The 54,036-nt window shown below is 62.5% G+C and carries 63 protein-coding genes, 1 other RNA gene and 1 pseudogene (2 of these 65 running past the window's edge); 39 read left to right on the forward strand and 26 right to left on the reverse strand.

The genetic code is table 11. The annotated features are described in order from the left end of the window. From pyc to NKJ20_RS05380, 4 genes are all read left to right on the forward strand, one after another. Positions 1-2,360, forward strand: the 3' portion of a protein-coding gene (gene pyc, locus NKJ20_RS05365; RefSeq protein WP_352742945.1) for a pyruvate carboxylase. Its footprint begins 1,099 nt before the window's first position; only the last 2,360 of its 3,459 coding nucleotides appear in the window; its start codon lies off the left edge, out of view; it ends in the stop codon at positions 2,358-2,360. A gap of 160 nt (positions 2,361-2,520) precedes the next feature. After that, positions 2,521-2,781, forward strand: coding sequence for a DUF2312 domain-containing protein (locus NKJ20_RS05370; RefSeq protein ID WP_023719653.1), 261 nt, complete (start codon positions 2,521-2,523; stop codon positions 2,779-2,781). A 61-nt stretch (positions 2,782-2,842) separates the two neighbouring features. Next, the gene (locus tag NKJ20_RS05375; protein ID WP_352742947.1) at positions 2,843-3,283 is read left to right on the forward strand and encodes a hypothetical protein; all 441 of its coding nucleotides are present in this window, start codon (positions 2,843-2,845) and stop codon (positions 3,281-3,283) included. Positions 3,284-3,352: 69 nt separating this feature from the next. Continuing rightward, the gene (locus NKJ20_RS05380; RefSeq protein WP_352742948.1) at positions 3,353-3,667 is read left to right on the forward strand and encodes a hypothetical protein; all 315 of its coding nucleotides are present in this window, start codon (positions 3,353-3,355) and stop codon (positions 3,665-3,667) included. 3 nt (positions 3,668-3,670) lie between these two features. On the opposite strand, the gene msrB is transcribed toward NKJ20_RS05380, so the two are convergent. The 5 genes from msrB to NKJ20_RS05405 form a co-directional block, all read right to left on the reverse strand. Further along, on the reverse strand, positions 3,671-4,075 hold the full coding sequence (msrB, locus tag NKJ20_RS05385; protein ID WP_027152870.1) for a peptide-methionine (R)-S-oxide reductase MsrB: 405 nt from the start codon (positions 4,073-4,075) through the stop codon (positions 3,671-3,673). A 109-nt stretch (positions 4,076-4,184) separates the two neighbouring features. Further along, on the reverse strand, positions 4,185-5,006 hold the full coding sequence (locus tag NKJ20_RS05390) for an MBL fold metallo-hydrolase (protein WP_352742950.1): 822 nt from the start codon (positions 5,004-5,006) through the stop codon (positions 4,185-4,187). Further along, positions 5,007-6,197: a vWA domain-containing protein gene (locus tag NKJ20_RS05395; protein ID WP_352742952.1), complete on the reverse strand. Its 1,191-nt coding sequence runs from the start codon at positions 6,195-6,197 to the stop codon at positions 5,007-5,009. Positions 6,198-6,205: 8 nt separating this feature from the next. After that, on the reverse strand, positions 6,206-6,652 hold the full coding sequence (locus NKJ20_RS05400; RefSeq protein ID WP_352742954.1) for a GNAT family N-acetyltransferase: 447 nt from the start codon (positions 6,650-6,652) through the stop codon (positions 6,206-6,208). 103 nt (positions 6,653-6,755) lie between these two features. Beyond that, complete coding sequence (locus NKJ20_RS05405; protein ID WP_352742956.1) at positions 6,756-7,595, reverse strand: AAA family ATPase; 840 nt, start codon at positions 7,593-7,595, stop codon at positions 6,756-6,758. A gap of 176 nt (positions 7,596-7,771) precedes the next feature. Between NKJ20_RS05405 and ssrS the strand changes: the two genes are divergently transcribed. From ssrS to NKJ20_RS05435, 6 genes are all read left to right on the forward strand, one after another. Further along, a non-coding RNA gene (gene ssrS, locus NKJ20_RS05410) (6S RNA) lies at positions 7,772-7,927 on the forward strand. Between the two features lie 141 nt (positions 7,928-8,068). Continuing rightward, positions 8,069-8,656 carry a 5-formyltetrahydrofolate cyclo-ligase gene (locus NKJ20_RS05415; RefSeq protein ID WP_352742958.1) on the forward strand — a complete coding sequence of 196 codons (588 nt, stop codon included), beginning with the start codon at positions 8,069-8,071 and terminating at the stop codon, positions 8,654-8,656. An 81-nt stretch (positions 8,657-8,737) separates the two neighbouring features. Continuing rightward, the gene (locus tag NKJ20_RS05420; protein ID WP_023678036.1) at positions 8,738-9,562 is read left to right on the forward strand and encodes a TIGR00282 family metallophosphoesterase; all 825 of its coding nucleotides are present in this window, start codon (positions 8,738-8,740) and stop codon (positions 9,560-9,562) included. 70 nt (positions 9,563-9,632) lie between these two features. Beyond that, complete coding sequence (locus NKJ20_RS05425; RefSeq protein WP_352450854.1) at positions 9,633-10,400, forward strand: TerC family protein; 768 nt, start codon at positions 9,633-9,635, stop codon at positions 10,398-10,400. 53 nt (positions 10,401-10,453) lie between these two features. After that, entirely contained in the window at positions 10,454-10,741 is a 288-nt protein-coding gene (locus NKJ20_RS05430; RefSeq protein WP_352450853.1) for a BrnT family toxin, read from the forward strand. Then, entirely contained in the window at positions 10,722-11,009 is a 288-nt protein-coding gene (locus tag NKJ20_RS05435) for a BrnA antitoxin family protein (protein ID WP_352450852.1), read from the forward strand. Before NKJ20_RS05430 ends, NKJ20_RS05435 begins: the two co-directional genes overlap by 20 nt. 42 nt (positions 11,010-11,051) lie before the next feature. Here the strand turns inward: NKJ20_RS05435 and NKJ20_RS05440 are convergent, their stop codons facing one another. The 4 genes from NKJ20_RS05440 to NKJ20_RS05455 are packed head-to-tail and all read right to left on the reverse strand — an operon-like array spanning position 11,052 to position 12,871. Continuing rightward, the gene (locus NKJ20_RS05440; protein WP_352450851.1) at positions 11,052-11,519 is read right to left on the reverse strand and encodes an SRPBCC family protein; all 468 of its coding nucleotides are present in this window, start codon (positions 11,517-11,519) and stop codon (positions 11,052-11,054) included. Positions 11,520-11,549: 30 nt separating this feature from the next. Then, on the reverse strand, positions 11,550-11,912 hold the full coding sequence (locus tag NKJ20_RS05445) for a VOC family protein (RefSeq protein WP_352742960.1): 363 nt from the start codon (positions 11,910-11,912) through the stop codon (positions 11,550-11,552). Between the two features lie 55 nt (positions 11,913-11,967). Beyond that, positions 11,968-12,360 (reverse strand): VOC family protein, encoded by a 393-nt coding sequence (locus NKJ20_RS05450; protein ID WP_352742962.1) that lies wholly within the window; start codon positions 12,358-12,360, stop codon positions 11,968-11,970. 28 nt (positions 12,361-12,388) lie between these two features. Further along, positions 12,389-12,871, reverse strand: coding sequence for an SRPBCC domain-containing protein (locus NKJ20_RS05455; RefSeq protein WP_352450849.1), 483 nt, complete (start codon positions 12,869-12,871; stop codon positions 12,389-12,391). A 51-nt stretch (positions 12,872-12,922) separates the two neighbouring features. Here NKJ20_RS05455 and NKJ20_RS05460 point away from each other — a divergent pair, with 51 nt between their 5' ends. The 3 genes from NKJ20_RS05460 (at position 12,923) to NKJ20_RS05470 (ending at position 14,541) form a co-directional block, all read left to right on the forward strand. Further along, positions 12,923-13,246 carry an ArsR/SmtB family transcription factor gene (locus NKJ20_RS05460; protein ID WP_023678030.1) on the forward strand — a complete coding sequence of 108 codons (324 nt, stop codon included), beginning with the start codon at positions 12,923-12,925 and terminating at the stop codon, positions 13,244-13,246. 237 nt (positions 13,247-13,483) lie between these two features. Next, positions 13,484-14,233 carry a YebC/PmpR family DNA-binding transcriptional regulator gene (locus NKJ20_RS05465; RefSeq protein ID WP_023678028.1) on the forward strand — a complete coding sequence of 250 codons (750 nt, stop codon included), beginning with the start codon at positions 13,484-13,486 and terminating at the stop codon, positions 14,231-14,233. Then, entirely contained in the window at positions 14,230-14,541 is a 312-nt protein-coding gene (locus NKJ20_RS05470; RefSeq protein ID WP_352450848.1) for an Rdx family protein, read from the forward strand. The genes NKJ20_RS05465 and NKJ20_RS05470 overlap by 4 nt, the downstream gene beginning before the upstream one ends. Positions 14,542-14,567: 26 nt before the next feature. Here NKJ20_RS05470 and NKJ20_RS05475 read toward each other — a convergent pair whose 3' ends face one another. Beyond that, positions 14,568-15,047 (reverse strand): anthrone oxygenase family protein, encoded by a 480-nt coding sequence (locus NKJ20_RS05475; protein ID WP_352742964.1) that lies wholly within the window; start codon positions 15,045-15,047, stop codon positions 14,568-14,570. A gap of 133 nt (positions 15,048-15,180) precedes the next feature. Between NKJ20_RS05475 and NKJ20_RS05480 the strand changes: the two genes are divergently transcribed. Further along, positions 15,181-15,822 (forward strand): TetR family transcriptional regulator, encoded by a 642-nt coding sequence (locus NKJ20_RS05480; RefSeq protein ID WP_352742965.1) that lies wholly within the window; start codon positions 15,181-15,183, stop codon positions 15,820-15,822. 69 nt (positions 15,823-15,891) lie between these two features. Here the strand turns inward: NKJ20_RS05480 and rpmE are convergent, their stop codons facing one another. Further along, entirely contained in the window at positions 15,892-16,113 is a 222-nt protein-coding gene (gene rpmE / locus NKJ20_RS05485) for a 50S ribosomal protein L31 (RefSeq protein ID WP_352450845.1), read from the reverse strand. A 204-nt stretch (positions 16,114-16,317) separates the two neighbouring features. Between rpmE and NKJ20_RS05490 the strand changes: the two genes are divergently transcribed. Continuing rightward, the gene (locus tag NKJ20_RS05490) at positions 16,318-18,120 is read left to right on the forward strand and encodes an ABC transporter transmembrane domain-containing protein (RefSeq protein WP_352450844.1); all 1,803 of its coding nucleotides are present in this window, start codon (positions 16,318-16,320) and stop codon (positions 18,118-18,120) included. 118 nt (positions 18,121-18,238) lie between these two features. Here NKJ20_RS05490 and NKJ20_RS05495 read toward each other — a convergent pair whose 3' ends face one another. Further along, the gene (locus tag NKJ20_RS05495) at positions 18,239-20,266 is read right to left on the reverse strand and encodes a DUF3857 domain-containing protein (RefSeq protein WP_352742967.1); all 2,028 of its coding nucleotides are present in this window, start codon (positions 20,264-20,266) and stop codon (positions 18,239-18,241) included. A 206-nt stretch (positions 20,267-20,472) separates the two neighbouring features. Continuing rightward, entirely contained in the window at positions 20,473-21,957 is a 1,485-nt protein-coding gene (locus NKJ20_RS05500) for a carboxypeptidase M32 (RefSeq protein ID WP_352450842.1), read from the reverse strand. Between the two features lie 183 nt (positions 21,958-22,140). Between NKJ20_RS05500 and NKJ20_RS05505 the strand changes: the two are divergent. After that, positions 22,141-22,479 (forward strand): annotated as a pseudogene (locus NKJ20_RS05505) (DUF1304 domain-containing protein); the annotation flags it as partial. A gap of 85 nt (positions 22,480-22,564) precedes the next feature. Here the strand turns inward: NKJ20_RS05505 and NKJ20_RS05510 are convergent. The 7 genes from NKJ20_RS05510 to NKJ20_RS05540 form a co-directional block, all read right to left on the reverse strand. After that, the gene (locus NKJ20_RS05510) at positions 22,565-22,963 is read right to left on the reverse strand and encodes a hypothetical protein (RefSeq protein ID WP_352742969.1); all 399 of its coding nucleotides are present in this window, start codon (positions 22,961-22,963) and stop codon (positions 22,565-22,567) included. Positions 22,964-23,238: 275 nt separating this feature from the next. Beyond that, the gene (locus NKJ20_RS05515) at positions 23,239-24,270 is read right to left on the reverse strand and encodes a peptidoglycan -binding protein (RefSeq protein WP_023678020.1); all 1,032 of its coding nucleotides are present in this window, start codon (positions 24,268-24,270) and stop codon (positions 23,239-23,241) included. A gap of 1 nt (position 24,271) precedes the next feature. Continuing rightward, entirely contained in the window at positions 24,272-25,297 is a 1,026-nt protein-coding gene (locus NKJ20_RS05520) for a MotA/TolQ/ExbB proton channel family protein (RefSeq protein ID WP_023678019.1), read from the reverse strand. A gap of 115 nt (positions 25,298-25,412) precedes the next feature. Beyond that, positions 25,413-26,120, reverse strand: coding sequence for a PAQR family membrane homeostasis protein TrhA (trhA, locus tag NKJ20_RS05525; RefSeq protein WP_352742970.1), 708 nt, complete (start codon positions 26,118-26,120; stop codon positions 25,413-25,415). A gap of 99 nt (positions 26,121-26,219) precedes the next feature. Continuing rightward, on the reverse strand, positions 26,220-27,020 hold the full coding sequence (locus tag NKJ20_RS05530) for an inositol monophosphatase family protein (protein ID WP_023678017.1): 801 nt from the start codon (positions 27,018-27,020) through the stop codon (positions 26,220-26,222). 81 nt (positions 27,021-27,101) lie between these two features. Further along, positions 27,102-27,668 (reverse strand): elongation factor P, encoded by a 567-nt coding sequence (gene efp, locus NKJ20_RS05535; RefSeq protein WP_023678016.1) that lies wholly within the window; start codon positions 27,666-27,668, stop codon positions 27,102-27,104. Between the two features lie 138 nt (positions 27,669-27,806). Further along, positions 27,807-28,664 carry a LysR family transcriptional regulator gene (locus NKJ20_RS05540; RefSeq protein WP_352742972.1) on the reverse strand — a complete coding sequence of 286 codons (858 nt, stop codon included), beginning with the start codon at positions 28,662-28,664 and terminating at the stop codon, positions 27,807-27,809. Positions 28,665-28,776: 112 nt separating this feature from the next. Here NKJ20_RS05540 and NKJ20_RS05545 point away from each other — a divergent pair, with 112 nt between their 5' ends. Further along, a complete protein-coding gene (locus NKJ20_RS05545; RefSeq protein WP_352742973.1) occupies positions 28,777-29,793 on the forward strand; it encodes a zinc-dependent alcohol dehydrogenase family protein in 1,017 nt (338 codons plus the stop codon). 42 nt (positions 29,794-29,835) lie between these two features. Here the strand turns inward: NKJ20_RS05545 and NKJ20_RS05550 are convergent, their stop codons facing one another. The 3 genes from NKJ20_RS05550 to NKJ20_RS05560 all read right to left on the reverse strand — a co-directional run bounded on the left by NKJ20_RS05550 (position 29,836) and on the right by NKJ20_RS05560 (position 32,577). After that, on the reverse strand, positions 29,836-30,867 hold the full coding sequence (locus tag NKJ20_RS05550; RefSeq protein WP_352742975.1) for a tetratricopeptide repeat protein: 1,032 nt from the start codon (positions 30,865-30,867) through the stop codon (positions 29,836-29,838). A 1-nt stretch (position 30,868) separates the two neighbouring features. Then, positions 30,869-31,516 (reverse strand): thiamine phosphate synthase, encoded by a 648-nt coding sequence (locus NKJ20_RS05555; RefSeq protein ID WP_023678012.1) that lies wholly within the window; start codon positions 31,514-31,516, stop codon positions 30,869-30,871. A 176-nt stretch (positions 31,517-31,692) separates the two neighbouring features. Then, positions 31,693-32,577, reverse strand: coding sequence for a DMT family transporter (locus NKJ20_RS05560; protein ID WP_352742977.1), 885 nt, complete (start codon positions 32,575-32,577; stop codon positions 31,693-31,695). A 132-nt stretch (positions 32,578-32,709) separates the two neighbouring features. Between NKJ20_RS05560 and NKJ20_RS05565 the strand changes: the two genes are divergently transcribed. Beyond that, a complete protein-coding gene (locus NKJ20_RS05565; protein ID WP_023678010.1) occupies positions 32,710-33,159 on the forward strand; it encodes an Lrp/AsnC family transcriptional regulator in 450 nt (149 codons plus the stop codon). 94 nt (positions 33,160-33,253) lie between these two features. Further along, positions 33,254-34,024, forward strand: coding sequence for a sulfite exporter TauE/SafE family protein (locus NKJ20_RS05570; RefSeq protein WP_352450835.1), 771 nt, complete (start codon positions 33,254-33,256; stop codon positions 34,022-34,024). A 39-nt stretch (positions 34,025-34,063) separates the two neighbouring features. On the opposite strand, the gene NKJ20_RS05575 is transcribed toward NKJ20_RS05570, so the two are convergent. Then, positions 34,064-34,615 carry a DUF2269 family protein gene (locus NKJ20_RS05575; RefSeq protein WP_352450834.1) on the reverse strand — a complete coding sequence of 184 codons (552 nt, stop codon included), beginning with the start codon at positions 34,613-34,615 and terminating at the stop codon, positions 34,064-34,066. Between the two features lie 581 nt (positions 34,616-35,196). On the opposite strand from NKJ20_RS05575, the gene rcdA reads away from it, so the two are divergent. Then, positions 35,197-35,724, forward strand: a complete 528-nt coding sequence (gene rcdA, locus NKJ20_RS05580) for a protease adaptor protein RcdA (RefSeq protein WP_352450833.1) — start codon at positions 35,197-35,199, stop codon at positions 35,722-35,724. A gap of 38 nt (positions 35,725-35,762) precedes the next feature. Here rcdA and NKJ20_RS05585 read toward each other — a convergent pair whose 3' ends face one another. Continuing rightward, entirely contained in the window at positions 35,763-36,140 is a 378-nt protein-coding gene (locus NKJ20_RS05585) for a winged helix-turn-helix transcriptional regulator (protein WP_027024911.1), read from the reverse strand. 132 nt (positions 36,141-36,272) lie between these two features. Here NKJ20_RS05585 and NKJ20_RS05590 point away from each other — a divergent pair, with 132 nt between their 5' ends. The 18 genes from NKJ20_RS05590 (at position 36,273) to ftsH (ending at position 51,666) form a co-directional block, all read left to right on the forward strand. Further along, positions 36,273-37,127, forward strand: coding sequence for an SDR family oxidoreductase (locus NKJ20_RS05590; protein WP_352450831.1), 855 nt, complete (start codon positions 36,273-36,275; stop codon positions 37,125-37,127). Positions 37,128-37,391: 264 nt separating this feature from the next. Then, positions 37,392-37,904 (forward strand): crossover junction endodeoxyribonuclease RuvC, encoded by a 513-nt coding sequence (gene ruvC, locus NKJ20_RS05595; protein ID WP_352450830.1) that lies wholly within the window; start codon positions 37,392-37,394, stop codon positions 37,902-37,904. Between the two features lie 56 nt (positions 37,905-37,960). Continuing rightward, positions 37,961-38,230, forward strand: a complete 270-nt coding sequence (locus NKJ20_RS05600; RefSeq protein ID WP_352450829.1) for an AbrB/MazE/SpoVT family DNA-binding domain-containing protein — start codon at positions 37,961-37,963, stop codon at positions 38,228-38,230. Next, on the forward strand, positions 38,208-38,630 hold the full coding sequence (locus NKJ20_RS05605; RefSeq protein ID WP_352742979.1) for a type II toxin-antitoxin system VapC family toxin: 423 nt from the start codon (positions 38,208-38,210) through the stop codon (positions 38,628-38,630). The genes NKJ20_RS05600 and NKJ20_RS05605 overlap by 23 nt, the downstream gene beginning before the upstream one ends. A 13-nt stretch (positions 38,631-38,643) precedes the next feature. Continuing rightward, positions 38,644-39,264 (forward strand): Holliday junction branch migration protein RuvA, encoded by a 621-nt coding sequence (gene ruvA / locus NKJ20_RS05610; protein WP_352742981.1) that lies wholly within the window; start codon positions 38,644-38,646, stop codon positions 39,262-39,264. 67 nt (positions 39,265-39,331) lie between these two features. Next, a complete protein-coding gene (locus tag NKJ20_RS05615) occupies positions 39,332-39,616 on the forward strand; it encodes an AbrB/MazE/SpoVT family DNA-binding domain-containing protein (protein WP_352569593.1) in 285 nt (94 codons plus the stop codon). Then, positions 39,613-40,017 (forward strand): type II toxin-antitoxin system VapC family toxin, encoded by a 405-nt coding sequence (locus tag NKJ20_RS05620; protein WP_352742982.1) that lies wholly within the window; start codon positions 39,613-39,615, stop codon positions 40,015-40,017. Before NKJ20_RS05615 ends, NKJ20_RS05620 begins: the two co-directional genes overlap by 4 nt. Continuing rightward, complete coding sequence (gene ruvB, locus NKJ20_RS05625) at positions 40,014-41,054, forward strand: Holliday junction branch migration DNA helicase RuvB (RefSeq protein ID WP_023677999.1); 1,041 nt, start codon at positions 40,014-40,016, stop codon at positions 41,052-41,054. The genes NKJ20_RS05620 and ruvB overlap by 4 nt, the downstream gene beginning before the upstream one ends. A 128-nt stretch (positions 41,055-41,182) precedes the next feature. Beyond that, entirely contained in the window at positions 41,183-41,653 is a 471-nt protein-coding gene (gene ybgC / locus NKJ20_RS05630; protein ID WP_352742984.1) for a tol-pal system-associated acyl-CoA thioesterase, read from the forward strand. Positions 41,654-41,949: 296 nt separating this feature from the next. Further along, on the forward strand, positions 41,950-42,660 hold the full coding sequence (gene tolQ / locus NKJ20_RS05635; RefSeq protein WP_023677997.1) for a protein TolQ: 711 nt from the start codon (positions 41,950-41,952) through the stop codon (positions 42,658-42,660). A gap of 15 nt (positions 42,661-42,675) precedes the next feature. Further along, positions 42,676-43,128 carry a protein TolR gene (tolR, locus tag NKJ20_RS05640; RefSeq protein WP_502894786.1) on the forward strand — a complete coding sequence of 151 codons (453 nt, stop codon included), beginning with the start codon at positions 42,676-42,678 and terminating at the stop codon, positions 43,126-43,128. Between the two features lie 7 nt (positions 43,129-43,135). Next, entirely contained in the window at positions 43,136-44,293 is a 1,158-nt protein-coding gene (gene tolA / locus NKJ20_RS05645; protein WP_352742988.1) for a cell envelope integrity protein TolA, read from the forward strand. 79 nt (positions 44,294-44,372) lie between these two features. Then, entirely contained in the window at positions 44,373-45,644 is a 1,272-nt protein-coding gene (gene tolB / locus NKJ20_RS05650) for a Tol-Pal system beta propeller repeat protein TolB (protein ID WP_352743011.1), read from the forward strand. Between the two features lie 74 nt (positions 45,645-45,718). Continuing rightward, the gene (locus NKJ20_RS05655) at positions 45,719-46,096 is read left to right on the forward strand and encodes a four helix bundle protein (RefSeq protein WP_023677993.1); all 378 of its coding nucleotides are present in this window, start codon (positions 45,719-45,721) and stop codon (positions 46,094-46,096) included. Positions 46,097-46,318: 222 nt separating this feature from the next. Next, on the forward strand, positions 46,319-46,825 hold the full coding sequence (pal, locus tag NKJ20_RS05660; protein WP_023677992.1) for a peptidoglycan-associated lipoprotein Pal: 507 nt from the start codon (positions 46,319-46,321) through the stop codon (positions 46,823-46,825). A 188-nt stretch (positions 46,826-47,013) separates the two neighbouring features. Then, positions 47,014-48,123 (forward strand): tol-pal system protein YbgF, encoded by a 1,110-nt coding sequence (gene ybgF / locus NKJ20_RS05665; RefSeq protein ID WP_352677940.1) that lies wholly within the window; start codon positions 47,014-47,016, stop codon positions 48,121-48,123. 54 nt (positions 48,124-48,177) lie between these two features. Beyond that, positions 48,178-49,635 (forward strand): tRNA lysidine(34) synthetase TilS, encoded by a 1,458-nt coding sequence (tilS, locus tag NKJ20_RS05670; RefSeq protein ID WP_352742990.1) that lies wholly within the window; start codon positions 48,178-48,180, stop codon positions 49,633-49,635. A gap of 105 nt (positions 49,636-49,740) precedes the next feature. Further along, positions 49,741-51,666, forward strand: coding sequence for an ATP-dependent zinc metalloprotease FtsH (ftsH, locus tag NKJ20_RS05675; protein WP_023677989.1), 1,926 nt, complete (start codon positions 49,741-49,743; stop codon positions 51,664-51,666). Between the two features lie 584 nt (positions 51,667-52,250). Here ftsH and NKJ20_RS05680 read toward each other — a convergent pair. Beyond that, the gene (locus NKJ20_RS05680; protein ID WP_502894788.1) at positions 52,251-52,913 is read right to left on the reverse strand and encodes a hypothetical protein; all 663 of its coding nucleotides are present in this window, start codon (positions 52,911-52,913) and stop codon (positions 52,251-52,253) included. An 861-nt stretch (positions 52,914-53,774) separates the two neighbouring features. Between NKJ20_RS05680 and glmM the strand changes: the two genes are divergently transcribed. Continuing rightward, positions 53,775-54,036, forward strand: the start of a protein-coding gene (gene glmM / locus NKJ20_RS05685; protein ID WP_352742994.1) for a phosphoglucosamine mutase. Its footprint extends 1,091 nt past the window's final position; 262 of the gene's 1,353 nt are visible here — the first part of the coding sequence; its start codon is at positions 53,775-53,777; its stop codon lies beyond the right edge, outside the window.

The raw sequence follows: 54,036 nt of genomic DNA on the forward strand, positions 1-54,036 counted from the left end.
ATGGCCGCATCACCGCCTATCGCGGTGCCACCGGCTTCGGCATCCGCCTTGATGGCGGCACCGCCTATTCGGGCGCGGTCATCACCCGTTTCTACGATCCGCTGCTGGAAAAGGTAACGGCTTGGGCGCCGACGCCGGCCGAGACCATCGCCCGCATGAACCGGGCGCTGCGCGAATTCCGCATCCGCGGCGTGGCGACCAACCTCACGTTCCTCGAGGCGATCATCAATCACCCGAGCTTCGCCGACAATTCCTACACCACCAAGTTCATCGACACGACGCCGGAACTGTTCGCCAGTGTGAAGCGGCAGGACCGCGCGACCAAGCTGCTCAACTACCTTGCCGACGTTTCGGTCAATGGTCATCCCGAGACGCGCGGCCGGCCGCAGCCAAAGGCCGATGCGGCGCCACCGGTGGTGCCATATCTCAACGGTAATGTGCCTCAAGGCAGCAAGCAGAAGCTCGACGTGCTCGGGCCGGAAAAATTCGCCGCGTGGATGCGCGAACAAAAAGAGGTGCTGGTCACCGACACGACAATGCGCGACGGGCATCAATCCCTGCTCGCGACGCGTATGCGCACCTATGACATCGCCGGAATCGCCGGCACCTATGCGCGCGCTCTGCCGCAGCTTCTGTCGCTCGAATGCTGGGGCGGCGCCACATTCGACGTCGCCATGCGCTTTCTCACCGAAGACCCATGGGAGCGGCTGTCGCTGGTGCGCGAGGCAGCACCCAACCTTGTGCTGCAGATGCTCCTGCGCGGTGCCAACGGCGTTGGCTATACCAACTATCCCGACAATGTCGTCCAGCATTTCGTCCGCCAGGCCGCTGCCGGCGGCATCGACCTGTTCCGGGTCTTCGACTGCCTGAACTGGGTCGAGAACATGCGCGTGGCCATGGATGCGGTCGGCGCCGAGGGCAGACTGATCGAAGCGGCGATCTGTTATACCGGCGACATACTCGATCCGGCGCGGGCCAAATACGATCTGAAATACTATGTCGGCCTGGCCAGGGAATTGCAGGCGGCAGGCGCCCATATCATTGCCGTCAAGGACATGGCTGGGCTTCTAAAGCCGAGCGCTGCCCGCGTGCTGTTCAAGGCACTGCGCGAGGCGACGGACCTGCCGATCCACTTCCACACCCACGACACATCCGGCCTGTCGGCGGCAACCGTGCTGGCGGCGGTGGAAAGCGGCGTCGACGCCATCGACGCGGCGATGGATTCGCTGTCGGGCAACACCTCGCAGCCGTGCCTCGGTTCGATCGTGGAGGCGCTGAAGGGCACCGAGCGCGATCCGGGCCTCGACCCGCAGTGGATCAGGAACATCTCGTTCTACTGGGAGGCGGTGCGCAACCAGTATTCAGCCTTCGAAAGCGACCTGAAGGGGCCGGCATCGGAGGTCTATCTGCACGAAATGCCGGGCGGTCAGTTCACCAACCTCAAGGAACAGGCGCGCTCGCTCGGGCTGGAGACACGCTGGCACGAAGTGGCGCAGACCTATCACGACGTCAATCTGATGTTCGGCGACATCGTCAAGGTGACGCCGTCGTCCAAGGTCGTCGGCGACATGGCGCTGATGATGGTGAGCCAGGACCTGACCGTCGCCGACGTCGAGAATCCGGCGAGGGACATCGCCTTCCCGGATTCGGTGGTGTCGATGTTGCGCGGCGATCTCGGCCAGTCGCCGGGCGGCTGGCCAAAGCCATTGCAGAAGAAGGTGCTGAAGGGCGAAAAGCCGATCACGATGCGGCCGGGTTCGCTGCTCAAACCGGCGGACCTCAAGGCCAGTCGCACGGAGGTCGAGGAAAAGCTCGAGCGCAAGCTCAGTGAGTTCGAGTTCGCGTCGTGGCTGATGTATCCGAAGGTGTTTTCCGATTTTGCCGCCGCGCAGGAGACCTACGGGCCGGTCAGCGTGCTGCCGACGCCGACCTATTTCTACGGCATGAAGCCGGAAGACGAGATTTTCGTCGACATCGAAAAAGGCAAGACGCTGGTGGTGCGCTGCCTTGCCATCGGCGATGTCGACGAAAAGGGCATGGTCACCGTGTTCTTCGAGCTCAACGGGCAGCCGCGCCGGGTGAAGGTGCCGGACCGGGCGCATGGCGCGTCCGCCGCCAAAGCACGGCGCAAGGCGGAGCCGGGCAATGAGGCGCATGTCGGCGCGCCGATGCCTGGCGTCGTCTCGGCGCTTGCGGTCGCTGCCGGCCAGGCGGTGAAGGCCGGCGACGTGCTGCTGTCGATCGAAGCGATGAAGATGGAAACGGCGTTGCATGCCGAACGCGACGGCACCATAGCCGAGGTGCTGGTCAAGGCCGGCGACCAGATCGATGCCAAGGATCTGCTGATCGCGTTCGGGTGAAATAGGCCGGCGTCAGAGAGACTTGTCGGCGCCTGGCAGCAGCCCTTCATGCCGCATCGATAGTACCTTGACCCGCCGCGCCCGGTCGGGCATCGAACCGCTGCAATTCGCCGCTCGGGTCACCCCGAGTCGCGGCGAGAAACGACGCGGAGAGAAGACTATGGCCGACGACATCACCGAGACCAGCCAGACTGTTGCCGCCGGCCAGCTGCGCGCCTTCATCGAACGCATCGAGCGGCTCGAGGAAGAGAAAAAGACGATTGCCGACGACATCAAGGAAGTGTTCGCAGAGGCCAAGGGCACCGGCTTCGACACCAAGGCGATGCGGTCGATCATCCGGCTGCGCAAGAAGGACCAGGCCGAGCGGCAGGAAGAGGAATCCATTCTCGATCTGTACAAGGCCGCGCTCGGCATGGTGTAAAGGCCGGCCTCGGCGCCGGAGACGATCGCGGGAGAAGCGGTTCTGATCATGGATTCCAGCCATGAGCGAATTCGATTTTGGCGCCCGCCGCGCCTCTGAATTCCGCCAACGCAGCTTCTGGACGCTGTTCGCGGAACGGCATCCGGATGAAAGGGCTCTGCTGGCGAGGCGCGGACCGTGGTTCTGGCAGCGTGGGCTGCCCGATTTCGCATTGGTCGTTTCCATGTACGTCGCGCCTGCGCAGAATCATGTCGGCGTCTTCTTCGGCCGCAACGAGAAGTTCGGTGCCACGCAAGCCTGGTCGCGGTTGAAGCCGGTCCAGCCGGCCATTGAAGACAGGCTGAAGCTCAGGCCAGAACAAAGTTGCGACGGCCTCGGCATCAATTCGATGTGGCGGGTGAATTGTTTTGCCGAGGACAATTGGCCGGCGATGACTGACTGGCTGGTGACGGAAGCCCCACGTTTCGAGCGCGCGATTGCCGAAGTTCTGGGTCAGGAATAAAGCAGGGTTTCCAGACGCAATCCTTGTGGAAGGGTTGCTCTGGTGAGCAGCGAGGGAGCCGGTCGATCGATGACGATCATGTCGCGCGTTGCCGCCTTCTTCCGCTCACGCTGGTTCGGCGGCGTGCCGCTCGATCGGCTGTTCTGGCGCGACCTGGTCGTTGTCGGCACAGCGATCAACGTCGCGTCGTCGGTGGCGGCACTCATTCTGCTCGGGCTGAAGCTGCCGCTTGCGCTCGTCCTGGCGGTGCATTTCGCGCCGGTGCCCCACAATATCTTCCTGACCTTTGCCGTTTGGCGAACTGCCGGAAAATCGAGTGGCGTCATGGCCTCGCTGATGACGCTTGGCGCCACGTTGTGGCTGATCCTGGTGGTTGTGGCCTGACGATCAGGCGGCCGGCTCGAATTTGAGCGCCACGCCGTTGATGCAATAGCGCAGACCGGTCGGCGGCGGACCGTCCTCGAAGACGTGGCCGAGATGGCTGCCGCAGCGAGCGCAATGGCATTCGGTGCGGACCATGCCGTAGCTGCGGTCGACGGTGGTCTCGACCGAGCCCGGCACCGGATCGTTGAAGCTTGGCCAACCGGTGCCGCTCTCGAATTTCAGCTTGGATTCAAACAAGGGCTGGTCGCAGCCGACACAGGAAAAGGTGCCGGCGCGCTTCTCGTGCAGCAGGGCGCAGCTTCCCGGCCGCTCGGTGCCGTGGTTGCGCATCACCGCATATTGCTCGGGCGTCAGCCGGGCGCGCCATTCGGCATCGGTGCGGGTAACGGGGTAGGTGTGGCTGTCCATTTTTTCCTCTTAGCTTATCTCGCTATTTGGGTTGCCTTCCCAACTTCGCCTGAAATAGGCATTTGTTACGGCGTTTGCCCGTATTTCCAACCCTGTTGCAAAGAATTCCTCAGGCGATGGCCGCGAGATAGCGCGCAACCGATGCTGAAAATGCCGCCTTTGCATCTCCGATGACGTTCTGGTTCCACCATGCGCCGTAGATATGGTCGAACGCGAAAGGCTCCAGCGCGGCCTTGATGCCGTGCACTTTCGTCGCGTTGAGCGGGATATAATTCGGATAGCTGTACATGAAGCTGACATGACGGCGGGTCGGCGTCACCTGCAGGATGTCGCCGGCCAGGATGGCATTGCCGCCGTCGCGGTTCCAGTGCAGCACCTGGCCACCGGCAAAGTGGCCGCCGCAGCGGATGAGCGTCAGAGACGGGTTTATGGCGCGCATCTCGCCTTCCCAACTGATGATTGCCGGATGCGGCCGCATGATCCACTGACGATCATCGGCGTGCAGATAAATCGGCACGCCGCCAAACGCCTCGCTCCACTCGACCATTGCCGAATAATAATGGCAGTGCGAAATGGCGATGGCGGCCAGGCCGCCCCGGCGGTTGATCTCGGCCACCGCCTCGTCGCTGACCATCGAGATGCAGTCCCACAGCACATTGCCGTGCGGCGTTTGCGCCAGCAATGCGCGCTGGCCGATAGCAAAGCGCGGCTCGATGCCGAAGGCGAGCACGCCGGCATCATCCTTGATCACGACCCGATGCCCGGCGGCGAGCTCCTCCGGCGTGGTCCAGGCCTGGCCCTCCCAGCGCACATATTGCCGCTCGTCCTCGCAGATCGGGCAATGTCGCGGCGGCGTCGCTATCGCCGCGAACTGGACACCGCATTGCAGGCAAAGGAAACAGGTCGACCGTCCTGTTTTGCGTGGATCCATTCAGTGCTTCCTTGAAAGTTGCTTCGTCGCGGCTTCGAGGCCGGCGAGCGTCAGCGGAAACATTCGGCCGCCAAAGATATCGCGGATCATGGCAATCGAATGGGTATAGCCCCAGTTCTTCGCGTCTTCCGGATTGAGCCAAATGGCGTTCGGCCATTGCTGCAGCAGCCTGCCGAGCCAGACGGCACCGGCCTCCTTGTTCCAATGCTCGACCGAGCCGCCGGGTTGGGCGATCTCATAGGGGCTCATCGAGGCGTCGCCGACGACGATCACCTTGTAGTCGGGGCCATATTTATGGAGGAGATCGAAGGTCGGAATCACCTCGGCATGGCGGCGGCGATTGTCCTTCCACACGCCTTCGTAGAGGCAGTTGTGGAAGTAGAAATATTCGAGCTGGCGGAATTCGGCGCGGGCGGCCGAAAACAGCTCCTCGACGCTCCTGACATGGTCGTCCATCGAGCCGCCGACATCGAAGAACATCAGCAGCTTCACGGCGTTGCGACGTTCGGGTTGTGTCTTAACGTCAAGATAACCGTGCTCGGCGGTGGCGTGGACGGTGCCGGGCAGGTCGAATTCCTGTTCGGCGCCTTCGCGCACCCAGCGGCGCAAGCGCTTCAGCGCGACCTTGATGTTGCGGGTGCCGAGTTCGACGGCGTCATCGAAATTCCTGAACTCGCGTTTGTCCCAGACTTTTACCGCGCGGCGGTTGCGGCTTTCGTGCTGGCCGATGCGCACGCCTTCGGGATTGTAGCCATAGGCGCCGAAGGGCGAGGTGCCGCCGGTGCCGATCCATTTCGAACCGCCCTGATGCCGGCCCTTTTGCTCCTCCAACCGCTTCTTCAGCGTCTCCATCAGCTTTCCGAAGCCGCCCAGCGCCTCGACCAGCTTCTTCTCCTCATCGGTCAGGTGCTTTTCGGCGAGCCTCCGCAGCCATTCCTCCGGGATGTTTGCGACATCGACCGGGTTTTTGCCAGCCTGCGCCTCGACACCTTTGAAGATGTGCGAAAAGACCTGGTCGAAGCGGTCGATGTGGCGCTCGTCCTTCACCAGAGCGGCGCGGGCGAGATAGTAAAAGCCCTCGACATCATAGTCGACCAGCCCGGCTTCCAGCCCCTCCAGCAGCGACAGATATTCGCGGAGCGAGACCGGAACCCGCGCTGCCTTCAATTCGAGGAAGAAGGGGATGAACATCTCACCGTCTACAGCAGATCATATTCGATGAAGCCGGTCCTGCGCGCCACGTGGTCGTAGAGCTTGCGTGCGGTGGTGTTGGTCTCGTGGGTCATCCAGTAGACGTTCTTGACACCGATCTTGCCGGCTTCCTGCTTGACCGCTTCGATCAGGGCGGCGCCGACGCCCTTGCCGCGCACATCGGGGTCGGCGAACAGGTCCTGCAGATAACAGTTGTTTATCTCTGACCAGCAGGAGCGATGGTAGAGATAGTGCGTCAGGCCGACGGCCTTGCCGTCGAGGGCGGCGATGAAGCCTTTCGGCTCGAACTCGCCCGCCGTGAACAGCCGCTTCCAGGTGACGGCATAAACCTCTTCCGGCAGCTTGGTTTCGTAAAAGGTGAGGTAGGCGGTCCACAGACACCGCCAATCGGCATGGTCGGATTGCGCCAATGGGCGGACGGTGATCTCGGTCATTTCATTTCCCTCTGAAGTCGGCAACCCGAAGCTGCCTTCACGCCTCGCTGGCGGCAACGGTCCAGCGACGGGAAAGCGCTGTCCGGCGGCTTTCGTCGGCCCCTCACCCCTGCCGTCTCGCCATGAAAGCCAGGCGCTCGAACAGATGCACGTCCTGTTCGTTCTTCAGCAAGGCGCCGTGCAGTTTCGGCAGCGCGTTCTTCGGGTCGGCGCGCAGGTCCTCGGGCGCGATGTCGTCGGCGACCAGCAGGCGGATCCAGTCGAGTGCCTCGGAGGTCGACGGCTTCTTCTTGAGGCCCGGCACGTCACGGATTTCATAGAATTGCGTGAGTGCGGCGCGCACCAGGTTCTGCTTGATGCCGGGATAGTGCACGTCGACGATTTTGTGCAGCGTCTCGACGTCGGGAAAGCGGATGTAGTGGAAGAAGCAGCGGCGCAGGAAGGCGTCCGGCAGCTCTTTTTCGTTGTTGGAGGTGATGATGACGATCGGCCGGACGGTGGCACGGATGGTCTCGCCGGTCTCGTAGACGAAGAACTCCATCCGATCCAGTTCCTGCAACAGATCGTTGGGGAACTCGATATCGGCCTTGTCGATCTCGTCGATCAGAAGCACGACTTTCTTGCCGGCAGCAAAGGCGTCCCACAGCTTGCCGCGCTTGAGGTAATTGCGGATGTCGTTGAAGCGCTCGTCGCCGAGCTGGCTGTCGCGCAGCCGCGAGACGGCATCATATTCATAAAGGCCCTGCTGCGCCCGCGTGGTCGATTTGACATGCCATTCGATCAGATCGAGGCCGAGCGCCGCCGCCACCTGGCGGGCAAGTTCGGTCTTGCCGGTACCGGGCTCGCCCTTGACCAGCAACGGCCGCTCCAGCGCGATCGCCGCGTTGACCGCCACCATCAGATCCTTGTCGGCAACATAGGCTGCCGTGCCTTCGAAACGCATTTTTGCTCCCGGGTTCATCGCGCGACCCTAAGGACGCGGCCTTCGCGGTGCAAGGCGCTGCTGGTAAAGCGGGGATCTTGCCGGCGCGACCCTCGTCGAGCGGTTCTGCGTCGATTTAAGACTCGAAACATGTCGTCTCTCTGGCGCTTGGTCTGCCGTCTGCCTATATTGGCGGAGACGGTCTGCGCTTCCCGGCAGGAGAACATTTTCCCCGGGGCCTTAATGATCCCTAGGGAGCTGTCCCTGGGAAGACCCGTGGGTTTTCTCATACGGCGCCCACCTACTTTGTAGGTTCCCGGGATCGCTCTCTCCACCGGTTGTGTGGATCGTCACCTATCGAAAAGACCATCTCTGGCGGATCTTGTCGTCGCGCCGCTTTGTGGGGTGCTCTCACGAACGAAAAGTTCGCCCCGCTCCTCCAAAACGTCGCTCGTAAAACTCCATCCAAATCTGACCTTTTCTAACGTCGGCGCATGACATCCCCAAAAGACCTGAAAAAAAATCTCCGCAACCAAGCCCTCGGGCGCCGCGACGCGCTCGATCCTTTCTGGCGGGTGGAGGCAGCACTCGAAATGGCCGAGACGGCGCGCGACCGGATCACGGTCGAGCCGGGCCAGATCGTCTCAGGCTTCTGGCCGATGCGCTCGGAAGTCGACGTCCGGCCGCTGATGTTTGCCTTGCGCGAGAAGGGGGCAAGACTCTGCCTGCCGGCCATTCTGGACAAGACCACCATCGTCTTTCGCGAGCTGGTGCGTGGCGCGCCGATGATCGACATGGGGTTCGGCACCGTCGGGCCGCACGAGGAAGCCGAGGTACTCGACCCCCAGCTCATGCTGGTGCCGCTCGCCGCCTTCGACGCGCGCGGCCACCGCATCGGTTACGGCGCCGGCTATTACGACCGGGCGATCGTGCGGCTGGCCGACAAGGGACAGCAGCCGCGGCTGATCGGCATTGCCTTCGACTGCCAGGAGGTGGCCCTGGTGCCGGACGAGCCGCATGACGTGATCATTCCGGAAATACTCACCGAGAGCGGGTTGCGCCGCTTCGCGCCGAAATTGTAGATAAGTTCCTGGACGCATGGTCTTTTGCGAAAGTCATGCAGCTTTTTGCTTCGCTGACCTTCGGTTCGGGATCACGCTTATATGAGACTTCTCTTCCTCGGCGACATGGTCGGCAAGACAGGACGTACGGCGGTGTGGGAACAACTGCCTGGCCTGATCTCGGATTTCAAGCTCGACTTCGTCATCGTCAATGGCGAGAACGCCGCCGGCGGCTTCGGCATCACCGAGGAGATTTTTCGCGAGACGATCTCGGCCGGCGCCGATGTCGTCACCACCGGCAACCATGTCTGGGACCAGCGCGATGCGCTGATTTTCGCGCCGCGCGAAGAGCGCTTCCTGCGTCCGTCCAATTTCCCCAAGGGTACGCCGGGGCGCGGCTCAGGCGTCTACATCGCCAGGAACGGCGCGCGCGTGCTGGTCGCCAACATCATGGGCCGGGTGTTCATGCATCCCGAGCTCGACGATCCGTTCCAGGCCGGCGAGCGCGAACTTGCCGCTTGCCCGCTTGGCGAGCAGGCCGATGCGATCGTCATCGATTTCCATGCCGAGGCGACCTCGGAAAAAATGTGCTTCGCTCATTTCGTCGACGGCCGGGCCAGCCTTGTGGTCGGCACCCATACGCATCAGCCGACCGGCGATCACCAGATCCTCAATGGCGGCACCGGTTATATTTCCGATGCCGGCATGTGCGGCGATTACGATTCCTCGCTCGGCATGGACAAGGAGGAGCCGCTCAACCGGTTCTTGTCCAAGGTGCCGAAAGGCCGCTTCGAGGCATCGACCGGACCGGCGACATTGTGCGGCGTCGGCGTCGACATTTCCGACCGTAGCGGCCTGACCGAACGGATCGCGCCGTTTCGCCGCGGCCCGCGGCTGGAGGAAACGGCTCCATCCTTCTGGTCGTGACATTGATATAGACGCTTGCAATACCCAATTGCCGGCGAAACTGCTCTAGATCGTAGAGGGGACGACCTCCATGCAGCTAGTCGAATTCCTGGCGCCGCATTTCGCCTTTGTCTCCGACCCGACGGCATGGGTCGCGCTGCTGACGCTGATCGTGCTGGAGGTCGTGCTCGGCATCGATAATCTGATCTTCATCTCGATCCTGACCAACAAATTGCCGGTAGCGCAGCGGGCCCGCGCCCGGCGGCTCGGCATCTCGGCCGCGCTGGTGATGCGGCTGATCCTGCTGGCCACCATCTCGATCATCGTCCAACTGACGACGCCGATATTCACCGCCTTCGGCCACGGGTTTTCATGGCGCGACCTGATCCTGATCGCCGGCGGCCTGTTTCTCGTCTGGAAGGCGACCAAGGAGATCCACCACACGGTCGATCTCGATGATCACCAGGACACCATGATGGGCGAGACATTGCAGCTGTCGCTGGCCGGCGCGATTTTCCAGATATTGCTGCTCGACCTCGTCTTCTCGATCGACTCGATCATCACCGCCGTCGGCATGACCGACGAAATCGCGATCATGTACATCGCGGTGATCGTGGCGGTGAGCGTGATGATGCTGGCGGCCGGGCCGCTGGCCGATTTCATCGCCAGGAACCCCAGCATCGTCATGCTGGCCCTCGGCTTCCTGCTGATGATCGGCACGACGCTGATCGCCGACGGCATGGGTTACCACGTGCCGAAAGGCTACATCTACGCCGCCATGGGTTTTTCGGCACTGGTCGAAGGGCTCAACATGCTGGCGCGGCGGCGGAAGAAGGCAAAGGGCGGGGGCGGGCATTGACTTGACTCTTACAGAATTGTGCGTACAATTTTGTAAATAACGGTGCCGCCATATTGCGATTTGAATGGGATCCCGAGAAGGCCAAGCGCAACCGTGCCAAGCATGGTGTTGAGTTCGATCTCGCCAAAGATGTCTTCAAGGATCCGCTTCATCTGATTGTGCCTGACCGGTTTGAAGATGGCGAGCAAAGGTGGCATGCGATCGGGATGATCCAAGGGCTGGTGGTACTGCTCGTTGTTCACACTTATCCCGATCTCGAAGATGAGGAACGAATTCGGATTGTCGGTGCCCGGAAAGCAACGCCGCATGAAAGGAGGCGCTATGAGCAGGAAGGAACTTAGCCAAGATCAGCGCAACCAGCTCGCCAATTTGGCAGATTTGCCTGACAGCGAAATTGACACGTCCGACATTCCGGAAACTTCGGCCGAGAATTGGGTTCATGCTCGCCGAGGGCACCTCTACCGGCCACTAAAGCAGCCGGTGACCATTCGGCTTGACGCTGATGTGCTGTCCTGGTTCAAGGAGCATGTCGAAGGCGGTGGCTATCAAACGGAGATCAACCGCGTGCTCCGCCGTCATGTGCTAGAGCAGGAAAAGCGGCGTTCCTGAGCATTCGCGGTCTGTTGCCAGCCGATCTTGGCTCGCCGTTGCTTAATTTGCTGGAACGCCCTTCGGATGACGGTCGCCGATCAGGCCGAGCATCACGCCTTGCTCCAGCCACGCCTTGGCGCCGGCGAGCACCAGCGCAAAACCGCCGGTCGAGCCGATCGCCTGCTTGACCTGCTCATCGGGGCTACCGACAAAGCCGAAATTGCGGACCTCGACAAAGGTCGTGCCGCCCGGCATCTCGGTAAATGTCAACACCACCGTGGTCGGCGGATCGCTCCATTGCATGACGATCTTCTTGTTATCGACGATCTCACTGACATTGACCGTCGTCGAGACGCCATACATGCGCCATTCCCAACTGATTTCCTTGCCGCTGTCCAACCTGTCGCTGCCATGGGTGAACCAGAATTTCGTCGTGATCGCCGGATCGACGAAGGCTTCGAATACGTCGGCGACCGGCCGCCTTATCAGCATGCCGGCTTCGGCGGTCGGTGTTTCACGGATTTTCATAGCGTCCTCCTTTCCACGGCGCCGCCCTGTTCACCAGGCATCGGGTTCGCGTACGAGGTGAATGATGTTGGCCGGATTGGTGATCCAGCCGCCGCGAAAGCCTTCACCCAGTGCCTCGATGGCATCGCAGCGCACGACGCCGGCCTCGGCGAGATCCTCCGCAGCGGCCGGAAAATCATCGGTGAACAGTTCCAGCCAGATCTCGGCCTGGCTCATCATCGGCGCCTCGTCGATCCACAGTCGATTGGGACCGAGTTCGAACCCGACGGCCGGCGATTTGGCCGTGAATGGCTTCAGGCCGATGACGTCGCGATAGAAGGCGATCGTTGCCTGGTATTGATGCGGCGGGACCTTCATGGCGATGTTGATGCCGCCGGTGATCTTCGCGGTCATTTGCTGACTCCATTGCCGTGTTCAGGTTCGATTGGCCGGTTCGGTCCAGAACTCGCTATGCCAAATTGATTTGCCAGGAGACTCCGAACCTGTCGTTGAGCCATGCAAACCGGCGGCTGAAACCATAATTGTCCAGCGCCATCAGAAATTTGCCGTCCTTGGCCAGAGCCTCGACAATGTCGTTCAGCTCTGCCTCCGTGGAGCAATTCACATACAGCGAGACCGACGGCGTGAACGTGAAGGCATGGTGCACGGGGCTGTTGTAGACCATCACTTCCAGACCGCTTATGGACACGCGCGCCAGCTTGACCATTCCTTCCGGGCCGTCTTCGCCGGAGCCGTAACGTGTGATGTCAAGGACGCTGCTGTCGGGGATCGTCTCGCAATAGAAGGTCATTGCCTCTTCGGCCTTGCCCTCGAACATCAGAAATGGCGTCACTTGCTTCATCGCAGGCCTCCGTCATCTTGGTGGCTTTTCAGATGTTGTTCTCGTTGGCCGGCTCGCCCTTCATCTCGCTGCGGTAATAGCCGTCGCGCAGATTGATGCCGTATTCGACATAGGCCTTCATGCAGGCCAGCATCTGCGACCAGCCCTCGCAATTGAGGTAGGACTTCTTCAGGCCGACCGCGTCCTCGTGCCAGCCGGTTTCGGCGATGGTGACAAAGGTGCCGCCATCGTCGAGCGGTTCGAAATTCATTTCGATGCGGGTCTTGTAGGTCGGCTTGCCGTCGGCGTCGGTGGCATCCCAGCGCAGCACGATGCGGCTGTCTTTCTTCACCTCGTCGACCTCGACCGGAACCTTGCCCCACCAGATGACGGTGGCGCCCGCCTCCAGCAGTGCGCTGGCGCCGCCGATCGTGGTGAAGTAGCCGCTGAGTTTCTTCGGATTGACGACCGCATCGAAGACTTCGGCGACGGGTTTGCCGATGCGGCCAGAAACCCTGAATCCAAGAGACATATCCACAGCTCCTTCCTTGAATGGCTCAAGGATATGTTATAGAAATATAACATGTCAAGCCAATCGCGAGACGACAATGTTTTCAAGGCGCTGGCGCATCCGCGCCGGCGTGCGTTGCTGGACCGGCTGAAGGATGCGCCGCAGACCACCGGCATGTTGTGCGATGCCTTCCCCGACATGGACCGCTGCACGGTCATGCTGCACCTGAAGGTGCTGGAGGAGGCCGACCTGGTCGTGGCGCGGCGCGAGGGGCGCGAACGCTGGAACCATCTCAACGCGCTGCCGATCAAGCACATCCACGACCGCTGGATCAGTCAATATGCCACGCACGCGATCAGCATCCTCGACCGGCTGAAATCCGATCTTGAGGGATGAAAGGTTTGCCGAAGCCTGCCGATTTTCGGATCTTGAAACCCTTGCGTGCCGGCAGCAATGGCGCGGCTGGACGAATTGAGCCGATTTATCTATAAGCCGGCCATTCCGACAGCGAGCGCCGTCCGTCCGTCAGGGACGCAGCAGGACGTTCTGAAATTTTGAATTCGAGCATTTTGCAAGATGCCGGGTGGTTCACCAGGCGGCAGATGCTCTAGCCGAGAAGATGACAGGGGTGCCATGGCTGGCCATTCACAGTTCAAGAACATCATGCACCGCAAGGGCCGCCAGGATGCGGTGCGGTCGAAAATGTTTTCCAAGTTGGCGCGCGAAATCACCGTCGCCGCCAAGAGCGGCACGCCCGATCCATCGATGAACCCGCGCCTGCGCCTTGCGGTGCAGAACGCCAAGGCGGTGTCGATGCCGAAGGACAATATCCAGCGCGCCATCAACAAGGCGTCGATGGGTGATGCCGAGACCTACGAAGCCGTGCGCTACGAGGGATACGGGCCAGGCGGTGTCGCGCTGATCGTCGAGGCGCTGACCGACAACCGCAACCGCTCGGCGTCGAATGTGCGCGCTGCCTTCACCAAAGCCGGCGGGGCGATGGGCGAGACCGGCTCGGTATCGTTCATGTGGGACCGCGTCGGCGAGATCTACTATCCGGCATCGGCCGGCAGCGCCGAGAAGGTGATGGACGCGGCGATCGAGGCCGGTGCCGACGACGTCCAGTCGGACGAGGAAGGCCACACGATCTACTGCGCTTTCGAGAATCTCGGCGAAGTGTCGAAGGCGCTGGAAGGCGCGCTTGGCGAGGCTGAATCGGTGAAGCCGATCTGGAAGCCTCAGACCAATATCGCGGTCGACGAGGAGCGGGCGCAATCGCTGATGAAGCTAGTTGCGACGCTCGAGGACGACGACGACGTGCAGAGCGTCTACGCCAATTTCGAGGTCGACGAGGAGACCTTGGCGAAGCTCAGCGCGGCATGATCCAAGACACGCTGCCCACCGTCCGCATCACCTATTGCACCCAGTGCCTGTGGCTGCTCAGGGCCGGCTGGATGGCGCAGGAGCTGCTGTCCACCTTCGGTACCGATCTCGGCGAGGTGACGCTGGTGCCCGGCACCGGCGGCATCTTCACCATTTCCTGCAATGACACGCTGGTCTGGGACCGCAAGCGTGACGGCGGTTTTCCCGACGCCGCAAAGCTCAAGCAGCTGGTTCGCGACGTCATCGATCCGGATCGCGATCTCGGCCATGCCGATCGCAAGGGCCATAAGCCAAAAGATCCTGCCTGAAGGCCTTTTACGCTTCCGTCCTGCATTCACCGCCATGCGAAGATGAGGCAGCCCAGCGCCACGATGGCGGAGATGGTGCGGACATGATTCCACATCACCCAGTCCTTGAGATAGGTGGCCCACACGGCGGCGCCGTTGGCGCTTGCCGGATCGACCGCAGCCAGGGCGTTGTTGAGCGGCTCGTTGAACATCATCGTCACGATCGGATTGCCGACGACATAGATCAGGGCGCCGGCGAGAAGCCAGAACGAACCCGGTTGGCTCCAGCCGATAAGAGCGCCGGCGGCGAGGACAAGACAGACCAGCCCGGTGCCGAAAAGTGCGGTCATGAATGCCGGCGTGATCACGGTGATGTTGATCGAATTCATGGCGGCGATGCCGCCTGCGGCAGGCAAGCGGGCGAGCGCCGGCATGATAAAGTTGGAGAAGGCGAAGAAAACGCCGCCGACAACGCCTGAGCCAATGGCAGCGACGAAGGTGAGGGTGGGAAGCAGTTTCATGATCATGTCAGTTGCTCCGGTTTCGGGGTTCGAGCAATTTGATTGGCGTGGCGTTTAGAAAATGTGAGCGATCCTCATATTTGCAAAACGTGATAAACCCTCGTATTTTGTCAGTCAAGCCATTTTTCTGGAGACAGTCATGGAAGGCACCGCTGCACCGGGTTCCCGCAATGAGCAGGCCGCATCGCCGCGCCGGGCGCCGAGCCAGCAGCGCAGCCGCGAGCGGGTCGAGCGGATGCTGGCCACCGCCTCGGCGCTGATCGCCGAGCAAGGCAGCGACGCCATGCGCATGGGCGAGGTGGCCGAGAGGGCCGGCGTGTCGATCGGCTCGCTCTACCAGTTCTTCCCCGACAAGCGGGCGCTCATCTGGGCGCTGGCCGAACGCTACACCGCCGAAAGCCAGGCCTGCATTGCCGCGGCACTGGCGGAGGTCAGTGACGCCGACGGCCTGCGCCGGGCATTTTCGGAACTGGTGAATATCTACTACGGAATGTTCCTGGCGGAGCCGGTGATACGCGACATCTGGTCGGGCACGCAGGCCGACAAGGCGCTACGCGAACTCGAGCTTGCCGATAGCCGGGCCAACGCCGAATTCCTTACAGCCGTGCTGAAACGGCTGCGGCCATCCGCCGATCCGGAAGCGCTGGAAACGACGGCGTTTCTCATCTGGCAGATGGGCGAGGCCGCAATGCGGCTGGCGATCTCGGTCGGGCGGCAAGAGGGCGACCGGCTGGTTGCCGCCTACAAGCGGATGGCGCTGCGCGAGCTGGTCGGCGAATAGGGCCGTATTTTCGCAATAAAAAACCCGCCACGAAGGCGGGTTTCTCGATCTGCGAAACGCCAATGCGGCTTAGAGGCCGAAACCTTCGAAACGCTTCTTGAACTTCGACAGGCGGCCACCGCGGTCGAGCAGGGTCTGCTGGCCGCCAGTCCAGGCCGGATGGGTGGTGGGGTCGATATCGAGGTTCATCGTATCGCCTTCCTTGCCCCAGGTCGAACGGGTCATGTATTCGGTGCCGTCGGTCATGACGACCTTGATGGTGTGGTAGTCGGGATGAATATCGTTCTTCATGGGTCTGTTCCTGGCTTGCCGGGTGCTGCCGACGGGCTAAAGCCTGCGTCGATGCGCCCCTTTTTAAAACTCGAAGCCGCAGCTATTGAGGAGCCACGGCTTCTAAAACGGTCGGCGAGCCTATACATCAGCCGGAATTGAATCACAAGGCCGCGGCAAGCGCATATTGATGGCGCAAGCCTCATAGGGCCAAAGGAAACGGTCATGGCGAACATCAGCGGCGATGCAGACGAGCGCAGGCGCTCGCTGAGGCCGCTGCAGCGCCTGTTTCCCTACATTACGCATTACCGCAAAATGGTCATCGGCGCGATCGTCTCGCTGGCCGTCGCGGCGGCGACGACGCTGGCGCTGCCGCTGGCCGTGCGGCGGATGATCGACCACGGTTTTTCCGCTTCCGATTCCAGCTTCATTGCCGAATATTTCGCCATGCTGGTGGTGATGGCCGCCGTTCTGGCGGCGGCGTCGGCCAGCCGCTACTATTTCGTCATCACACTCGGCGAGCGCGTCGTTGCCGATATCCGCCGCGATGTCTTTGCCCACGTCACAACGCTGTCGCCATCCTTTTTCGACACGGCCCAGTCGGGCGAGATCGTCTCGCGGCTCGCCGCCGACACGACACAGGTCAAATCGGCCGTCGGTGCCACCGCCTCGGTGGCTTTGCGCAACGTCATCCTCGGCCTGGGCGCCGTGGCGATGATGGTCTTCACCAGCCCAAAACTGTCCGGCCTGGTCATCGCGGCCATTCCGCTGATCGTGCTGCCGCTGGTCGCCTTCGGCCGCTCGGTGCGGCGCAAGTCACGGCTGGCGCAGGATACTCTGGCCAATGCCACCGCCTACGCCAGCGAGCAGATCGGCGCGGTGCGCACCCTGCAGGCCTTCACCAACGAGAAGCTTGTGACCGGGTATTTTTCGTCCGCCGTGGAAGCAGCGTTCGAAGCGGCGCGGACCTCGATCTTTGCCCGCTCCTTTCTCACCTTCGTCGCCATCTTCATGATCTTTTCCTCGGTCGTGGCGGTGCTGTGGTTCGGTTCGCGCGACGTGCTCGACGGCACGCTGTCGCCGGGCACGCTCGGTCAATTCCTGCTCTATTCGGTGTTCGCCGCCGGCGCGCTCGGCGCCCTGTCGGAGGTCTGGGGCGAACTGTCCCAGGCAGCGGGCGCTGCCGAACGGCTGACCGAGATCCTGGCCGAGAAACCCGCGATCCAGGCGCCCGCCGATCCGAAGCCGCTGCCGGCAAAGGCGAGAGGCGCGATCAGCTTCGACGATGTCTCCTTCTCCTATCCGGCCCGGCCCGACCGCGCCGCCGTTCATGGCCTGAGCTTTCAGGTCAAACCCGGTGAGACGGTGGCGATCGTCGGGCCATCCGGCGCCGGCAAGAGCACGGTGTTTTCGCTGCTTCTGCGCTTCTACGATCCGGAGGCCGGCAGGATCGTCATCGACGGGGTCGATCTGCGCGAGGCCGATCCGGCGGCGATCCGCGCGCGCATCGCCATCGTGCCGCAGGACGTCACCATCTTTGCCGCAAGCGCGCGCGACAATATCGGCTTTGGCCGGCCTGGCGCCAGCCAGGCCGAGATCGAGGCGGCGGCGAAGGACGCGCTTGCCGACGAGTTCATCCTGAAACTCGAAAAGGGCTATGACAGCCAGGTCGGCGAGCGCGGCGTGACGCTGTCGGGCGGCCAGCGCCAGCGCGTGGCGATCGCCCGCGCCATTTTGCGCGATGCGCCCATCCTGCTGCTCGACGAGGCGACCTCGGCGCTAGATGCCGAAAGCGAGACGCTGGTGCAAACGGCGCTGGACCGGCTGATGAAGGGCCGCACCACGATCGTCATCGCCCATCGGCTGGCAACCGTGCTGAAGGCCGATCGCATCCTGGTCATGGATGGCGGCCGCATCGTCGAGGAAGGCACGCATCAGAGCCTGGTCGCCAAGGGCGGCATCTATGCGCGGCTGGCCAAGCTGCAGTTCGATACCGGGGCGAATGCTTTCAGGGGTGCGGCCGAGTAGCATTGCTCCATCCCGATGAAATCGGGATGAGGCTCCATCTTCTTGTTTGACCATGATCTTTTCCGAAAACCGGCATCCACTTTTCGGGATCATGGTACCCAGCGGCGGCCGAGATTCTTCAGCTACCGAAAGCTCGGCGTTTGCCTCGTCGATAGGCGATGAACAGGGGAACGCCGACAAGCAACGATAACAAAAGCATGCTGGCGACGGTCTGTCGCTGCTCCTTTGCCGGATCGCTGAGCTGCACATCGGCAGGCGGCTCTTCATAGGTAAAATCGTACTGCCAGCGAATTTGGTCTGCGAGGTCATCGACGGTTTTCAGATAATCGGCAATCGCCTTGGCCGGTACTTCAGTCGCCAGCGTCTGAAAGTTCCATTCAACTTGAAATTCGGTGGGCGTGTTGGACCAGGATGCCTTGAGAGACAGATAGGGCGTCACGACGTTTTTCATCGACTCGCCGGAAAACCTCGCCTTGAGGTTGCGCACGGTCACCTTGTGGCGGCGGTAGAACTGGGGGCCGAGGGAGACGGGCCCGGTTCGGTCGACGATTGTCGGGGTTGGAAGAGAGTTGTTGCCGAGATCGGCCGCGCGGATCGGGAAATTCTTTGCCAGATCGTTGGCCGTCAGCGCCTCCGCCGGCAAGCGATAACTTTCCTTCACGCTCACTATGTTGCCGTCGCGCCGATCCACGATTTCCGGCTTGGCGATGGTTTGGATGCCCGGATATTGCTTGTTGTAGTATTTCAGGTAGGCGTCCGACACCTCGCTCAGCGACCTGCTGGCGAAATTGCCGCGCATCCAATCGGCATCGGCGTCCTCATATGTCGAGAAGACCGTCAGCACGAGGGGATCGCCCGGTTTCCGCGGAAAGTCGAATTCCTCGGCGATCTGGATCGATGGGCTGGTAAGCACAGGGCTCGGCATCTTCTCCAACCCGCCGGTGCTGGAAAGCGGCAGCGCGAAGCCGTAGTCCGGCTGTGCGAGATTGTGCGCCCTGCCGCCCTGAAGATAGTTCGTGGCGTCCAGCCAATATGTCTTTGCTCCGATCCTTGCCTTGACGATGGCATGGTCGAAATCGCGAAGCGCCGGCAGATGCTGGTCCAGAGCCCGCCCCTCGTCGAGATCGGCCAAGGCGACCTCGGCAGCAATGCCAAGCCGCACAAGCGACGAAACCAGCAGCAGGGCCTTGTCCTTGCAGTCACCGAACCCGCTCAGGATAACCGTCGCGGGATCACGCGGAACGTAGGAACCGGCACCCATCGACAGGCTTACATAGCGGATCTGGTCCTGCACCAACCGCATTGCCTCGACCATCCGGTCTTCGGGCACCGGATGCCGCAGAGCGATGTCGTCGAGCTTTGCGGCAAAAGCCGGGGGAAAAACGGTCGCTGGCTTGTAATAGGGCGCAACGGCATCGACCACACTTTGCCAATTCGCGGTAGACGCGACATCGATGGAGCCCCAGCCTGGATAGGTCACGGGCAGGTTGTCCTCGACATTGACCGGTTTCGGGTTTGGAACTTCCCATAGATAGGTGGTGTCCGGCCCAGTCGGGGAGATTGACGGCTTAAGTCGGGTTCCCCTTGTCTTGATCTGGAGCGGCTGGCCCGAAGGCCAAATGATGCTTGTGCGGATAAGCGCTACCGGCTCTTCCCATTCGGTGGAGAAATTCTTGAAGAAAAGGTCCTTGCCGACCAGCGGCGTTATCTCATAGGTCGACCCGTAGTCGACGATGTCGCCGGCACGCACGTCATCGATGTTGACATGTGCTGTCAGCCAGCCGTCGAAGACGCCTTTCTCGGCGTCTCTTTCCCTGCGGAAGATGTCGAATTCGACGCCTTCCAGCCGGTCCAAAACGGCACCATCGCGGATGATGTGAAGATGGTTGAGCGTGACCTTGTGCCGGGACGGATCGAACTGCAGATCGATACTCGCGCCACGATCCAGGCCGGGACGGTCGACGATTTTATAGACGGTGCGCGAGTACTCGACATAGCCGCCGGCGCGATGCTTGATCTGGTCGTCCGAGAGCAGCCATGAAACGCCATTCTTGATTTGATCCGATCGGGTGGGATCGGCAGCCGGAATATCAAGCTGCTTTACCCAGCTTTCTGCCGGACCCTTGAGAACCATGTCGTCGGACATGGCCGGAGAACTCAGGCCGATCAATAAGATGAAAAATACCAAGCGGAGCCAGAAAGACTTCATCCTATGAAAACTGTAACAGACAGACATCTACGCTCGCCCAACTTGGAAGAACTCCTTTTTCAGAGGCTTTCCCACCAAAGTAAAGGCCAGTTTCGCGGATTTCTGCAGTCACCGCGGCAAGAACCTGGAATAGACGAAGCGGCTCAGTTCCCGTACCGCTTCTTCAGATGGTCAGTGAAATGTGCGGCATCGAGCTTTTCGCCGGTAGCGCGTTCGAGCAGTTCCGGTGTCGACCAGCGCGAGCCTTGCGACCAGATCCTTTTGCGGCGCCAGTCGTTGATCGCCGCGAAATCTCCCTTGGCGAGGTCTTCGTCGGCTGAAGGATGATCCCTGGTCAGCGCCGCCCATTGCTGCGCCGCCATCATGGCGCCGAGCGTGTAGGAGGGGAAATAGCCGAAGGCGGCACCCGGCCAGTGGACGTCCTGCATCGGACCGTCAGCCGGATTGTCTGATGTCGACAGGCCGAGATAATCGCGCATCTTGGCATCCCAGGCTTCGGGCAGGTCGGCTGCTTCCAGCCGTCCCGAGACAAGCTCCTGCTCCAGCTCGTAGCGCAGGATGACGTGCAGCGGATAGGTGACCTCGTCGGCATCGACGCGGATCAGGCCGCGCTCGACCCGGTGCACATGCGGCAGGATGTCGTCGATCGCCCAGCGCTCGCCGAGGTGTCTTTCGACCACCGGCAGCGCCCAGCGCCAGAATTCTGGATTGCGGCCGATCTGCTTTTCGACGAACAGGCTCTGGCTTTCATGCACCGCCATGCCGCGCGCTCTGCCCAGAGGCCAGTGCGCCCACACCTTCGGCAGGTTCTGCTCGTACAGCGCATGGCCGGTCTCGTGCAGCACGCCCATCAGCGCCGACAGGAAATCCGAAGTCTTGTAGCGGGTGGTGATGCGCACGTCGCTCGGCACGCCGCCGCAGAAGGGATGGTGCGAAACCGACAGCGAGCCGTGGGTGAGGTCGAAGCCGACCGCCGCCATCATGGCGAGGCCAAGCTCGCGCTGCTTGTCCAAGGGGTATCTGCCGGAAAGCGGCTTCAGCGGATGTTTCGCCAGCCGCTCTTCCTGCACGGCCAGTGCCTCCGGCACGAAGCCTTTCAGGAAGGTCTTCAACTCGACAAACACAGGCGTGATGTCGGCGGCGCGATTGCCCGGGTCATATTGCTCCATCAGCGCGTCGTAAGGCTCGAGCCCGAGCACCTCGGCGCGAAGGGCCGCCTCCTCGCGGACCAGCGCCACGACGCCTTCGAGCGCCGGTAGGAAACCCGCCCAGTCGTTCTTGGCGCGCAGGTCGCGCCAGAGCTGCTCGGAGCGCATGCGCGCGGTCGTCTGGCGCTCGACGAACTCGACCGGCAGGCAGGTCAGGTTGGTGTATTGCCGGCGGAATTCCCCGACCGCGGCCTGCTGCTCTTCGTTCAGCGCCTCCTGCTCGGCCGCCGCGATCCAGTCGGCAATCTCCGGCGCAGTCGCCCGGGCATGGTGCATGCCGGCAAGCGCCGACATTGCCTCTGCGCGCTTCTCGCCGCCGCCGACCGCCATATGGGTCGCCTCGTCGGCGCCGAGGATGGCGAGGGCGTGTTCCAGCGCTTCGAGCTTGTGACCGAGGTCGTCGAGTTTTTGAAAGGACATTGTGGGTTCCGCTGATTTGACGGCGGGAAAAGATACCAATGCAAAAGCGTTGGCAACCCCGAAGCCGTCCGCGATCGACGCATTGACTGCCGGCTGCAACAGCCGAAAAGCATCTTGTGAAAGCGGTGGCGTGCGTGATCAATGTCGTCCGGCGGCGGCAGACCGCGATGGGGGAGACGAAAAATGATCGCCAACGTGCTGGTCGGGCTGGTAGCCGTGATCCACCTCTGCATCGTCTACCTGGAGATGGTGCTGTAGGACACGCCGCGCGGCCATATGGTATTCAGGCTGACGCCGGAATTCGCCAGGGCCTCGAAAGTGCTTGCTGCCAATCAGGGGCTTTACAACGGCTTTCTCGCAGCCGGCCTGACCTGGGGGCTTTACCTCGGCGAAGCCGGTTTTCAGTAGTCTTCTTCTTGCTCTGCGTCGCCGTCGCCGGCCTTTACGGCGGCAACGGCGGGCCGCAAAATCCTGTTCATCGAGACAGTGCCGGCAGTGCTGGCGCTGATTGCACTGGCGTTGGCTAGCCGCATGATCCCCGAACCGAAAGCTGGAAAAGGATCATGCGCAAAATCCATTGCCACACTGCCGGGCACTGCGGCCGATTTCAGCCGCCTGGATAAGTTGGGCCGTAGCCGTTGGGATAGTATCCGCCATCGGCGCCGTTGCCGATGAGGAAGGCACTGCCGGTGTCAGCGCGCAGCTTTTGGCTGACATCGTCGAGCTGCGCCAGCAACTGCTGATATTGCGTGCTCGGCATGGTTCCATCGCGTGCGGCCCTCTGGGCGGCCCGATCGAGTTGAGCGACCTGCGTGCGCAAGTCGCGCGCCTCGCCCGGCTCGAGCTTGTTCGCCCGGATGGCGCCCTGGATACCCGTCTCCACACTCTGGATCTGATTGATCAAGGCCGTCGCACGCGGGCCGGCGTAAGCGCCAGCAAACGGAACGGCGAGGAGCAGTGTGGCGAGCGTAGCAGTCCTGAGATTCGTGGGAGCGAAGAAGCGCATGGTTGCGTCTCCTTTACTGGGGAAGGCGGTGGTTGGGAGGGTCCTGCCTTCCGGCCGCGGGGCCGTCAGGTTCCGTCGCGTCGCGATGAGCGGTTCCACCGCCGGCGGTTCTCGGCCCATGACCAAGGCTAAAAGGCCATGGCGGCAAAGTGTAATTAAAAAAAGGTAATTTTTTCAGCTCTTGCCGCTGCCGCACCAATGCCCTAAATGCCGCCGACTTGAGCCGGCTCGACCTGGCCCGACCTGGCGCATGATACAAGCCAAAGGCCTGCAGATCACCGCTCGGTCAACTTCAACTCGATGCGGCGGTTCTTGTTGCGCGCCTCTTCGGTATCGGCGGGGTCGAGCGGCTGGAATTCGCCGAAGCCGGCCGCGACCAGCCGGTTGGCCGGCACGCCGTTCTCGATCAGGAACTTGACCACCGATGTCGAGCGCGCCGTCGACAATTCCCAATTGTCGCGGTAGCGGCCGGTGCCGGAGAGCGGCTTGTTGTCGGTGTGGCCATCGACGCGCAGCACCCAGTTGATCTCCGGCGGGATTTCCTTTTGCAATTCGATGATGGCATCGGCGAGCTTCTTCATCTCGACCTTGCCGGCATCGTTGATCACCTCGGAGCCGGTCGGGAAAAGCACTTCCGACTGGAAGACGAAGCGGTCGCCGACGATGCGGATGTTCTCGCGGTCGGCAAGAATTTCACGTAAGCGGCCGAAGAAATCGGAGCGGTAGCGGTTTAGCTCCTGCACGCGTTGCGCCAGTGCGACGTTGAGGCGGCGGCCGAGATCGGCGATCTTGGTGTTGGATTCGCGGTCGCGCGTTTCGGACACGTCGAGCGCTTGTTCGAGCGCTGCGATCTGCCTGCGCAGCGCCGAAATCTGCTGGTTGAGGATCTCGACCTGGCTCAGCGCCTGCTGGCTGATCTGGCGCTGGCTGTCGAGCTCGCCGGAAAGTGCCGTCGCGCGCTGGTTGGCGGCATCGCCGGCACCGGCGCCTTGCGCCAGCAATTGCTCGAGCCGGCTCTTCTCCGCCTCCGATGCAGACAGCGATGCCTGCAAATTGGCAAGGGTGTCCTCCTTGTCCTGCGTCGTCGAGCGTTCCAGCGCCAGAAGCTGGGTCAACTCGTTGATCTGCGAATTGAGGCGGTTGAGCACCGTGTCCTTGCCGGAGATCTCGCGGCCGAGCAGGAACTGCGCCAGCACGAAAACAGTCAGCAGGAACATGATCGCCAACAGCAGCGTCGACAGCGCATCGACGAAGCCCGGCCAGTAATCGATGCGGCGGTCGGAGCGCCGGCCTCGTGCCAACGCCACGTCAATGCACTCCAGGCTTCTTCAAGGCGTCGGCGATCTTCTCCAGGGTGTTGCGCATCGCCTTCTGCTCGTCGGACTGGGCCTCGACCCAGTCGCGCATGATCTGCTGTTCCGAGCGCATGTTCTTGACCAGGCCGGAAATGCCGTCGGCGAGATTGGCCATGGCGGTGGCGACGCGCGGATTGGAGCCGCCGCCATTCTCCTGCAGAGTGCGCAGCTTTTCCGACAACAGCCGGATTTCCTCGGAAGGTTCGGTCTTGGCCGCGTCGGCAACGACGATGTCGGAGGACAGGTCGGTGACCGAGGACAGCCAGTTTTCGAGTTCGGTATAGAAGCGCGTCTGGGCGCGGCCGGCCTGCAGGTCGAGGAAGCCGAGCACCAGCGAGCCGGAGAGGCCGAACAGCGAGGACGAGAAGGCGGTGCCCATGCCGGCCAACGGAGCGGAAAGCCCCTGCTTCAGGGATTCGAGCACGGCCGCGGCATCGCCGGTGCCGGGATCGAGCGACTCGATGGTTTCGCGGATCGAGCCGATCGTGTTGAGCAGGCCCCAGAAGGTGCCGAGCAGGCCGAGGAACACCAGCAGTCCGACAAGGTAGCGCGACGTGTCGCGGCTTTCGTCGAGCCGGGTGGCGATCGAATCCAGCATGGTGCGCATCGAACTGGTCGAGAAGGCAATCGTCGAGGAGCGGCCGATCATCGCCTTCATCGGCGCCAGCAGCACCGGTTCGGTGGTTTCGGAACCGGCGCGGAACGAGTTGACCCAGCGCACCTCGCGGAACAGCCGGCCGACCTGGACGAAGGCCAGCAGGATGCCGACCGCCAGCACGCCGATGATCAGGCCGTTGAGACCGGGATTGGTGACGAAGGCGGTCGAGATCTGGCGCGTCAGGATGGCGGCGATGAAGGCCACGATGAACAGAAAGATCACCATGGTCAGCAGAAACACCTGCGGGCTCGACAATTTGTGCGGGTCGTAGATCAGAACGTCGGAGCGCCTGCCCATGCCGAAGGATCTGAGAAGAGTCATCCGTGCCCCGTTTCCGATGCCGTCGCCGCCGATCAATTTGTGTTTGCGACTCTAAACGGAATTGTGACGAAATTGAATGGCGCTTGGCAATATTGCCACTGTCCGCGACCGGAGGTCAAAGCCGGTGGATGACCAAGCAGTCGACCATGGCGGCCAGATGCAGGCCGGCGCCGGTGACGACAAAGCCATGCCACAGCGCATTGTGGAAACGCAGGCCCTTCCAGGCGAAGAAGATCACGCCACAGGAGTAGACGATGCCGCCGGCAACGATGAGCGCGATCGATGTCGCCGGCAGCGTCCGCACGAGCGGCTCCACCAGAACGATACCGCTCCAGCCGATGGCTAGGTAGAAGACGATCGCCAGCCGGTCGAAACGGCCGGGAAGAAAGACCTTGATGGCGATGCCGACCGCCGCGGCGGTCCAGACCAGGACGATCATGGAAACGGCCAGCGGCGAGCCGCCGAGCTGCGCCAGGAAAGGCGTGTAGGTGGCAGCGATCAGCAGATAGATCGCGGCATGGTCGAAGCGCCGCAATATCCATTTTGCCGGCGACGACACCGGCCAGACATTGTAGGCCAGCGAAACCGACAGCACGGTGAGCAGCGATACTACATAGAAGGCGGCGGCGACGTATTCGCCGGGGCCGGTTCGATAGGCGGCCAGTGCCAGCAGCGTCGAGCCGGCAGCGATCGCCAGCACGATGCCCACGGCGTGGACAATGCCGTCGGCGATGATCTCGGCGCGCGAGTAATGCCAGCGCCCCATGAAGGGAATGTCGAGCTGGGAGAGTTCGCTCTGGGGTTGGGGCCGGCTGTTCGTCATCGATGATCCTGCGCCACCTTATCTGGGCGGCCGCGGGACAGTATTTCAAGCTTTGGTTGCGGTTTTGCGACTGCGGCGGTTCAGCGCGGTGTGCCTCTATCAGCCGGCTGAGAGTGGCCTTTTGATAGTCTTCAACAGCGCGCGCTGGATGAGTTCGTTGCCGGCGACGAGTGAACCGGCGTTCAGCACATCCTGTCCCCCGGCGAAATCGGAGACGAAACCGCCCGCCTCGCGGATCAGCAAAATGCCGGCGGCGACATCCCAGGCCGACAGGCCGGTTTCCCAGAACCCGTCCATGCGGCCGGCGGCGACGTAGGCGAGATCGAGCGAGGCGGAGCCGAGACGGCGGACGCCAGAGACCTCGGCCATGACATTGCGCAACTCGATGAGGAAATTGCCGTGCTGGCCACGCCCGAGATGCGGCATGCCGCAGCCGATCACCGCATCGACCAGCTTGGTGCGGCCGGCGACGCGCAGCCGGCGGTCGTTCATGAAAGCGCCGCCGCCGCGCTCGGCGGTATAGAGCTCATCCATCGCCGGATTGTAGACGACGCCGGCGACGATCTGGCCCTGGCGCTCCAGCGCGATCGAAACGGCAAAGAGCGGAATGCCGTGCAGGAAATTGGTGGTGCCGTCGAGCGGGTCGACGATCCAGCGGTGCTGGCCGTCGTCGCCCTCGATCACGCCGCGTTCCTCCATCAGGAAGGCGTAGCCGGGCCGCGCCTTGGAGAGTTCGGCAAAGACGATGTCTTCGGCCTTGCGGTCGGCCTGGCTGACATAGTCGCCCGGCCCCTTCATCGAGACCTGCAGGTTCTGCACTTCGCCGAAGTCACGCGACAGCGAGCGGCCGGCCTTCATTGCGGCCTGGACCATGACATTGAGGATCGCGGAACGCGCCATTGCTGTTCTTCCTGTCGCTGCGCCTATCTGCCTTGACGCATGATCTTATCCAAAAAGTCTGCAACTCTTTGGGATCACGCCTCAGTCGGCGCGGCGCACGTAAGTGATTTCGTTGGTATCGACGATGATGCGCTCGCCCGAGCCGATGAACGGCGGCACCAGCACGCGGATGCCGTTTTCGAGTATCGCCGGCTTGTAGGACGAGGCTGCCGTCTGGCCCCTCACCACCGGGTCGGCCTCGGTGATGGTCAGCGTCACCTGGTCGGGCAGCGAAATACCGATCGGCCTTTCGTCATAGAGCTGGACCGTCACCATCATGCCGTCCTGCAGGAAGGCGGCGCGATCGCCGACGAACTCCTTTTGCAATTCGAGCTGCTCGTAGCTTTCGGTGTCCATGAACACCAGCGCGTCGCCCTGCTCGTAGAGGAAGGAAAAATCCTTCAGATCGAGCCGGATCTGCTCGACCGTCTCGGCCGAACGGAAGCGCTCGTTGAGCTTGGTGCCGTTGATCAGGTTCTTGAGTTCGACCTGGTTGTAGGCGCCGCCCTTGCCGGGCTTGACGGTGTTGGTCCTGACCGCCACCCAAAGGCCGCCATCATGCTCGATGACGTTGCCGGGACGGATTTCGTTGCCATTGATCTTGGCCATGGTGAGGTGATCCGGAAATGAGATGATCGCCGCAAAGGGCAATTTGGCGCCTCCAAGACCACAAATCGCCAGCAGAGGCAAGGAGCGCCTTCCGATGAAGCGGGAACGAAGCTGGCCCGGCAGCGCGGCGTGGTGGCCTCAGTCCGCCCTGACAGTCGCGGTGACGGCCTCGGTCACCGCGTCGGCGACCTCTCTCAAAAGATGCAGGTGCGGCGAACGCAGCACGACAATTCGCAGCGACAGCTCGAGGCCGGGAGCGTCGACCAGGGCAATGCCCTCAGGCAGCTTTTCCCGCATCAGCCGCCTGGGCAGCAGGCCAAGGCCTTGGCCTCGACGAACCCAGTCGATCTGCAGCGCGCTGTCCTGAATCTCGGCGCCGACCATCAACCTGTGGCCGCCCTCGGCCAGCGCAGCCGCCAGCCGCCGGCGCGCGTCGCAGGGTTCAGGGCTGAGGACCCAGGGCGTGGTCTTGACGTCGGCTTGCCGGCTGGTGTTTTCGGCAGCGATGATGCCGAGGGGCTCGGTTCCGACAACGCCGTCTCCAGTTTTGGAATTGCTGCCGTCCAGGATGAAGGCGAGGTCGAGCTGTCCGCGCTTGTGCTGGTCGGCCAGCTCAAGACTCCAGCCGCTCTTCAGACGCAGCGAAACCTTCGGAAACCGCGCCACGGCATCAGCAATGGCGGCGGCCACGGCTTTGTCGCAAAGTCCATGCGCGAGGCCGAGCCGCAGCAGGCCCTCCGGCTCGTCGCCCTTGGCGAATGATCTCAGCGCGTCGACGGCGGCGAGAATGTCCTTGCCGCGTGCCAGCACCTCTACGCCGGCCGGGGTCAGTCGGGACGGCTTTAGCCGGCGGTCGAGCAATTCCGTGCCGAGCATCTCCTCCAGCCGCTGGATCTGGCGGGTGACGGCCGGCTGCGTCAACGGCAGGCGTCGAGCCACCTTCTGAATCGAACCCTCCTCGGCAAAGAGGGCCAGTGTTTTCAGTTCTTCAAGCACGACACACCCGAACATGTCACAGAAGCATAATTATCCTGAACATTATGAATTTGAAATCCGGTGGATGGCAAGCGATTTTCCTCTGGCAGGACCCAGCTGAAAAGGAACGACGATGAAAGCGATCGAATTGCAGAGCCCGGGCGGCCTCGAGAACCTCAGAATGGTCGAGCGGCCGATGCCTGAACCGGGGCGCCAGGAGATGATTGTGAAGGTCAAGGCGACGGCGCTGAACTACCGCGATGCCGAGATCGTTCGCGGCAGCCATCACACGAAGTTTGCATTGCCGCTGGTGCCGCTGTCGGACGGCGTCGGCGAAGTCGTTGCCATCGGCGCCGAGGTCAGCCGGTTCAAGATCGGCGACCGGGTCTGCGGCACGTTCTGGCATCGCTGGGTCGGCGGCAGTTTCGCCATGGCCGAGCCATCCTATCAACGTGGCGGCCCGATCGACGGGCTGCTCAGCGAATTTGCCCGGCTCGACGAACAGGCGGCGGTGCTGGCGCCGGCCAATCTGAGCGACCTCGAGGCGGCGACGCTGCCATGCGCCGGCGTGACGGCATGGCATGCGCTGTTTACGGAGGGCAGCGTCAAACCCGGCGACACCGTGCTTTGCCTCGGCACCGGCGGCGTTTCGCTGTTTGCGGTGCAGTTCGCCGCCGCTGCCGGGGCGCGCGTCATCGTGACGTCGAGCAGCGACGAGAAGCTTGCGCGGGCAAAGCAACTTGGCGCGCAGGATGGCGTGAACTATCGCAGCGTCCCCGATTGGGCATCGGCCGTGCTGGGATTGACGGATGGCCGCGGCGCCGACCATATCATCGAGGTTGGCGGACCGCAGAGTTTTGCACAATCGCTGAGGGCAGCGGCGCGCGGCGCCCAGATCAACGTCATCGGCTATCTCGGCGGCAGTGACGGCGCCATCAACCCGCTCGACATCTTCCGCCGGCAGGTCAGGGCGCGAGGCATACCGGTGGGCTCACGCGAATCCTTTGAAGAGATGAACCGCGCTATCGCCGTCAACCGTTTGAAACCGGTGATCGACCGGGTCGTGCCATGGAGCCGGGCCGCCGAAGCCTTTCGGTACCTTGAACACGGCTCTCCCTTCGGCAAGGTCGTGCTCGATCATACCCAATGAGTCCGCCTGATGAGCCTGGTGCAATGAGTCGCGAGACCGCGGTCAGGGCAGGCGGTTGGCCCGTTGTAGCGCCTGCTGCGTCTGCTCGTCGGTCAGGCCCTGCAGGAAATCGTCCATCTCTTGGTCGATGAGCCCGGCGCGGCGGGCGACAACATACCAGGCACCGGCGAGGATCAGATCCGGGTCGGTGCCGATGCCGTTCATGTAGAGCTTGGCGAGACGGTTCTGGGCGGCGACATTGCCGCCCTCGGCGGCCTGCTTCATCCAGTTGAAGCCGGATTTCAGGTCGCGGGCCCCCCCGCGCCCCTCGATCATCCAGGTTGCGAGATCGATCTGTGCGGTGTCGTAGTTCTGCCGCGCGGCCTGTGCCAGCAGGCCGCGGGCGCGGACATCGTCGCGCGGCTTGCCGCCGGCGCCATTGGCGTAGACCTGTGCCATCGCATATTGTGCGTCGGCGAGCCCGGTCGCGGCAGCGCGCTCGTAATAGGATACGGCTTTGGCAATACCGGAATCGCCGGGCTCCTGTTCGACCATCAGCTGCGCAAAATTGAACTGCGCCAGGCGGTTGCCGGCCTCGGCGGCGGCCTGCATCAGCGCATAGGCCTCCTTCTCGTCCTTTTTGACGTAGCGGCCGTCGAGCAGCATCAGCGCATACTGGAATTGCGATTCCGGGACGCCCTGCTCGGCGGCAAGCGCATACCACTTCGCCGCCCCTGCCGCGTCGACCGGCACGCCGAGGCCGCGCGACAATATCTCGGCCACCAGCGTCTGTGCCGCCGGATCGCCGTTTTGAGCGCGCGAAAGCGCAAGGTTGTAGGCCGTCTTGTAGAGCCCGCGCTGAAAGGCGCCGTAGGCAGCATCGGACGGCTTTGCGCCGAAGCGGTCGGGGTTGATGGTGTCGGCCGACGGCAACGGGGTGGTGGTGGCGGGCTGCGGCAATTGTGCGGCGATCGGCTTGTCGGCAGGTTCGCTGGAATCCGGCCTGGGCTGCGGCAGCGGAACGGGTTCCGCCGCTATCGCCTGCGTCACGGCCGTTGCAAGAAAGGCGCTGAAAAGGATTTTCCGCGAGAGCACGTCAGTCCTCGAAGCGCGGCGCGGTTTCGTCGAGCAGCGCGTTGGCGGCGGCGACCGCCATCTTCGGATCGACGCCGTCGGCGAAAACGGCGCTGGACAGTGCCACGAATTCAGCGCCGGTGGCGGCGACCGCTTCCACCGAGGCAAGATCCGATCCGGCCATGACGATGCAGGGGATATGGATGACGTCCGCCCACCATTGCCCGAGCGACAGGTTGCGGGGGTGCGGCTCAGGCTTGTTGTCGTAACCGAAACGGCCGAAGAAAATGTAATCAGGCCTGACCTCGCCGAGTTCCAGCGCATCGTCGCGGGTCTTGGCGCCGCCGGTGCCGACCATCATCCTGGCCTGGAAGTGTTCGATCGTTTCGGCGAGCTCGTCCTTGCCGACCTCGACATGAATGCCGTCGGCCTGGACGCGGCCGGCGATGCGGGTGTCGCCGGCAATGATGACCGCAATGCCGGCCGCTTGCGCCACCGGCACGATCTGCTCGGCAAAGGCTTGGAAAGAGGCCTCGTCCATACCGTTTTCCGGCAGGATAAGCGAGGCGACGTCACCGCCGTCGAAGGCCGCGGCGATGCGCTCGGCCGGCACGTTCGGCGGCGCGATCAGCACGATGCGGCAGCGGTTGGGCGGCGTTGCGTCATTCATTGGTGTTCGGTCCCGGTTATCGCCTATGCCGGGCGAAGATGGTTGCATTGCGGCATAGAGCAAAGTGCGGGAGTTGAACAGGCGGCAGGGGGATCACGTTTGCCGTCAACGATTTTATGGGGCTCGGCGCATGGCTGCCGTTGGCCGAAATTCTCCCCGCCGGTCGCTTGCGGCCCCTACGCAGGCACCTTCGATTTCCACAGCGACCAGCCGAGATTCATGCCGGCGGCGGCGACCAGGATGGCGGCGGCGCCGACGATCTGCGCCGGCTGCAGCCGATGGCCGAAGGCGACGACATCGACGAGGATGGCGACGACTGGGTAGATGAAGGACAGCGACCCCTGCAGATGCGTCGGCAGCTTCTGGATGGCACCGTACATGAGGATGTACATCAGGCCGGTATGGACGATGCCGAGTGTCGCCAGCATGACCCAGCTCCGCGCATCGGCGGGAAGGTGGGTGAGATTGGCGAAGGGTGCCAGCATGAGAACGCCGACGCAGACCTGGATCAGGGCGATCAGGTGCGGCGGCGTGCCTTTGAGCTTCTTGGTGACGATAGCCGCAACGGCCCAGAAGAAAGCCGCGGCCAGCGCCATCGCAATGCCGGTAAAGTAATCCGTACCATGATCGCCTGCATCGGGCGCGGCCTGCACGATCAGCAGCATGCCGGCGAAGGCGATGCCGAGCCAGGTCAGCTTGGTCACCGTCAGCCGTTCGGAGAAGAAGAGCGCGCCAAAACCCACCAGCATGAAGGGCTGCGTGTTGTAAACGGCCGTGGCGATCGAGATCGACGCGCGGGAAAACGCGCTGAACAGCAACAGCCAGTTGATAACGATGGCAGCACCGCCGAGAGCCGCGATCGCGACGATGCGAAGCGACAGCCTGCCACGCAGCAGTCCCAGCGCCGCGCAGATGATCAGCAGCGTTACCGCCCCGAAAGCACAGCGCCAGAACACCACGTCCATGATGGGCTGGCCGGAAAGGACGACGAACCAGCCGATCGTGCCGAGGATCGCCATCGCCGCCGTCATTTCGATCGTGCCGCGTACCGTGTTGTCCATGGATGCTCCTGAAACCCGTTGAGATTTTATAATCCCACAGCGGATCGGGTCTTTCCATGACTTCTAGCCGGTGATATGCAGGACGAACCTCATTAAATTAGGTAAACATCGGCTTTTTCTTGGAATTGTAAAATGCTGGACGAGCTCGATAGAAAGCTCCTCGATATCCTGGTCAAGGATTCACGGACCTCGCTGAAGGAACTGGCGCTGCAGGTCGGGCTGTCGTCACCAAGCGTTTCGGAGCGGCTTCGGCGGCTAGAGGATCGCGGCGTCATCCGCGCGTTCACCATCGACATCGATCCGCAGGCGCTCGGCTACGCCTTGCAGGCGATCGTTCGCATCCGGCCATTGCCGGGCAAGCTGCACATCGTCCAGAAGCTGATCGAGGAAATCCCGGAATTCGGCGAATGCGACAAGGTGACGGGCGATGACTGCTTCGTTGCCCGGCTGTTCGTCCGCTCGATCGGCGAGCTCGACGGGATTCTCGACCGCATCGCCGACAAGGCCGAAACCAGCACCGCCATCATCAAGGCGCAGCCGATCCGGAGACGCCCGCCGCCGCTCGACATGCCAAACATGTGACGGGTTTCGGTGGCGTGGCCCACATATTTGCGGTCGCGGCCTGACCATTTCTGGTCTATTCCAGAGTTCAACTTTCCCTCCAGCGTCCCTTCCCATGTCAGGCCTGCTCGTCGATCCCTGGTTCTATGCCGCGGCCATTCCGGCCGTCATCCTCGTCGGCCTGTCGAAAGGCGGCTTCGGCGGCGCCGTCGGTTTTGTCGGCGTGCCGTTGATGGCGCTGACCATGCCGCCGGTTCAGGCTGCCGCAATTCTTCTGCCAATTCTGTGCCTGATGGACATTGTCTCGGTGTGGACGTGGTGGGGTATCTTCGACCGCAAGATGCTGGCCGACATGATGCCGGGCGCCGTGATCGGCATTGCCCTTGGCTGGCTGACGGCGGCACTTGTAACCGAAGAGATGGTGCGGCTGATCGTCGGCGCGGTTGCCCTGATCTTCGTGCTGCGCTGGCTCTATTTGCAGCTCCGCCACGGTGCCGGCCACGCGGCGGAGCCCAACCGCGTCGCCGCGGGCTTCTGGGGTACTGTTGCCGGGTTCACCAGCTTCGTCGCCCATGTCGGCGGCCCGCCTTTTCAGGTCTATGCGCTGCCCATCAGGCTCGATCCGAAGGTGCTGTCGGGCACCGCGGCGATCTTCTTCGCCGTCACCAATGCGCTGAAGCTCATCCCTTATTTCGCGCTCGGCCAGTTCGATACCACCAATTTGACTGCGTCGGCGGTGCTGATGCCGCTGGCGCCGCTGTCGACAATCGCCGGCGCCTGGCTGGTGCGGCGGATGCGGCCGGAGCTGTTCTATCCCTTCACCTATGCGACCGTGGCGGTCGTCGCGGTCAAGCTTCTGTGGGACGGCATCGCCGGCCTCCTGTAAGACGGCGGCCCCATTCGGCCGCCGCCGGTTCCTTACACCTCAGGCGGCACTCGGCAGCAGCTGCCGCGTCCTGCCAAGCGCGAGCGCGGCGCCGGTTGCCAGTACGAACGCCATGCAGCCCAGAATGGTGATGTCGTGCAGCGTCGGCTTCAGCACCATGTCCGCGATGATCACCAGCATCACCGAATAGTCGAAGCGCGCGGCGCTGAGGACGCGCTGGCCCTGGGCAAGCACTGCCGGCGTCACGCCCTCCTTGGCGATCATGCCTGCCATGCGGTCGGCAGTCGGCTTGAAGATGAACATGCCGATGCAGAAGGTCGTCGCATAACCGGCAAGGCCGATCAGCACCCACAGATCGGAAAAGCCGACCCAGAAGCCGCACATGATGAGGCCGAAAAGCAATGTCAGCATCGACATCGGCGCGAAGAACCGGTTGCCGAGCTCGCCGGTGGCGCGCATCGCCTGCAGCATGCCTTCGACGTTTCCAGCGCGGTCGGCGCGTACCGCGAGCAGCATCAGCGTGAAGCCGCCGCCGACCCAGAGGATCGCCGAGACGATATGCAGAAATTTAACGGCCGAGTACCAGTCCATTATTCGCTCCTTGAGAGATTTGATGATTTGCCGGAGCGCAAGGTTTGCTCCGCCTCGTTGCGAGGAGCGGGCGTTTACCGCGGCGCCTGTTTCGGAACGATGTCGCGCGGCGAGCGGATCTGTTTCGATATGTCGGTCACGATCTGGAGGAAACATGGCGCAAGCGCGTCGCCCCGACTTTCCAGCCGGTAGTGGGAACGGGTGCCGTGGCCAGTCAGCTGTGCTGTTACGGCACAGATGCTGGGCGCTTGATCGAAAAATATGCCCTGCGTTAAGGCTTCGTTAAGCTTTACAGGCGTTTACTATGTCCATCCAGTGATCTGGATTCTTACCGAGTGGTTGGAGCCACTTTGTTTGACGCCTCCCTGTTAAACTCCTGAGAGCCGCCTTATCCGCGGCTCTTTTTTTGTCCGCCGGCATGGGCGTCCTTCCGGCTAAATGCGGCCGTTAACCGTTTGTTAAACATGTGCTTGCCTTCGCTGGCAGCGAAGCGCATTTTCAAGCTTCAGTCGTTTAGGCTGCCGGATATGGCGGCCAAGAGCCGAATCGGCCGGCTGTCAGGCAAGTGCAGGGGCGTAGCGATGAACGAGCCTTCGAAGGCGAGCGCGAAAACCATCAAGCTGGCGGAGCGCCGGGTTTTCTCCCAATCCTTCAAGCCGCTCTATCAGGAAGGCATGGGCCTGGTCGAGCAGGCGGCCGAATATCTCGACGGCAAGGGCCGCGCCGAGGCCAAGAAGCTGTCGAGGCTGGCGGCGACGCTTTATGCGGCCGAATCGATGCGGCTGACCACCAGGCTGATGCAGGTCGCCTCGTGGCTGCTTTTGCAGCGGGCGGCGAATTCCGGCGAGATGACCCGCGATCAGGTGGCCTCAGAAAAATCCAAGGTGCGTCTCGACACTGCCTCGGCGCATGATGAGGCGCCCGGCTGGGCCGAGCTGCCGAAGGATTTCATCGACCTCGTCAACCGTTCGCTGCGGCTGCAGGCGCTGGTGCGCCGGATGGACGAGGAGATCTATGGCGGCCTTGCCGAGGTGCCGCCGTCGAGCCGTCGCCTCAATCCGGTCTCCGACCAGATCACGCTGCTCAACACGGCTTTCGCCCGCGGCTGAGAGACCGTTTCATAATTCTACTCCGGCGGCCATCTAGACTAACCGCGAAGGGATGGGCTCGCGATCATCAGGCGGGGAGAATCACGCAGCAGCAGGCGCGATCCGACCTCCACGATAGACCTGATCGCTGGGAGCAGCTCCTGTCCCAATGACGTCAGCTCATACTCCACGGTCGGCGGCGATGTCGGCATCACGTGGCGTGCGAGGACGCCACGCTCCTCGAGATCGCGCAACCTGGCGGTCAGCACCTTCGCCGAAATGGCTGGGATATCGCGGCGCAATTCGGAGAACCGGCGCGGGCCGTCGCTCAAGGACCAGAGCACCTCGGGTGTCCAGCACCCGCCAAGCAGCGCCATGCACCTCGACATGGGGCAGCCGGGAAGCGCCTTCACCTTCGTTCGCATCCTGAGGACCATCGCGCATCTTCCATGAGAGTTTCCAGTTGGTTATCGGAAAATGATGGTAACTACAAGATACGTGGTTTCCGAGGGTAACGAGAGCCGCTATCTGAGGCTCTCAATCCATCCAACCACGAAATGGACAGAACGATGTACGCAATAACTGGAGCAACAGGACAGCTTGGCCGTCTCGTGATCGACGCACTGCTGAAGACAGTTCCGGCCAGCCGGATCGTTGCGGCGGTTCGTGATCCGGCAAAGGCCCGCGATCTTGTCCAACGCGGCGTAGTCGTGCGGGAGGCGGACTATAATCGTCCCGACACGCTCCCGATGGCGCTGGCCGGCATCGATAGACTGCTGCTGATTTCCTCGACCGAAGTCAGCGGCCGCTTGCCGCAGCATCGGTCAGTGATCAAGGCCGCCCAACGGGTGGGGGTTTCGCTGATCGCTTACACAAGCATGCTGCATGCGGACACGTCTCCCGCGAGGCTCGCGGTCGAACATCGGCAGACGGAGGAGGTCATCGCGGCCTCCGGCCTACCCGCCGTCATCCTGCGCAACGGCTGGTACACCGAGAACCATCTGATGGCGCTCCCGGCGGCTCTGGAGCACGGCGCCTTCATCGGCGCCGCAAATGAGGGGCGCTTCTCGTCCGCGGCGCGGCAGGATTATGCCGAGGCCGCGGCCGTGGTGCTGACGAGCGAGGATCAAGCAGGGAGGACTTACGAGCTCGCCGCGGACCAAGCCTTCACGCTCGCCGAGCTTGCGGCGAAGGTCTCGCGGCAATCGGGCAAGGCGATCGCCTACAACGATCTTGCCGGGGCGGCCTATGAGGGTGTGTTGACAGGCGCCGGGCTGCCCGCCGATCTCGCCGCTATCCTGGCCGATGCCGACATTGCAGCCTCACGCGGAGCGTTGTTCGATGACGGCGGCGCCATGAGCCGGCTGATCGGTCGACCGACAACGCCACTGGAGAGCGTCGTTGCGGCAGCATTGCGCGGTTGAAACCGAGACGGCTGTCACATCCGCCAAAGGATCAGAGGACCGTCTGTCGCTCGCGCCAACAGTTATTCAAACGACTAGACTAGCGCAGCTTTCTGCGCTTCCGGTGCTCGCGTACTTATGTACGCTCCGCTCCGGTTCTCGAAAACCACGCTATCTGTCTCGCCAGAGCGAATTCTCAAACATTCTCTAAACCAGACTCGGTTGCTGTTTCTGGTTTGTTCACATTTCGCTGGCATCGCTGCTCGCCGGGGTTAAAGTTGACGGATGGGGGAAGCGATTCGCATCATCGGCATCGATCCAGGGCTGAGGCGCACCGGCTGGGGCATAGTCGAAAGCCTCGGCAATTCGCTGCGCTTCGTCGCTTCCGGCACGGTGCGGTCCGACGACAAGGCCGCGCTGGCGGTGCGTCTTTGCCAATTGCATGACGGGCTCGCCGAGATCCTGCATGCCGCGATGCCGCACGAGGCGGCGGTCGAGCAAACTTTCGTCAACAAGGACGCGGCGGCGACGCTGAAACTCGGCCAGGCACGCGGCATCGCCATGCTGGTGCCGGCGCGTGCCGGCCTTGTCGTTGCCGAATATGCGCCAAACGCCGTCAAAAAGGCGGTGATCGGCGTCGGCCATGGCGACAAGAAGCAGATCCACATGATGGTCAAGGTGCTGATGCCGAAGGCGACTTTCGACACCGACGACGCCGCCGATGCGCTGGCCATCGCCATCTGTCACGCGCATCACCGGCAGAGCATCGCCTACAGGATGGCGGCGCTGGCCGGATAAGTATGTTCTTGACTTGTTCTCCAGTGGGCAATAGGTAATACCAACGAGGTATTACCATGCGCGTTACCACCAAGGGCCAAGTGACCATCCCGAAGGAAATACGGGATCATCTCGGTATCGGCCCGGGCTCGGAGGTGGAGTTCGTCCCCACCGAGGACGGCGCTCGTGTCATAGCCGTCGACGAAAACATGTCGGAGGAGGAAGCCTCGCGCAGATTCAGCCAGATACTCGATCGTATGGCCGGTACGCTGGATCTGGGAGGCATGACGGCGGATGAATATGTGGAATGGCTGAGGGGCCCACGTGAAGATCTCGACATTGATTGACACAAATGTCTTGATCGACGTTTGGGGTCCTGCCGGACGGGAGACGAAATGGTCGGCATCCGCGATTACCGCATGCCGGCGCGACGGCGCACTCGTAATCAATGCAATCGTCTGGTCCGAGCTCGCGCCGTTGATTGCGACCGAACAGGCTCTTCGTCAAGCAGCCGACATGCTCAAGATGGATCGCGAATTTCTGCCGTGGGAAGCAGCCTTCCTCGCTGGTGTCACGCACTCGCGCTATCGCCGCGCCGGCGGCCTCAGCGAACGAACGCTGCCGGATTTCTTTATTGGAGCCCATGCGGTTGTCGCCGGGCATCGCCTGCTGACGCGCGATGCCGCGCGCTATCGCAGCTATTTCCCGGACCTCGATATCATCTCTCCGGAAACCCACCCGGCATGATCGGCAAGCTCAAATGATCGGCAAGCTAAAAGGCACGCTGGACGAGATCGACGAGGATTTCTGCATCGTCGACGTGCATGGCGTCGGCTACGTTGCCTATTGCTCGGCGCGTACGCTTGCCGCGTTGCCGCCGCCCGGCGAGGCGGTGGTGCTGTTCATCGAGACCTATGTGCGCGAGGACATGCTGCGGCTCTATGGGTTCCAGTCGGTGCTGGAGCGCGAATGGTTCCGGCTGTTGATGAACAATGTGCAAGGCGTCGGCGCCAAGGTGGCGCTGGCCATCCTGTCGACGCTGGCGCCGGCCGACCTCGCCAATGCGATTGCGCTGCGCGATATCGCCATGGTCAGCCGCGCGCCTGGCGTCGGCAAGAAGGTCGCCGAGCGCATCGTCACCGAATTGAAGAACAAGGCGCCGGCCTATGCGGGCACTGCCTCCGGCACCATCGGCCTGAAGCAGGAGCTCGGCGAGCGCGTCGCCTCGGCGCCGATCACCGACGCCGTCTCGGCGCTGGTCAATCTCGGCTATTCGCGCGACACCGCCGCCAATGCGGTGGCGGCGGCGCTGAAGACGGCAGGCGAAGAGGCGGACGCGTCGAAGCTGATCCGCTTCGGGCTGAAGGAGCTGGCACGGTGAGACGTTGCTGGAAAGTGAAATTCCAACTACTGTCTGATCGGTAAGAATTTTTTGCAGGAGTAAGAATATGGGCGCATATGCCAGTCTGACCTCCAAGGGACAGCTCACGATTCCAAAGGACGTCCGCGACGCCTTGTCGCTCAAGACGGGCGACACGATCGCCTGGACGGTGATGGATGGCTATTTGGTCGGGACGCCGCGCAATCTCGACTTCGCCGACCTAGCCGGATTTCTCGGCGATCCACCCGGCGGTCCCGCTTCCCTGGAAGAGATCGATGCGGCTGTGAGGGAGGCCGTAGGCCAGCACGTTGTTGGTGACAAGCCACAGGGCGGAAAAGAGGGCGACGCGTGACGTCGATAGGTATCGATACCAACGTTCTGCTTCGAATGGTGCTGAACGATGATGCCGAGCAACAGGCCAAGGCTCTCGCCTTCGGTAAGAGCCTCAGCGGCGACAAGCTCGGCTTTGTGAGTTTAATTGTGCTGGTGGAATTCAGTTGGTCACTGCTTTCGCGTTACCGGCAGCCAAAGGAGCAAATACTGGCCGCGATCCAGAGATTGCTCAAGATCAAGATGCTGGTGTTTGAGGATTTCGATGCCATCGTGATCGCGCTCGAACGATCGAATTCGAGCCAGGTCGACTTTGCTGATGCGCTGATAGCCGAGCACAATCGAAATTTCGGTTGCTCGCATACGGTCACGTTCGACCAGCGGGCTGCAAGGTCCATTGCCGGTATGGAACTGCTCGCATGAGCCTTTCGCCACGCCTCATTGCTCCCGACAGACGCGGCGAGGACGCCGAGCAGACCTTGCGGCCGCAGACGCTCGGCGACTTCGTCGGCCAGGCGGCGGTGCGGGCCAATCTCAAAGTGTTCATCGAAGCCGCCAAGGGCCGTAGCGAAGCGCTCGACCATGTGCTGTTCGTCGGCCCGCCCGGCCTCGGCAAAACGACGCTGGCGCAGATCATGGCGCGCGAGCTTGGCGTGAATTTCCGCTCGACCTCGGGTCCGGTCATCGCCAAGGCCGGTGATCTCGCGGCGCTGCTCACCAACCTCGAAGACCGCGACGTGCTGTTCATCGACGAGATCCACCGGCTCAACCCGGCGGTCGAGGAAATCCTCTATCCGGCGATGGAGGATTTCCAGCTCGACCTGATCATCGGCGAGGGGCCGGCGGCGCGCTCGGTCAAGATCGACCTGGCCCGCTTCACGCTTGTCGCCGCCACCACCCGGCTCGGTCTTTTGACCAACCCGCTGCGCGACCGCTTCGGCATTCCGGTGCGGCTCAATTTCTACTCGGTCGAGGAACTCGAGCAGATCGTGCGGCGCGGCGCCCGCATCCTTGCCATGCCGCTCGGCGACGACGGTGCCTTGGAGATCGCCCGGCGGGCGCGCGGCACGCCGCGCATCGCCGGCCGGCTGTTGCGCCGGGTGCGCGACTTCGCCAGCGTTGCCGGCGACGGTCATGTCGACCGCAAGGTCGCCGACGAGGCGCTGACGCGGCTGGAGGTCGACGGGCTCGGCCTCGACGCGCTCGACCGCCGTTATCTGTCGATGATCGCCCGGAATTTCGGCGGCGGGCCGGTCGGCATCGAGACAATCGCTGCCGGGCTTTCCGAGCCACGCGATGCCATCGAGGACATCATCGAACCCTTTCTGATCCAGCAAGGCTTCATCATGCGTACCCCGCGCGGCCGCGTGCTGGCGGCCAATGCCTGGCGGCATCTCGGCCTCGACGCGCCAAAGGACCTGGCGCAGCAGCAGATCAGCCTGTTCCAGGAAGAACCCTAAGTTCCGCTGCTTATGGCTTCGGTGCTGGCAGTTCCCCGGCCCAGCCCTCCAGGTCTTGATCATCGCCGGTCTATGCGCAAAACAGGTGTTGCTTGAAACAGGGCCTGTCGGGCCAAAAGGACAGCGCAATGGACGATCACGGTGAATCGGCATTGTCCGCAGGACTTTCCGGCGCGCTGACGGAATTCGGCCATCGATTGATGGCGCGGGTCTATTATGCCGATACCGATTTTTCCGGCGTCGTCTACCACGCACGCTATCTCGAATTCTTCGAGCGCGGCCGTTCCGACTATCTGCGGCTGGCCGGCGTCCACCACACCGAGCTTGCCGACGGCAAGCATGGCGAGAAAATAGTCTGGGTGGTGCGGCGCATGGAGATCGATTTCCGCGGTTCGGCCCGCATGGATGACATCCTGACCATCGACACGCGCACCGACGAGATTTCCGGTGCGCGCATCGTCATGGCGCAGCAATTGAAGCGCGGCAGCGAAGTGCTGGTCGCGGCGCGTGTCGAAGCGGCGATCGTCGGCGAGAACGGGCGGCCGCGGCGCTTTCCCAAGGACTGGATCGCAGCCTTCATGCCCAGAACGCGCAAATAAAGGTTCAGAGGCGGACGATCCCGGAGCTCCCGGTCCAGGCCAGAATCGCGAGGCGGCCTATCAGGGCGCGGCAATGCGCCGCGCTGTACGTCCTAACCCATCCTTAACCATAACGGTCCATGAAGGGATTGGTTAAGATTGGGAGAATCCAAGCGCCTTCCTTTCACCAATATTTGCCCCGAAAAGGCCGCCAACGGTGCATTTGGGGTTATTCCGCAAGCCTAACGCGAACGGACCACAAGGGATGCCCATGGGCCAGCCGCCAGCCACGCCCCGAAAATCTTTAAGGACGTAACATGGAAAACATCGCTCTCGCCGAACCGGGCGCGCATTTATCGATTTGGGCCTTGTTCATGCAGGCCGGTTGGGTGGTCAAGCTGGTCATGATCGGGCTGCTTGGTGCCTCGATCTGGACCTGGGCGATCATCGTCGACAAGCTCGTCGCCTATGCCCGCATGCGGCTGGCGCTCAATCGCTTCGAACAGGTGTTCTGGTCGGGGCAGTCGCTGGAAGAGCTTTACCGCACGCTCGCCGACCGCAAGACGACCGGCATGAGCGCGATCTTCGTCGCCGCCATGCGCGAATGGAAGAAAAGCTTCGAGAAGGGCGCGAAATCGCCGCTCGGCCTGCAGACCCGCATCGACAAGGCTATGGATCTGGCGCTGACCCGCGAGATGGAAAAACTTGAAGGGCGGCTCGGCTTCCTCGCCACCACCGGCTCGGCGGCGCCCTTCATCGGCCTGTTCGGCACCGTGATCGGCATCATGACCTCGTTCCAGGCGATTGCAGCCTCGAAGAACACCAGCCTGTCGGTGGTCGCGCCCGGCATCGCCGAAGCGCTGCTGGCGACGGCCATCGGCCTGCTCGCCGCCATCCCGGCCGTCATCGCCTACAACAAGCTGTCGTCGGATGCGAGCAAGATCGCGGTGCGCATGGAAGGGTTCGCGGATGAGTTCTCCGCCATACTCTCGCGCCAAATCGATGAAAAAGTCGCGCAGAAGGCTTGAGGAACGATCATGGGAATGTCTGTAAGCGCAGGTGGCGGAGGACGCGGTGGTCGAGGCCACAGGCGGCGCGGCCGCCATCACGCGATGATATCGGAAATCAATGTCACGCCGATGGTCGACGTGATGCTGGTGCTGCTGATCATCTTCATGGTCGCCGCACCCATGTTGACGGTCGGCGTGCCGGTCACCCTGCCGGAGACGAAGGCCAAGGCGATGAACACCGATACCCAGCCGATTACGATTACGATCGACGGCACAGGCAAGATCTTCGTGCAGGAGACCGAAATCCCGCAGGAGGAGCTGATCGCCAAGCTGAAGGCGATTTCTAAGACCGGCTACGAAGAGCGCATTTACGTCAAGGGCGACAAGACCACCAATTATGGCGACGCGATGGTGGTGATGGGTCTCATCCAGGACGCAGGCTACAAGAACCTCGGCCTGATTACACTGCCGAAACAGGATCAATAAACGCGAGATGAGGACCGGCCTCACCACATCGGTGATCTTGCATACGGTGGCGATCGCTTTCGGGCTGTTCACGCTGTCGGCGCCGCCCGCGATGCCTGCGTCCGATGCGGAATCGGTGTCGGTCGAGATCGTGCCGATGGAAGCGACGGCACAGGTCCTGCAAGGCGACAAGAAGGCTGTAATGCACGACAAGCCGGCGCCGCTACCGACGCAGCGTCCCGACATCGTTCCCGATGCCCAGAAAGTCGGCGATAACAGCGTCGACACCGACAAGCAGCCGACACCTGAGCCCAAGCCCCAGCCGGTCGACATGACGGCGGCTCCGCCACCCGCGCCGACGCCGGTCGAAAAGCCCAAGCCTGAGGACGTGCCGAAGCCGAAGGAAAAGCCGAAGCCTATTCCCGCTACGGAGGTGGCGCCGGTGCCGCAGCCGAAGGAAGAGGTCAAGCCCGAACCTGTCAAGCAGACCGAGCCCAAGCCGACGCCGGCCAAGGAGCCGACGCCCACGCCGCCGCAGGACAAGACTGCCGCAATCGATCCGCAGCCCGAGGTCAAGCCGGATGCCGTCGCCGAGGCGATTGCCAAGCAACCGCCGACCGAGGAGGCGCAGCTTCCGGACTCGGCGCCGGCGCCTGAGGCTCGGCCGAAGCCGCAGCCGGCCCAGGCTGAAAGCGCGAAGGCGCCGGAGCGCAAGGACGCCGACAAGCCGGTCAAGGAAGCCTCGTCCAAGCCGAAATCGGACGACAAGCAATTCAATGCCGACGAGATCTCGGCGCTGCTCGACAAACGGAAGCCGTCCGGCGGCGGCGCCAAGCGCTCGACCCAGCAGGCATCGCTCGGCGGCGAGAAGGACCAGGGCCAGAAGCTTTCGAAATCGGAGCAGGGGGCATTGGAGGCCCAGCTTGGTGGTTGCTGGACGCTTCCGGCAGGGCTCGAGGGTTCGGAGAATTTCGTCGTCGTGGTCCGGTTTAATCTGGACGCCTCCGGCAAGCTGGATGGCCGGCCGAGCGTTGAAAAGTCGAGCGGAAACCGCCCGTTTGACGAAAGTGCAGTGCGCGCGGTTCAGAAATGCGATGTGGCCGGCTTGCAGGTTCCGGCGGGCAAGCAAGACATCTGGTCCGACGTTCGGGTCACTTTTGACCCCAGGGAGATGCTCGGTCTTTAGGCCCGGCTCCCACAGAATCAGCGAAGAGAAGCGAGAAGACATGAAATCCATCCTCAAGCCGCTCCTGACGATCGCAGCGATGGCGCTGGGTATGACTGTTGCTGTCACCCTGCCGGCGCGGGCGCTCGTTGAGCTCAACGTCAATAAGGGCAATGTCGAGCCGTTGCCGATCGCCATCACGGACTTCGAGGGCGGCGATGCGCTCGGCGCCGAGATTTCCGGCATCGTCAGTGCCGACCTGAAACGCTCCGGCCTGTTTGCGCCGATCGACAAAAGCGCTTTCATTGAAAAGATCTCGAACCCGGATGCCACGCCGCGCTTCGAAGACTGGAAGGTGATCAATGCGCAGGCGCTGGTCACCGGCAGTGTCGGCAAGGAGGCTGACGGCCGCATTCGCGCCCAGTACCGGTTGTGGGACACGTTTGCCGGCCAGCAGATGTCGGGCGAGCAGTTCTTCGCCAACGACGCCAATACCAGGCGCGTCGCCCATATCATCGCCGATGCGATCTACGAGCGGCTGACCGGCGAGAAGGGCTATTTCGACACGCGCGTCGTCTTCATCGACGAATCCGGTGCCAAGAATGCGCGCAAGAAGCGGCTTGCCATCATGGACCAGGACGGCGCCAACGTCCGCTATCTGTCGAACGGCAAATCGATCGTGCTGACGCCGCGCTTCTCGCCGAACCGGCAGGAAATCACCTACATGTCCTACGAGAGCGGCCAGCCGCGGGTTTACCTTTTGCAGATCGAGACGGGGCAGCGCGAACTGGTCGGCAATTTCCCCGGCATGACGTTTGCGCCGCGCTTTTCGCCGGACGGCCAGAAGGTAATCATGAGCCTGCTGCGCGATGACGGCAATTCCAACATCTTCGCCATGGATCTGAGAAGTCGCTCGACGACCAGGCTCACCAACTCGACCGCCATCGATACCTCACCGTCCTACTCGCCTGACGGCAGCAAGGTGGTGTTCACCTCGGATCGCGGCGGCCGCGCGCAGATCTATGTGATGGGCGCCGACGGCTCGGGCCAGACCCGCATCTCGTTTGGCGACGGCGTCTATTCGACGCCGGTGTGGTCGCCGCGCGGCGATCTCATCGCCTTCACCAAGCAGACCGGCGGCGAATTCCAGATCGGCGTCATGCGCACCGACGGTTCGGGTGAGCGCATCCTGTCCACCGGCTTTCAGCAGGAAGGGCCGACCTGGGCGCCCAACGGCCGGGTGCTGATGTTCTTCCGCGATTCCAATGGCGGACCAAAACTTGTTTCGGTCGATCTCACCGGCCGCAACGAACAGTCGATCCCGACGGCGAACTTCGCCTCGGATCCGGCCTGGTCGCCGCTGCTGGAGTGATGGAAGAAGAACTGAGGAATTGAAGAACTGAAGAACTGAGGAGTTGAAGAACTGAAGAGTTGAAGAACTGAAGAATGGAGAAGGCAGGGGTCTACATCGAGCACGCGAGGGATTTAGAAGTCTATAAGCGTGCCTATGCGGTTTCCCTTGGGGTACACAGAGCCACGCTTGCTTTTCCGAAAATGGAGCAATACGCGCTCGCCGATCAACTACGTCGTTCCAGCAAGGCGATCTGCGCCAATTTGGCCGAAGGCTTTGCCAAACAGACTCACTCCAAGCCCGAATTCGCACGCTTCATTTCGATGGCCATAGGATCATGCAGTGAGGTGGAGACCTGGATTTCGTATGCGTTCGACCTCGAGTACATCACACAGGCGCAACGCGACGATTGGTTGCAATCCTATGCCCGCATCTACGGAATGCTGGTCAATCTCAGAGAGAAGCTGAGGTGATCTCTTTCCTCAATTCCTCAGTTCTTCAGTTCCTCAATTCCCTCTTTTTCATGTTTTGGCCGCATTTCCGCCTACGGTCCGCGCTCATTGTCGCCCCTCGGCAGAACGGTTGCGGACGGCAGCCGAAAACCAAATTTTAACCGTGTTTCTTGAGCGTCGGTTAACCCAAACGTGGTTACTGGACGATCAATGAAATCACTCGAATTGCGAAGGAGAGGCGGCATGGGCCGTATCGCAGCACTTACCACAAACCCGGTCATGATCGCGCTGGTCGCTATGCTCGCGATCACCGGTTGCGCCTCGAAGAAGACGCCGAACAGCGCCGCCGATCTTGGCCTCAACGGCGCCGGCGCGGCAACGCCAGGGTCGGCCCAGGACTTTACCGTCAATATCGGCGACCGCATCTTCTTCGATACCGATTCGTCCTCGATCCGCGCCGATGCGCAGACGACGCTGTCGCGCCAGGCGCAGTGGCTGAACCAGTACAAGCAGTATGCCATCGTCATCGAAGGCCATGCCGACGAGCGCGGGACGCGCGAATACAATCTGGCGCTCGGCGCCCGCCGTGCTGCCGCCACACGCGACTTCCTGGTCGCCAAGGGTGTTTCGGCGCAGCGCCTGAAGACCATTTCCTACGGCAAGGAGCGTCCGGTCGCGGTTTGCGACGACATCTCCTGCTGGTCGCAGAACCGCCGCGCCGTAACCACGCTGGGCGGCGCCGGTTCTTGATCGGCATAAATGCAACACTTGGTGTGAAAGGCGGCCAAAAGGCCGCCTTTTTCATATCTGCTCGCTCCAAACAAAATTTGGCCGAAGTCTCACGTCCTGTTAAGAGCCGAGAGCGTCTGGCTAGTCCCCAGTTGACTGGTCTACTTCGAATGAGAGGCGCGCAACAATGGTTTCACGGCGAGAGGCACATGCATTTCAGATCGGTCTTGAGCGGCACGCTTGCGCTGCTGCTCGTATCAAGTATCGCGGCACTTGCTGACGGGGCAAACGGCACCGGGCCGTCATCGGAAAGCGGTTTTTCCTTCCACCTGCCGACGATCAAACTGCCCGGCATTTTCGGCGAAAAGAAAAAGCCGGATCAGGTTCAATTCGCGCAACAGGATGGCACCGGCACTCCGGCGCTGGAGGAACAGCTCCGGCAGATGAATGGCAAGATCGAGGAACTCAATTTCCAGGTCCTGCAGATGCAGGAGCAGATCCGCAAGCAGCAGGAAGACAACGAATTCCGCTTCCAGCAGTTGGAAGGCGGTCCGCAAGGCGCGCAGCAGCCGGCCGAGCAGAAGAAGTCCGAGGCGGCGCCTAGCAGCGACAGCCCCAACGGCGACAGTAACGTGGCGGAGGCGCCGGGGACGCCGGCTCCGGCCGATGCGGGCAAGGCCGCAGACGGCGACAAGAGCGTCGAGGACGTCATCGTCGAATCGCCCAACGGCGATCCCGGCAAGCTGATCCCCGGCGCGCCGCCCAAGACGTTCGGCACCATCACCGTCGACAAAAACGGCAATGTCGTCGAAGCCGACGGCAATGCCCAAGCGAATGCGCCGCAGCAGAATACGGCCCCAGCCAACGGCGCCAGCGCAGCCGGCAACAAGGCCGGTAAATCCGATGATACGGTGGTCGCGGCACTCCCGTCGACCAACGATCCGGAAGAGCTTTACCGCAATTCTTACCAGTTCATCCTGTCGGGCGACTACAGCACCGCCGAACAGGGCTTCCGCGACCATATCGCCCGTTTTCCCAAGGACGCCAAAGCGGCGGACGCGCATTACTGGCTTGGTGAATCGCTGCTCGGCCAGCAGAAATACCGCGATGCGGCCGAGACTTTCCTCGCTGCCAGCAAGGACTATCCCAAGGCCAAGAAAGCGCCAGACATGCTGCTGAAGCTCGGCGTTTCACTTGTCGGGCTGAAGCAGCGCGACGTGGCCTGTGCCACCTTCAGCGAGATCGGCAAGCGCTACCCCGATATTTCCGGCGCGCTCAAGGAGCGGGTCAAGCAGGAAAGGGCGCTCGCGGCGTGCTAGTTTTTCTGTTGCATGTCGTAGCCCCAAAACCGGGTCCACTTTTGGACGACATGCATGACGCTCGACACCGAGCCTGACCTTTCGGATTTTTCGCAGATCGACTTTTCCAACGGCGCTGTTGCGGCCGTGTCCGGCGGCAGCGACTCGACCGCCCTTCTCCTCCTCCTCAAAGCCCATCTCGACCGTAACGCCCCGGCAACGAAATTGCTGGCGGTAACGATCGATCATCAATTGCGGCCGCAAGCGGCAGCGGAAGCGCAAGCCGTGGCCAGGCTGTGCGCGGCGCGCGGCATTGCCCATCGCGTCCTCGCCTGGTCGGGGCACAAACCATCGACCGGCCTGCCTGCCGCCGCGCGCGAGGCGCGCTATCGGCTGCTCGCCGAGGCCGCCGAAGCGGCAGGCATCGGCCTGATCCTGACCGGCCACACCGCCGACGACCAGGCCGAGACCGTGCTGATGCGGCAAGCACGTGACGAGTGGGCGCGTGACGAGCGGCCAAGTGATGGAGGGCCAAGTGATGCAGGGCAAAGCGACGATGGATCGCGCGACGAAGGGCGGGGCCTTGCCGGCATGGCGCCGGCAACCCTCTACGAGTGGCGGCACTGGATCGTGCGGCCGCTGCTCGGCATAAGGCGTGCTCAGCTGCGCGAATTCCTGCGGCGTGAACAGGTTGCCTGGATCGATGATCCGACCAATGCCGATACCGCTTTCGAGCGGCCGCGCGTCCGCGCAGCACTTGCCGAAGGCGATGGTGCGCCTCGCGTGGCTGAAGCGATAGCGCTGGCCAGAAAGGCGGCGGTCGAGCGTGAGCAGCTGGGACATCGCGCGGCCATGCTGATCCGCAGCTTGGCCTCCAGGCCGGCCGCCGGCCTCGTCCGCCTCGATCAGGATTTTGCGACGGCCGCCGACAGCCGGGCGGCCATTTATGCGCTGCGCATCCTGCTGGCGGCGACCGGCGGCACCGCCTTCCTTCCCGACCAGGCCCGCAGCGAAGCCCTTTTCGGCCGGTTCCGCACCGGGCCGCTTTGTGCCACATTGTCGCGGACCGTGATCGATGCCCGGCGTACGGGCATCTTTCTGCACCGCGAATTGCGGGATCTGCCGCCCGCTGTTGCGGTTTCCGGCAATGCGCTTTGGGACTGCCGCAGACGGATCACATTGGGCGACAGTTCAGGTGCATTGTTGATCGCGCCGCTGTTGGTAGCACCGCTCGGGGCGGCTCTTGCCGCAAAGCGGGCAATTGAAGGGCATGGCACGCCGGCAAGCCTTGTACGTGCCGCCTTGGCCGCCGAGCCGGCGCTCTGGCGGGACGGCGAATGCCTTGGTTTGCTCGGGGAAGGCCCGATGCCGGCGGCTGTCGCCGCATATCCGGCAGTCGCGCCCTTCGCCCGTTTCCTGCCGTCCTTCGATCTGGCGCCGGCCGATGCCGTCGCCGCCTTGCTTGGCGCGGCGCCGGTTCCAGCCTCGCCATTCGGTGGCCACAGTGCCGGCCTACCACGGGCAAATGCTTAACCGAGACCTGCTGTTATGCTTGGCAAGGGGGAACGCTCTCCCTATGTTAGGGCCAAGTTTCCTCTCACGACGCGTGTCCGCCCAGCGGCGCCAACGGGACAATTGATGAATCCGAATTATCGCAACCTCGCGCTCTGGGCGATCATAGCGGTCCTGCTCATCGCTCTCTTCAATCTTTTCCAGACGCCGCAGACGCGTGGAGCCTCGAGCGATGTTCCCTATTCGCAGTTCCTGCAGGAAGTCGCGGCGGGACGGATCAAGTCGGTGACCATCGCCGGCGCCCGTATCTCCGGCAACTACACTGACAGTTCCAACGGCTTCCAGACCTATTCGCCTGGGGATCCGTCGCTGGTTTCGCGGCTGCAGGACAAGAACGTCACCATCAATGCGCGTCCTGAATCCGACGGCTCCAATTCGCTGTTCGGCACCCTGATCTCCTGGCTGCCGATGATCCTCATCCTCGGCGTCTGGATATTCTTCATGCGCCAGATGCAGTCCGGTTCCGGCCGCGCCATGGGCTTCGGCAAGTCGAAGGCCAAGCTTTTGACCGAAGCACATGGCCGCGTCACCTTCCAGGACGTCGCCGGCGTCGACGAAGCCAAGGAAGATCTGGAAGAGATCGTCGAATTCCTGCGCGACCCGCAGAAATTCCAGCGGCTCGGCGGCAAGATCCCGCGCGGCGTGCTGCTCGTCGGTCCTCCCGGAACCGGCAAGACGCTGCTCGCCCGCTCGGTCGCGGGTGAAGCCAACGTGCCGTTCTTCACCATTTCGGGCTCGGACTTCGTCGAGATGTTCGTCGGCGTCGGCGCAAGCCGCGTCCGCGACATGTTCGACCAGGCCAAGAAGAACGCGCCTTGCATCATCTTCATCGACGAAATCGACGCGGTCGGCCGCCATCGCGGCGCCGGCCTCGGCGGCGGCAATGATGAACGCGAGCAGACGCTGAACCAGCTGCTGGTCGAGATGGATGGCTTCGAATCCAACGAAAGCATCATCCTGATCGCCGCCACCAATCGGCCAGACGTGCTCGATCCGGCGCTGCTGAGGCCGGGCCGCTTCGACCGCCAGGTGGTGGTGCCGAACCCCGATATCGTCGGCCGCGAGAAGATCCTGAAAGTGCATGTGCGCAACGTGCCGCTGGCGCCCAATGTCGACCTCAAGGTGATCGCGCGCGGCACGCCGGGCTTTTCCGGCGCCGACCTGATGAACCTGGTCAACGAATCCGCCCTGATGGCGGCGCGGCGCAACAAGCGCCTCGTCACCATGGCCGAATTCGAGGACGCCAAGGACAAGATCATGATGGGCGCCGAGCGCCGCTCGTCGGCGATGACACAGGCCGAGAAGGAGCTGACCGCCTATCACGAGGCCGGTCATGCCATCCTAGCGCTCAACGTGCCGTCGGCCGATCCGCTGCACAAGGCGACCATCATCCCGCGCGGCCGGGCACTCGGCATGGTCATGCAGCTGCCGGAAGGCGACCGCTATTCGATGAGCTACAAATACATGATCTCGCGCCTCGCCATCATGATGGGCGGCCGTGTCGCCGAGGAGTTCAAATTCGGCAAGGAGAACATCACCTCCGGCGCCTCCTCCGATATCGAGCAGGCGACCAAGCTGGCGCGTGCCATGGTGACGCGCTGGGGCTTCTCGGACAAGCTCGGCCATGTCGCCTATGGCGACAACCAGGAGGAGGTGTTCCTCGGCCATTCGGTGGCGCGCACGCAGAACATCTCGGAAGAGACGGCGCAGATCATCGACGCCGAAGTGCGCCGGCTGATCGACGAGGCCTATTCGACGGCAAGGTCCATCCTGACCAAGAAAAAGAAGGAATGGATCGCGCTGGCGCAGGGCCTTCTCGAATACGAGACGCTGTCCGGCGAGGAGATCAAGCAGCTGATCGCCGGCAATAAGCCCGCGCGCGACCTTGGCGACGATACGCCGCCGAGCCGCGGCTCGGCCGTGCCGAAGTCCGGCCGCCGCAAGAAAGGCCCCGAGCCCGAAGGCGGCATGGAACCCCAGCCATCAAGCTAGGCTCCGGTCCAGGACAGATCGACTTCGAAACGCCGCGGCTCTAACCGCGGCGTTTTCTCTTGGGGAATGCGACCCTTCCTGCATCGCTGGAAATTGGCGAAAGTGACGATGACGGCCAATCTCCCCCTCGTGGGGGAGATGTCCGGCAGGACAGAGAGGGCGCGAAGGAATGGGGCCTTCTATCGTCCTCGTTGACGATTTCGGGAAGATCGACAAAGCGCGCCGGAGAATGAAGCTCGCATTTTTTTGCCGGTGGCGCCACATTTTGTTCTTGCTTTGTGCCGGCAGCTATGCTATTAATTTGGGTATAGTGCCAATTGGCGCTGACGACCCGCCCGCTGAGGCGGGGTTTTTTATTTCAGGCTCCTTTTCGACCAAGCGTCGCGCGTGCTGGCGACCATCGATGTCGGCGGGACAGTCCCCTGGACAGTGCCCTCTGTCCTGCCGGACATCTCCCCCACGAGGGCCGATTGGCAGCGGCGCCGCTTGCGCGCGGATGGCGCTCTTCGCACGTGTTCGGCAGCAACAAAAAAGCCCGCGAACCTTGCGGCTCGCGGGCTCATGTCGTCGGATGGTGGCGCCGGTCAGCTCTTCAGCTTGGCGTTGCAGAGGCTGTAGAAGCCGCCGCCTTTCTGGATCCACCTGAGGCCGCCCAGCGTGTTGGCGTCCTTGTTGGCGTAGTAGAGGTCGAGGCAGGTGTGCATGCGGCCCTTGGCCGGGGTCTCGGTTGCATACTTCTTGGAGATCGCCGTCGGGAATTTCACGCCCTGGGGGGCGGTGATGGTCGGCGGTTGCGGATCGCCGGTGTACTTGGCGTCGGGAGCCGGCAGGGTGTCGTCGTCGGCTGCGCCGGCGCCGCATTGGCTCTTGCGGAAGTCGTTCCACTTCATGCCATTCAGCGTGTTGCCGGCCTTGGCAGCCTGATATTTGGCGCTGCAATCCGCCATGCTGAGGCCTTTGCCGGTATCGGTCGCGGCGGCTGTCGTCGCCTTGGCAGGTGCCGCGGCAGGCTGTGCGGCTGCAGTTCCGCCGGCGGCGCATTCACTCTTGCGGAAGTCGTTCCATTTCATGCCGTTGAGCGTGCCGGCAGCCTTGGCGGCCTGGTATTTGGTGCTGCATTCCTTGGCCGTCAGCCCAGGCGCTGCGTCATCGCTGCTGGCCGCCGCTGCTTTGGTCTTGGCGGCGGGTTGTGCGGCTGCCGTCGCGCCGGCGGCGCACTGGGTCTTGCGGAAATCGTTCCACTTCATGCCGTTGAGCGTGCCGGCAGCCTTGGCGGCCTGGTATTTGGTGCTGCACTCCTTCGCCGTCAGGCCCGGCGCCGCATCGTCGGCGGCGGCTGCCTTGGTCGTGTCGGCAGCCTTGGCCGTGGCTTTGGCTGGCGCGGGTTCGGTTGTAGCGGCGGAAGCATCGGTGCCGCATTGGGCCTTGCGGAACTGGTTCCAGTTCTGCCCGCCAAGCGTTCCCGCGTCCTTGGCCGTGTTATACTTGGTGCTGCACTCGGCCATGGTCAGCGCGCTGGCAGGCGCCGCCAGGAATAAAGTCGCGACGGCAAGACCCGTCAAAGTGGCAAGTCGGTGGATGAGCATGCGTTTTCTCCCTGCGGCGGTTCATGATATGTCCCAGTGCAGCAATAGCGCTCAACGGCTGGTTGCGCCAGATGCTAAGTAGCGTAGAGACAAATTTAGAAGTGCATTCTTTTCTTTAAGGTGATGAATTCGTTGCCGGGACCGTCTCCCCGCCAAGTTCGTCCGGGTGCATTGCACGGAGCGCGCGCCTATGGCTGGTTCCCAGCGAGGACACTGCGTCGAATGACAGCCAGTCAAATCGGCGGCTGCGGCGGACCTGAGCCACCGCTGTCTGGAGCAGCACGATGCGGATTCGGGTTCAAGGCCACACTGCCACAGCCCAAAGGATCCAGATGAGGTTTGAGTTGATGTTTCTGATGCTGCTGCCGCAACAAGGGCTCGGAACTTGAAAATCAACACACTAGCGTGACGTACAACAATTTTCTAAGGATTGGTCGTCCATAATCATACAATGTGATGACGGGGCTTGGGCCATTTTATGGCATGAGATGCTCGGAAAGAACCATCGGGAAGCTGGCGAACATGGCAGGACATTATTTCGGTACGGACGGCATTCGTGGGCGCGCCAACACGTTTCCAATGACGGCGGAGGTCGCCATGCGGGTCGGCATGGCCGCCGGCCTCTCGTTCCAGCGCGGCAGCCACCGCCACCGCGTCGTGCTCGGCAAGGATACCAGGCTTTCCGGCTACATGATCGAGAACGCGATGGTATCCGGCCTGTGCGCCGCCGGCATGGATGTCTTCCTGCTCGGCCCGATTCCGACGCCGGCTGTTGCCATGCTGG

This window comes from Mesorhizobium sp. M0185, from assembly GCF_040322175.1.
Taxonomy (GTDB): Bacteria; Pseudomonadota; Alphaproteobacteria; order Rhizobiales; family Rhizobiaceae; genus Mesorhizobium.

Coding starts and splice junctions, on each gene's coding strand:
- NKJ20_RS05370 (WP_023719653.1), top strand. CDS start 2,521: ATGGCCGACGACATCACCGAGACCAGCCAGACTGTTGCCGCCGGCCAG.
- NKJ20_RS05375 (WP_352742947.1), top strand. CDS start 2,843: ATGAGCGAATTCGATTTTGGCGCCCGCCGCGCCTCTGAATTCCGCCAA.
- NKJ20_RS05380 (WP_352742948.1), top strand. CDS start 3,353: ATGACGATCATGTCGCGCGTTGCCGCCTTCTTCCGCTCACGCTGGTTC.
- msrB (WP_027152870.1), bottom strand. CDS start 4,075: ATGGACAGCCACACCTACCCCGTTACCCGCACCGATGCCGAATGGCGC.
- NKJ20_RS05390 (WP_352742950.1), bottom strand. CDS start 5,006: ATGGATCCACGCAAAACAGGACGGTCGACCTGTTTCCTTTGCCTGCAA.
- NKJ20_RS05395 (WP_352742952.1), bottom strand. CDS start 6,197: ATGTTCATCCCCTTCTTCCTCGAATTGAAGGCAGCGCGGGTTCCGGTC.
- NKJ20_RS05400 (WP_352742954.1), bottom strand. CDS start 6,652: ATGACCGAGATCACCGTCCGCCCATTGGCGCAATCCGACCATGCCGAT.
- NKJ20_RS05405 (WP_352742956.1), bottom strand. CDS start 7,595: ATGCGTTTCGAAGGCACGGCAGCCTATGTTGCCGACAAGGATCTGATG.
- NKJ20_RS05415 (WP_352742958.1), top strand. CDS start 8,069: ATGACATCCCCAAAAGACCTGAAAAAAAATCTCCGCAACCAAGCCCTC.
- NKJ20_RS05420 (WP_023678036.1), top strand. CDS start 8,738: ATGAGACTTCTCTTCCTCGGCGACATGGTCGGCAAGACAGGACGTACG.
- NKJ20_RS05425 (WP_352450854.1), top strand. CDS start 9,633: ATGCAGCTAGTCGAATTCCTGGCGCCGCATTTCGCCTTTGTCTCCGAC.
- NKJ20_RS05435 (WP_352450852.1), top strand. CDS start 10,722: ATGAGCAGGAAGGAACTTAGCCAAGATCAGCGCAACCAGCTCGCCAAT.
- NKJ20_RS05440 (WP_352450851.1), bottom strand. CDS start 11,519: ATGAAAATCCGTGAAACACCGACCGCCGAAGCCGGCATGCTGATAAGG.
- NKJ20_RS05445 (WP_352742960.1), bottom strand. CDS start 11,912: ATGACCGCGAAGATCACCGGCGGCATCAACATCGCCATGAAGGTCCCG.
- NKJ20_RS05450 (WP_352742962.1), bottom strand. CDS start 12,360: ATGAAGCAAGTGACGCCATTTCTGATGTTCGAGGGCAAGGCCGAAGAG.
- NKJ20_RS05455 (WP_352450849.1), bottom strand. CDS start 12,871: ATGTCTCTTGGATTCAGGGTTTCTGGCCGCATCGGCAAACCCGTCGCC.
- NKJ20_RS05460 (WP_023678030.1), top strand. CDS start 12,923: ATGTCAAGCCAATCGCGAGACGACAATGTTTTCAAGGCGCTGGCGCAT.
- NKJ20_RS05465 (WP_023678028.1), top strand. CDS start 13,484: ATGGCTGGCCATTCACAGTTCAAGAACATCATGCACCGCAAGGGCCGC.
- NKJ20_RS05470 (WP_352450848.1), top strand. CDS start 14,230: ATGATCCAAGACACGCTGCCCACCGTCCGCATCACCTATTGCACCCAG.
- NKJ20_RS05475 (WP_352742964.1), bottom strand. CDS start 15,047: ATGATCATGAAACTGCTTCCCACCCTCACCTTCGTCGCTGCCATTGGC.
- NKJ20_RS05480 (WP_352742965.1), top strand. CDS start 15,181: ATGGAAGGCACCGCTGCACCGGGTTCCCGCAATGAGCAGGCCGCATCG.
- rpmE (WP_352450845.1), bottom strand. CDS start 16,113: ATGAAGAACGATATTCATCCCGACTACCACACCATCAAGGTCGTCATG.
- NKJ20_RS05490 (WP_352450844.1), top strand. CDS start 16,318: ATGGCGAACATCAGCGGCGATGCAGACGAGCGCAGGCGCTCGCTGAGG.
- NKJ20_RS05495 (WP_352742967.1), bottom strand. CDS start 20,266: ATGTCCGACGACATGGTTCTCAAGGGTCCGGCAGAAAGCTGGGTAAAG.
- NKJ20_RS05500 (WP_352450842.1), bottom strand. CDS start 21,957: ATGTCCTTTCAAAAACTCGACGACCTCGGTCACAAGCTCGAAGCGCTG.
- NKJ20_RS05510 (WP_352742969.1), bottom strand. CDS start 22,963: ATGCGCTTCTTCGCTCCCACGAATCTCAGGACTGCTACGCTCGCCACA.
- NKJ20_RS05520 (WP_023678019.1), bottom strand. CDS start 25,297: ATGACTCTTCTCAGATCCTTCGGCATGGGCAGGCGCTCCGACGTTCTG.
- trhA (WP_352742970.1), bottom strand. CDS start 26,120: ATGACGAACAGCCGGCCCCAACCCCAGAGCGAACTCTCCCAGCTCGAC.
- NKJ20_RS05530 (WP_023678017.1), bottom strand. CDS start 27,020: ATGGCGCGTTCCGCGATCCTCAATGTCATGGTCCAGGCCGCAATGAAG.
- efp (WP_023678016.1), bottom strand. CDS start 27,668: ATGGCCAAGATCAATGGCAACGAAATCCGTCCCGGCAACGTCATCGAG.
- NKJ20_RS05545 (WP_352742973.1), top strand. CDS start 28,777: ATGAAAGCGATCGAATTGCAGAGCCCGGGCGGCCTCGAGAACCTCAGA.
- NKJ20_RS05555 (WP_023678012.1), bottom strand. CDS start 31,516: ATGAATGACGCAACGCCGCCCAACCGCTGCCGCATCGTGCTGATCGCG.
- NKJ20_RS05560 (WP_352742977.1), bottom strand. CDS start 32,577: ATGGACAACACGGTACGCGGCACGATCGAAATGACGGCGGCGATGGCG.
- NKJ20_RS05565 (WP_023678010.1), top strand. CDS start 32,710: ATGCTGGACGAGCTCGATAGAAAGCTCCTCGATATCCTGGTCAAGGAT.
- NKJ20_RS05570 (WP_352450835.1), top strand. CDS start 33,254: ATGTCAGGCCTGCTCGTCGATCCCTGGTTCTATGCCGCGGCCATTCCG.
- NKJ20_RS05575 (WP_352450834.1), bottom strand. CDS start 34,615: ATGGACTGGTACTCGGCCGTTAAATTTCTGCATATCGTCTCGGCGATC.
- rcdA (WP_352450833.1), top strand. CDS start 35,197: ATGAACGAGCCTTCGAAGGCGAGCGCGAAAACCATCAAGCTGGCGGAG.
- NKJ20_RS05585 (WP_027024911.1), bottom strand. CDS start 36,140: ATGGTCCTCAGGATGCGAACGAAGGTGAAGGCGCTTCCCGGCTGCCCC.
- NKJ20_RS05590 (WP_352450831.1), top strand. CDS start 36,273: ATGTACGCAATAACTGGAGCAACAGGACAGCTTGGCCGTCTCGTGATC.
- ruvC (WP_352450830.1), top strand. CDS start 37,392: ATGGGGGAAGCGATTCGCATCATCGGCATCGATCCAGGGCTGAGGCGC.
- NKJ20_RS05600 (WP_352450829.1), top strand. CDS start 37,961: ATGCGCGTTACCACCAAGGGCCAAGTGACCATCCCGAAGGAAATACGG.
- ruvA (WP_352742981.1), top strand. CDS start 38,644: ATGATCGGCAAGCTAAAAGGCACGCTGGACGAGATCGACGAGGATTTC.
- NKJ20_RS05615 (WP_352569593.1), top strand. CDS start 39,332: ATGGGCGCATATGCCAGTCTGACCTCCAAGGGACAGCTCACGATTCCA.
- ruvB (WP_023677999.1), top strand. CDS start 40,014: ATGAGCCTTTCGCCACGCCTCATTGCTCCCGACAGACGCGGCGAGGAC.
- ybgC (WP_352742984.1), top strand. CDS start 41,183: ATGGACGATCACGGTGAATCGGCATTGTCCGCAGGACTTTCCGGCGCG.
- tolQ (WP_023677997.1), top strand. CDS start 41,950: ATGGAAAACATCGCTCTCGCCGAACCGGGCGCGCATTTATCGATTTGG.
- tolR (WP_502894786.1), top strand. CDS start 42,676: ATGTCTGTAAGCGCAGGTGGCGGAGGACGCGGTGGTCGAGGCCACAGG.
- tolA (WP_352742988.1), top strand. CDS start 43,136: ATGAGGACCGGCCTCACCACATCGGTGATCTTGCATACGGTGGCGATC.
- tolB (WP_352743011.1), top strand. CDS start 44,373: ATGGCGCTGGGTATGACTGTTGCTGTCACCCTGCCGGCGCGGGCGCTC.
- NKJ20_RS05655 (WP_023677993.1), top strand. CDS start 45,719: ATGGAGAAGGCAGGGGTCTACATCGAGCACGCGAGGGATTTAGAAGTC.
- pal (WP_023677992.1), top strand. CDS start 46,319: ATGGGCCGTATCGCAGCACTTACCACAAACCCGGTCATGATCGCGCTG.
- ybgF (WP_352677940.1), top strand. CDS start 47,014: ATGCATTTCAGATCGGTCTTGAGCGGCACGCTTGCGCTGCTGCTCGTA.
- tilS (WP_352742990.1), top strand. CDS start 48,178: ATGACGCTCGACACCGAGCCTGACCTTTCGGATTTTTCGCAGATCGAC.
- ftsH (WP_023677989.1), top strand. CDS start 49,741: ATGAATCCGAATTATCGCAACCTCGCGCTCTGGGCGATCATAGCGGTC.
- NKJ20_RS05680 (WP_502894788.1), bottom strand. CDS start 52,913: ATGAAGTGGAACGATTTCCGCAAGACCCAGTGCGCCGCCGGCGCGACG.